Raw genomic sequence first — 57242 nt, forward strand, 5'->3', positions numbered from 1 at the left:
TAGACGACAGCATCCTCAAATATGTCGCGCAGGCCGATGAGGTTTGGCATGCGGGCGATATCGGTAATTTGCACGTGACCGATACTTTGAAAAACCTCAAACCGTTGCGCGCGGTTTATGGCAATATCGATGACGACAAGGCGCGGTTGGAATTTCCGTTGCACAATCGGTTTAGGTGTGAAGATGTTGATGTTTGGATCACGCACATCGGTGGTTATCCCGGCAAATACAACCCCAATTTGCGTGCAGAATTAATGGCCAATCCGCCGAAACTTTTTATTTGTGGGCATTCGCATATCCTCAAAGTGATGTTTGACAAGAAACACAATCTGTTGCACATGAACCCTGGCGCGGCGGGAATCCACGGTTTCCACCAGGTGCGCACGATGCTGCGTTTTGTGATTGAGGGCGACAAAATCAAAGATTTGGAGATTGTAGAATTGGGCAAGCGCGCCTAAGATTCCAGCGGAATGGTAATGGTGATCGTCGTGCCGTTTCCGGGCTTCGAATCGATGGTGAATTGGCCTTTCATGTTCTTGATCCTTGCGCGGATTTGCGTGAGCCCGAATCCTTCGCTGCTGCGGTTTTTTCCGCCTTCAAACCCTTTTCCGTTGTCTTCGATGGTGATGTGGAGCTGGTTGTTGCTCTCGATCAGCGTCAGGCTTGCCTCATCGGCCTGGCTGTGCTTGAGGATGTTGTTGAGCAGTTCGGTGGTGATGAAATACACCTTCATTTCAAATTCCTCGCTGAAGCGTTTCTTGTCGGGAATATTGCTCGTGTATTCGAATTCGATGAGTGAATTGGAGTTTTTTTCACACAGGTCGCGCAACGCATAGAGCAAACCGAATTTGGCCAACAACGTTGGCAGGAGCTCGTGTGACAAGTCGCGCACCTTGTCGTGGGCTTCTTTCAATATCGCACGGGTTTTGGCGATTTCTTCCGAATTGGCATGCGTGGCCGCAAAAGCAGACAAATGCAATCCGGCCGAGGACAATTGCGCGCTGATGCTGTCGTGGAGTACGCTGGCGATTTTCTTGCGTTCGTTTTCCTGTCCGTCGAGCGTGGCGTTGAGGATGTCCTGCTGGAGTTTGCTTTCGATGTCCTTGAGTTTGTTCTTTTCCTTGAGTCGGGTGTTCTGGTTAAAGAAGTAAAACAGGATGGCGATGACAATCAGCAGGGCGATGACGATGATGAATATTTTTTGTCTTTTCGATTGCAGTTCCTCGAGTTCGGATTGCTTGATTTTGTATTCCGATTCTACTTTCTCGATTTCGTATTTGGTTTCGGCATCCTTGAGTTGGGAATTGATCTTGTCCTCAAAAATCATCGCCGTATTGTCGACATATTTGTTGAGGTATTTGATGGCTTTTTTGTAGTCGCCCATGTTTTCGTAGGCGTAGGACAGGTTGAGGTAACAATCGGTCGCATCGATCGAAGTCGTGTCTTTTGGATTGAGCGCCAGGATTTTCAAATACTGCTGTTCGCCTTTCTTGAGGTCATTGCCCGAAGTCAGGTAATAATACCCGAGGTTCATGTAGCAGGTGATCAGGTAGGCGATTTTATTGTTTTTTTTGGCGTAATAGATCGCGGTGTCGAGGTATTTCTTGCCCAATTCAGATTTGTCGAAACTGAAATGGTATACCGAATAATTGCTGTAACAGCGGTACACTTGGTCATAATTGCCTTTGTTGCGGTGAATGCGCATGATGTTGGTCATGTACATTTTGGCGCTATCTTTTTCCTGTAGAAATACATAATTGTGGAACAATCCCTGCTCCATAAAGGCGACGAGCGTATCGTTTTTGAGCTGCTGGGCAATTTTTTCACCCTGCTTGAAATAGCGCAATGATTTCTTTCGGTTCAACGAGAATTGGAAATTTTTGCCGATTTCGTTCAGGATCAAGACCTGTTCAAAGGCAAGTTTCTGCTTTTCGGCGATCTTGAGTGTGGCAAAGAGGAGGTTGATCGATTTCTCGGAGTCGTTGAATTTGATGTAGATGCGCGCGGTCTTGATGTTGTTGATGCACAGCGCTTTGTAGTTTTTGGATTTGCGCAATTCGGTTTCCCGCCGGATGCCGTATTTGAGTGCCTTGGATTCTTGTTTTTGGTTGATGTAGATATCAATGGAATCAGTTTCAGTATTTGTCGCAAAAACACTGAAACTGACTACAAAAAGAAATAATAATGTGTATGTCCTTCTTAACAATTGTCGACTCTCATTTTTGGCCGTGTCGAAACGATGCCGCTCACGATTTGAACAAAATTGGCATCAAGGATGTCATCGATCGCATCCATGGTGGTGGAGCAGGGCATCCAAATATTGGACGGTTTGGTACAACCGGGGTTGAGCTGCACGGTAATGTTGTAGTATTTGCTGACGGTTGTTACCACAAAATTGCAGTTGTCAGGGATTTTAAAATCGACTTGAAAATTCGGGTACGTAAGGACTTTCACCCCATAATCTTTTACTAGAGCCATAATATGTTTGTTTAGTGGTTAATTAAATTGTGCTTGAGTGCGAATTTGACCAGACCGATCGTATTTTTCACATTGAGTTTTTTGACCAAATTCTTGCGGTGGGTTTCTACCGTATTGGTACTGATCGACAATTCTTCGCTGATTTCCTTGCCGCTGTATTCGAGCGAAATGAGTTTGATGATTTCGAGTTCGCGTTCGGTCAGCGAAATATTGGAGGTTTCCGAATTGGGTTTGATGTTGGTCTTGGTGAACGAATTGAAGATTTTATCGCGGACGGTCTTGCAGAAATATTCCTCGCCGTTCTCGACCGAGTGGATCGCCTCGATGATGTTTTCGCCGGCACATTGCTTGGTCAGGTAACCGCGCGCGCCTAACTTCATCACTTCCTTGATCAGTTTGAGGTCGTCGTAGCTCGAAAGGATGATGACCTTGAAAGGGAATTCGGTTCCCGATAAATCTTTGAGGACTTCGATGCCGTCTTTTTCGGGCATGTTGATGTCCATGACCAGGATGTCGGCTTTGTTTTTGGTGGCCTGTTCGATGACGTTTTTTCCATTCAGGGAAAACCCGGTCACCTCAAAATCCTTGTTGGTATTGAGTACGGCCTGCATCCCATCAATCAATACCTGGTGGTCGTCGGCAAGATAGATACGTGTTTTCTTTTTATTCATTATGTCTGGCGCTAACTGTTTTCCAAAGTTAGCACAATAATTATTACGAATTGCTCACTAAAATTGGTGATTTTTTTGTCCTCACTAAATTTAGTGATGGGACAATAAAAAACCCGGAGGTGATCCGGGTTTCTTTCGCACTAAAATAAACTAAGTTTATAGGTTTATCTCAACCGATCCACAGATTTTACGAGATCCTCATCCTTCTTGATGGCTTTGTTGGCCAGCACTAGGAAAACGATAGAAACAATAGGGAGGAACATCCCAATGCCTTTCTCTGAAACCTTGACGGCTTCTCCAGACAAGTTTAGCGATCGGTAAACAAATAATCCTAATAAAATTAAATTTAATATGATGTTCAGCCTGCCAATGACAAACTGATGTTGACGTTTCTTATACGACAAAATGGCGAGCAATGACATCGCACAGCTCAAGCCGAACAACGCGGCATATACCTGGCTTTGCATGAAATAAAACGGTTGGCTTCCCTCCAAGGTCCACAATGGGAAAAAGAAAGGCAGTATTGCAATGGTGATCATTGCAAGCAGCAAATAAACCGTTTGAATTCTTTGGATCATGCTTTTGTAATTGCCCAGCAAAAATATATTTTCTTTTTGATAAATACTATTGCATGGTAAATTTTTATTCGTAATATTGCAGTACCAATCCGTAAGTACCTCATTTTACGGTTCGTCCTAAAAAGCTATACCACCACTCACATTTTATTAGTATTCCCATATCAATTAAATTCAAATAACATTCATGTTTGATATTTCTGTATTAAAAGAAATGAAGCTTTCTGAGCTTCAGGATATTGCCAAATTGGCCAAAACCATCAAGTTTGCCGGTGTTAAAAAAGAAGCCTTGATCGAACTGATTCTCAAGCACCAGGCAGCCACATCAGAACAAAATCAAGCGCCAGCTCCGCAAGCCACAGCCAAGACTGAAAAGAAGGAGATCAGCCGAACCACAGGCGAACTGGCCGAAGGCACACAAGGCAAACCCAAAAGAGCCCGCATCGGGGCCGACAAAAAAAACCAACCCAGCCCAGCACAGACACTTTTTCCTGAAGCAGAAATAACCACGGAAACCCCAAAAGTTGCGGCAACCGAAACAGAATCGGCAGCAACTCCCAATAAAAGAGGCCCAAAAGGCAAACAAGCCAAATTTCAAAAAGCCGATTACGACAAAAAGAACATTGCCCCACAGCCTGCTGCCGAAGTCAATGAACCAGAAGCAGAACAACTTCCTACAACAGAAAATCCTGTAACTGAAACCCCAGAAAATCCACAGGAACGCAAAAATAACCCCAACCAACAACACAAGAAGCACCAAAACCAAAACCAGAATGGAACCCGGGGCGGAGCCGAACGGAACGAAGCCAATGGCAACGGCAACCAAAATGGGAATGGGAACGGGAATCAAAATCCAAACTTCAAGAATAAGAAAAACAATAATTTCCGCGATGCCGATTATGAATTCGACGGCATCATCGAAAGCGAAGGCGTACTCGAAATGATGCCCGACGGCTATGGTTTCCTGCGTTCTTCCGATTACAATTATTTGGCTTCGCCCGATGATATTTATTTGTCGACCTCGCAAATCCGCCTGTTCGGACTCAAAACGGGCGATACCGTAAAAGGCGTGGTGCGTCCGCCGAAGGAAGGCGAAAAATTCTTCCCTTTGGTGCGCGTGCTCAAAATCAACGGCCACGACCCGCAAGTCGTGCGCGACCGCGTCTCTTTCGAGCATTTGACGCCGGTATTTCCACAAGAAAAATTCAAGATCGCCGAAAAGGGAAGTTCGATTTCCACGCGCATCATCGATTTGTTTTCCCCCATTGGTAAGGGACAGCGCGGTATGATTGTCGCGCAGCCGAAAACAGGTAAAACGATGCTCCTGAAAGACATTGCCAACGCGATTGCCGCAAACCATCCAGAGGTTTATTTGCTGGTGTTGCTCATCGACGAACGTCCCGAGGAGGTGACCGATATGCAGCGCAGCGTCAGGGGAGAAGTGATTGCTTCGACTTTCGACCGCGAGCCGCAGGAGCATGTCAAGATTGCGAACATCGTACTGGAAAAAGCCAAGCGTTTGGTGGAATGCGGACACGATGTAGTGATTTTGCTCGATTCGATTACCCGTTTGGCCCGTGCCTATAACACCGTACAGCCCGCTTCAGGAAAAGTGCTTTCCGGTGGGGTCGATGCCAATGCGTTGCAGAAGCCGAAACGTTTCTTCGGTGCGGCGCGTAATGTAGAAAACGGCGGATCTTTGAGTATCATCGCGACGGCCTTGACCGAAACCGGTTCTAAAATGGACGAAGTGATTTTCGAGGAATTCAAGGGAACGGGCAACATGGAATTGCAACTCGATAGAAAAATCGCAAACAAACGTATTTTCCCTGCCATCGACCTGACTTCTTCAAGTACACGCCGCGACGATTTGCTGTTGCCGAAAGACGTCATCCAACGCATGTGGATCATGCGCAAATATTTGGCCGACATGAATCCGGTCGAGGCGATGGATTTCATCAACGACCGTTTCAGCAAAACACGCAACAATGAAGAATTCCTGATTTCGATGAATGACTAAAAAGTGCCTGAGTCAAAAGGTTTGTAAATAAAAAGTCCCGTAGCGATACGGGACTTTTCTTTTATAGTGGTAAGATGAATTAATTCACGATTACTTTCTTGGTCGTCGATTGGTTCCCCGATTGGAGACGCGCCAAGTACAGACCTTGTGGCAAATTGTCAATGGTGTACACGTGGTTTTCTGCCGTAGGATTGACAAACTGACGAACGATCTGTCCATTGAGGTTGATGATTTCGATCGATTCCAAAGTGGCTTCAGAAGCAATGTTGACGCGGTTGTCGTTGGTTGGGTTCGGATACACCGAAGTGCCTGCGAAAATATCAAACGAATCGGTGGCCAGGAAAATGTTTGGCCAACGGTTTTCCGCTACCGGTCCACCCCAAATGACTGTCGCCAAATACGGATTGTCGATGAATGGGTTTCTGTTCCCTTGCCCATAGGCATTGTTGGCATTGCCCAGATACGTATTTCTTTGGTCCTCATAGGCAGAAACCGGATCTTCGGCATTCCATTGCAAAAACAAATCAATCATGTTTGCATCGGTAGCGGTTGTGACTCCGTTTCCGACATTTTTAGGTAAACAACGGTTGCCATAACGCAAATACATGTACATCATCATGCGCGCGATATCGCCTTTCCACTCATCGCCCGGATACCAGGTCGATGAAGTCACGTCGTGTGAGTTTCCGGTGCCAGCGGCAAATTTCTCGCTGCCACGGTCGCCGTTTCTTTGCACATCCGAAGCACGCAAGTGGTGTGCATCGGCACCAGGACCGCTTTCGCCCAAATCTGGCGTGCCCAATGATTTGGCATAGGTGTGTTCGCGGTTCCATTGGCAGCTTGCCCCGGCTCCGTCGCTGTTTTTGTTTCTTCTTCTGTGGTCGTTGTCGTCGGCAGTACTGGCCGGACAGATGTTGTTGCTGAACCCGTAGATCAACAAGACATTGTTGTTGGAGGCGTCCGTCGGGTCAAGGTCTACAATTTTAAGCGCGTTTTCGGCTTCTTGATACGACAGGGTGTTGGTGTGCGTCGACGTAATTTTGGTCGCCAACGCTGCCTTCAACGTCATCCCGGTCTGTGACCAGTTGAATCCGTTGTAGTAAGGAGTGGCTGGTGCGCCCGCTTGGGCAAAAATAAACCCCGTGGTAAAAAGGGTTACAAGGGTAAAGAATTTGTTCATATATAAAAATTTCGGCGGACAAAGTTATAGGGTTTATTTGATTATCAGCAAACTTTAACTTTTTTACACAAAAAAAACCTTCCGGTTTGGAAGGTTTGCCTTTATATTTAGGGTACGGTAATTAATTGACGATCAGTTTTTTTGTAGTCGATTGTTTGTCGCTTGCCAGTTTCAGGAGGTACAATCCTTGCGGCAGGTTTTCGAGTGTATAGGTGCCGCTGACCGCAACCGGATTTTGTTCGTCGCGGATGAGTTGTCCGGTCACCGAAATCAATTGGATCGAAGTCAGGTTGATTGCGCCGCTGATATTGATTTTGTGGTCTACCGTTGGATTTGGATAAACGGAAACCGAAGCCATCGCATCGAAATTTTCCGTTGCCAAAGGCAATCCCCAAACCAGCGTCACATAATTGTTGTTGTCGATGTACGGATTTCTGTTGCCTTGGAAATTGTAGATTGCGTTGTTGAAAGCGATTTCTTTCGGGCTCACCGGATCCATCTGGTTCCAGGTCAACAGGATGTTCAGGAAGGTATCCGAGAACACTTTGTTGTTCGAGCCGTCGAACATCGCCGTTACCTCCGGTCCGTTTGGATCGGCTACGGCCGCGGTGTAGAAACCGGCCATTTGCGTTTCATATCTGGTGGCAAAATAAAAGAAACTTCGGGCAATGTCACCCTTGAATTCATCGATCGGTTCGAATACGATTCCGGAAAACCCGGCCGCATAACCCGAATTCATGTTGGCGCCTTTCTTGGAGCCGTTTTGGCTGTTGCAAGGCGTGTTCGTCGCGCCGTTGTTGCACGGATTGGTCGCAACATTTCCGACATCGCCAAAGGCAAGGTTGTTTCTCCAGCCATTGACTTTTCCGTCCGAAGGAACCACATGGTGCGCATCCGAATACATCGGCATGGCCGAACTGAAATACGATTGCGGGATCAAATGTTCTTTGTTGTAACAATCGCCCTCGGCGCTGTAATTGCCACATTGCTGTCCGGTGCCGGTATAGTTGTACGGATCGCTTCCGGTCGGATTTTCCGAATAGATGTCGAGCAGTGAATTGTCGTTCTCATACCAGTGGTCACGCAGTTGGCTGTTGTACAGATTCCACAAACCGGTCGTGTACGATTGCGGATTGTGCCCGTTGGTGATGATGTTTTTGAGCTGGGTCTTGAGCGTGTAACCCGTTCCGGTTGCGCTGTTGTAATAGCCGGCAGGCGGTTGGGCAAAACCGATCAAGGCCGTTAACAGCAAAGCCAAAGTGTATATTTTTCTCATGATTTTTCGATTAAGCTTTTCGTTCCAATTGCGCCATGTAAAATCCATCAAATCCTGATTCGGAAGCCAGGATCTTCGTTTCTTTGACAAAGGTAAAGTTTTTGCCGCTTTCGGTCGTTAAGAAACGCTTAATTTGTTCCTGGTTTTCAGACGGCAAGACCGAGCAGGTCGCGTAAACCAATTTGCCGCCCGGCTTGACAATCTTGGAATAATTTTCCAAAACCTCGGCCTGCACCTGGCGGATGTTATCGATGAATTCCGGCTGCAGTTTCCATTTGGCATCCGGGTTTCTTTTCAAAACGCCAAGTCCGCTGCAAGGGGCGTCGATCAAGACGCGATCGGCTTTCTCGTGTAATTTTTTGATGACCTTGGTCGAATCGATGATGCGGTATTCGATGTTGAATGCCGAATTTCTTTTCGCCCGCAATTTGAGTTGCTTGAGTTTGCTTTCGTACAAATCCATCGCGATGAGCTGGCCTTTGTTTTCCATCAGTGAAGCGATGTGCAGCGTTTTTCCGCCCGCACCCGCACAGGTGTCGACCACGCGCATGCCAGGCTGGACGTCGAGGTAGTAAGCGACCAATTGCGAGCTTGCGTCCTGCACTTCAAACAAACCTTGCTTAAACGCATCGGTCAGGAACACGTTGGCGCGTTCTTTCAATACGAGCGCATCGGGTTGGTCCTTGAGGAATTCGGTCTCGATATTCTGGTCCATCAGGATGGCGCGCAGTTTTTCCTTGGTCGTCTTGAGCGTGTTGACGCGCAATACCACTTTGGCGGGTTGGTTTTGTGCCGCAATTTCAGTGGCCCAGACCTTTTCGCCCAGTTCTTTTACACCGAGTTCGTCCATCCAGTCGGGAATCGATTCCTTGACCGCACGGATTTTGGACAACTCGTCGAAACGACCCTTGATTTTTCTTTCGGGCGTACCTTCGAGTTGGCGCCAATCGGGGATGGTGTAACCGCGCAATACGGCCCAAACGGCAAATAAACGCCACAGATCGTCGCGGTCAAACGGTTCTTTGACATTGGCGATTTCGGCGTACAATCTTTTCCAGCGGACGATTTCATAGATGGTTTCGGCGACGAATTTGCGGTCGGAACTTCCCCAACGTTTGTCTTTTTTTAAGGCGCGGGCGACCACTTTGTCGGCATATTCTCCTTCGTTGAAAATGGCGTTGAGCGAGTCGATCGTCGTGTAAACTAAATTTCGGTGTAATCTCATTTATCGGTAAATTGAGCTGCAAAGTTAAGGTTAAATGCTGAATGTTGGCACAATCGCTTTCGGCATAAAAAAACACTGCCGTGACAGTGTTCGTGTTTTATTCGATTCTGGTCAGGCCGATTTTTTCCGGTGGATGTAGTACCATCGGGAATTTTTCTATTTTGACAGAAGAACTGTCGAGGCCGAACGCTTTTTCTTCGGACAAACTCAGTTTCTTGATCATGAAATAGGTGTTCATGATGATCTTTTCGTCCCAACGCAAATCACTGTCATTCGAAAGGAATTTCTCCGAAAGTACAAATTTGAAGTCGCCGATGATGTTGTTCTTGCTCAGGGATTCGTAACGGCTCGTGACGTCCACCTCGCCATTTTTGACCATGTCGCGCAATACTTCCTTGAACATCAAATTGATTTTGGTCGGTTCGCGGAAACCGAGGTTGAAGTCGATCCGGAACAAATCGTCCTTGACAATTTCGGTGACCTTGTATTCGGTTTTGTACGGTTCGCTGAGAATATTGACGTGAACGAACCAATAGATATCGGCGCGTTTCGGCCGTTTCTGCAAGATCGAGAACATTACTTTTTCCTCAATCTCATCGATGCGGTTGGCATTGGTCATGTAGACCAGATGCGTGGCGTATTTCGGGATTGAAAGGTCGACGCTGAGTTCGGCGAGAACTTTCTTGTATTCGGCGATCTTGACGAATTTGGTGTAGTTCTTACTGATTTTTTTGGCGCGGAACCAAGTCGCCATGATTCCAATAAGGACACCGGAAATGATTAGGGAAACGTAGCCACCGTGTGGGAATTTGTCCAGGTTGGCCACCAAAAAACTGCCTTCAATGGCAAGATAAATCGCAATGATGGGCGAAAATACATACCAAGGGACCCGTTTCATGATCAAATAATAGTTGAGCAAAAAGGTGGTCATGATCATGCACAGTACAATGGCGAGCCCATAAGCGGCCTCCATGTTGCTCGATTCCCTGAAATGCAAAACTACGCCAATACAACCCAAAAGCAGAAGCCAGTTGATCGATGGGATGTACAATTGTCCTTTGAGGTCGGTTGGGTATTTGATTTTGACTTTTGGCCAGAAATTGAGACGCATGGCTTCATTGATCAATGTGAATGAGCCTGTAATCAACGCTTGGGAGGCAATGACTGCGGCGATTGTCGCGATGACGATTCCGAAAGGCTTGAACCAATCGGCCATGACCAGATAGAATGGATTGGCAAATTCACCACCCAGACTTTGAAGCGTTTCCCCTTCGTGCTGAATTAAATAGGCAGCCTGTCCGAAATAATTCAAAACTAGAGTTGCCTTGACAAAAATCCAACTGATACGGATGTTTTTTCGACCGCAGTGTCCCATGTCTGAATACAGTGCTTCGGCTCCGGTCGTACAAAGGAAAACGAAACCGAGGACGTAAAAACCATCGGGATGAATCGATAACAAGTGATAGGCATAATAAGGATTGATTGCCTTGAGGACTTCCCAATGATTGGTAATCTGCATCATGCCTAAAGTTCCCAACATCGCAAACCAGATCAGCATCATTGGCGCGAAAAACTTACCGACTAACTTGGTGCCGAACTGTTGGATAGTGAATAGTGCAACTAAAATGCCAATCACAATTGGGACTGTATTCAAGTCGGGATAAAAGGTGCGGACGCCCTCGACCGCAGAGGAAACGGAGATAGGCGGCGTGATAATTCCGTCTGCTAGCAGGGCACTGCCCCCAATGATTGCAGGAATGATTAGCCATTTGACTTTCGTTCGTTTGACGAGCGCATAGAGTGCGAAAATCCCACCTTCACCATGGTTGTCGGCACTGAGCGTAATGATAACGTATTTGATGGTTGTTTGAAGCGTGAGTGTCCAAAAAATACACGATATGCCACCGAGGACGATATTGGCGTCGATGGCATGGGCTCCAACGATGGCCTTCATTACATAGAGCGGGGAGGTACCGATATCACCGTAAATAATTCCTAAAGTAATTAATAATCCTGCAAAGGTCAATTTACTGTGTAAACCGCGATGAGCACTCATAGTGTGTGTTATAAAGGCTACAAAGTTATGATTATTAAATAGATTAACGATAACTGGGCTTGTTTTTTTTATGATGGGAAATTACGCACAATAAAAAAGCACTATCGGTAAAATAGTGCTTTTGGATGATATAATAGAGAGCGGGTTATCGTCTTGACTCAGAGCCTCTTTGGTTGCCGTTCTGACGATTGGCGGCCATTTGGGAACCCCTGTCGTTATTGCCCCTTGGTGCTTCCATACGGCTTTGGCGTTGTGGGGCTGCTTCTGCACGGCTCATCCGGTTTTCACGTGGCGCCGATTGGGCTCGGGTATCGTTGCCGCGCGGTGTGGCGTCGCCCATACGGATGCTTGCGTTTTCCCTCGGTGCGGATTGGCCCCTGACGTTTCCATTTGCCCGGGGAGTATTGTCACGGGGTGCCCCGATATTGCTGTTGCCTCTTGTTGGGGCGACGGTGCCTTCGTTTCTGATGCTGCCATGGTTTCTAACCGGTGCATTGTCATTGGATCTTACCGAACCGTTATTTTTAATTGGAGTTTCACCTCTGACAGCCCCATTGTTTCTGACCGGGGTGTTGTTTTCATTTCGTACCGCTCCATTGTTTCTGACCGGTGCGTCATTGCCCCTTACGCTATTGCCTTTGATGCCTTGGTTTCTTGGCGTGCTGGCGGCAACACCATTTCTGACACTTACATCCCTAAGATTTCTTTTTTGATCCAATTCGTATCGGTTGGCGACATTGTTGTGGCGGTTCTGGAACGAACGGTTCGGGTATTGATTGGCATAACTATCCGATCTTCGGGTGCTGTACAGGGCAACGGCGCGATCGCTTCTTCTCACATTCACATAATTGTAATGGTTGTGTACGTTGATGTGGACATGGACATTTCTTCTGTACCTAAATACCGGATAAGGGTGCCATGCGGTGTAATAAGTCGGGTAATATCCCCAATACCAACCCGAACAATACGGACGGTAATGGGTAACCCAAAACGAAGTATAAATGACCGGAGGCTGTACATAAACGGGTTCATAAATGTAATTCGGGCCATACATGTACACGTTTCCGACTACTTGGATCTGAACATTGTTGCGCGCATCTCTTTCCACTTCAATTGTCGCAACGTCTTGAAACAAATCACGTCCCAAAACCGATTGCAGCACAATGAGGTGGGTGTAACCATCAACGGTTTCAATCACGCGAAGATAATCGACACGGTTGTCGTTGTTCAAGTCAAGGTTGGAAATCTGCAGGTCCGGGTCGTTGAGTCTTCTTTCGAAATCTTCAAGGTTGGCCGCTTCACCGAAAATAGAGGCAACCGCCCTGAGGTCGAGGTTGTCGCTGATTTCGGCACTCGCCGCATTTACCGTTGTCACGTCTTGTGCCAATGCCGTAAAGGCGGTTACCGTTGCAAACAGGGTTGATACTATCGTTTTCATGGTTTAAAGATTTAAATTAGATGCAATCGGTTTTTGTGGTTGGCGATTACGTTTTCGGAATTTCCAATTACTGTGCCAAGAACCGAAAGGAATGCTTGGAGCGATTGTTAATAATATGTAAATTTGATTTAAATACCTGACTTTTATGAGGCATATGTTTAGCGGATTGCTACTTTTTTTATTCACTTCCAATTCTTTGCTCCAAGCACAAACCATTCAACTCGATACTTTACTCCGGGATAAAATCAGTATCCGGGCCATTGCCATCGACCAGGGCAAGATTTGGTATGCAGGCGACAAAGGCCGATTCGGATCCATCCATCTAAAAGACCGATCCAAAAACGAACACCACATCACTAAAGACACATTCGACATCGAATTCAGGAGTTTGGCGCAAACCCATTCCGATGTATTGGTTGCCAATGTCGGCAATCCGGCATTGCTCTATAAAATTTCCAAAGAGGACGCCCGATGCCAACTCGTCTATCAGGAAAAGCACGAAAAAGTATTTTACGACAGCATGCAATTCTGGAACGACCGGGAAGGAATAGCCATTGGCGACCCGACCGAAAATTGTTTCTCGGTCCTACTCACCAAAGACGGCGGCCAAACTTGGCACAAACAATCCTGCCAAAACTTACCCGCATTGTCCGAAGGCGAAGCGGCATTTGCGGCCAGCAACACCAATATTGTTGTCAAAGGCAGCAAGACCTGGATTGTTTCGGGCGGCGTGAAATCGCGGGTGTTTTTTTCGACCGATAAAGGGAAAACCTGGACCGTTGCCGAAACGCCGATTGTGCAAGGCAAAGCCATGACCGGTATTTTTACCGCCGATTTTTACGACGAGCGAAACGGCATCATAGCCGGTGGCGATTACGAAATCCAAGACCAGAATTTTTCCAATAAAGCGATTACCAATGACGGCGGCAAAACCTGGAAACCAATTGCCGAAAACCAAGGTTTCGGCTATGCTTCCTGCATTCAGTACGTGCCCAAAAGCAAAGGCCAGGAATTGATGTGTGTGGGCGGAACCGGCATCTGGTATTCCTCAGATGGTGCCCAAACCTGGAAGAAACTGTCCGATGCCAAAGATCTATACACCTTGCGATTTGCGGATGAACATACGGCGATAGCGGCGGGCAGGGGCAAAATCGTCCGCATTAAAATTCAAAAATAAAACCGGCTTTTACACCGGTTCTATTTCAATTAAGTAAGTAATATTTTTTTCCGCAGTAATTTATTTTCCGCGGTTTCTGAATTTCTCGCGGTATTGCTTGAGCAATTTTCGATTGAAATCTTCCTCGGCTTTTTTGAGTTTCAGAATTTTGACCGGCGGAAGAATGGACTTGAGATTGGCCGTAAATTTCTTGCGCAACTGGTAAATTTCTTCCTCGGTATTTTCCATCTGGGTCAGAAATGACGAGGCTTCCTTGTCGGATAATTTATCGATGGCACCCTCATCCATGCGGTTCAAAAAGGATTTGAGCTTTTGTTGGCGCAACTCCTGTTGTTTGTCGTCGTAGGCATTGAACAATGGCCAGAACTTTTCGGCTTCGGCGGGAGTGAGTTTCAATTCCTCGGTGATGAAGGCGACTTTGAGCGACTTGATCTGCTCTTTCTTTTCCTCGATCCGCCCGCCTTGTGCAACGGCAGAAAAAGACATCAGGGAAAAGGCGAGGGTAAACAATGGTAATAAAATCGTTTTTGCTTTCATGGCTAATTGATTAGGTATTGTTCCAAATTGGCGTTGTGCGAAAGGATGTCTTCGACGGCTTTGTCGTCGAGGTTGATTTCGGCATTGAGCTGTTCCAGGTCTTCGTTTTCCAGAAGTTCCACCAAGGCATCTTCGGTGCCGGTCTGTGAAGCGAGGTAATTTTCGATGGCGATCGCGTCGGTTTCATTCGATTGTGTTTTCAACGCATTGAATACCGTGATGCCCAATCCAACGACCAAAACCGCTGCGGCGGCAAACCAAATGTTTTTTTTGCGGTGCAATGGAATTACCTTGGGTTGGTTGGCGATTTTTGCTTGGATTTGTTGCGGCAATTGGTCAAAATAACCTTCCGGAATGTTGAATCCCGGATTAATTTTGTCGTGATCGTCTAGCTTAAAATTTTTCATGACGCTTGGACTTAAGGTTTCTGCATTGGTTTAATTCTTATTCATGTAATCTTCAATTTTCTTGACCGCATGATGGTAGGACGCCTTGAGCGCGCCCACCGAGGTGCCTAAAATTTCCGACATTTCTTCGTATTTGATTTCTTCGAAATATTTCATCTTAAACACGAGTTGCTGTTTCTCGGGCAAAAGTAAAATGGCTTTTTGCAACTTGATTTGGATTTCATCGCCGTCGAAATAATTATCGGCTTTGAGGTTGTCCACCAATTTGGTCTGCAATTCCGCCGAAGTCATCCTGCCGCGTTTGGCCTTTTGGTTGAGGAACGTAATGGCCTCGTTGGTCGCAATCCGGTACATCCAGGAGAACAATTTGCTCTCGCCCTTGAAACCCTTGAGGTATTGGAACACTTTTACGAAAGTATTCTGCAACACATCATTGGCATCGTCATGGTCCAAAACCATGTTCCGGATGTGGCTGTACAATGGCCGCTGGTACAACGCCATCAGTTGTTGAAACGCTTCATTCTGCGTTTTCGGGTCGAGTAGCTGTTGTATGAATTCCTTTTCTTCCAAAGAAAAAATTTTGGTCTAAGAATACGGGCATCGGGAAAGGTTTAACCGTTCAGAAAATTTTACGGTGCAGTCACTTCGGCAGCGGGAACGGGAACGGGGGCGGCAACTGGAGCGTAAACCCTCGGCTTTGGCGGTGCAACTACTTTTGGCCTGACCGGTACATAAATTGAGGTCACCCACTTCGACGGGTGTTTTTCCTGTTCCATGTTCACCGAATACATTTCGACATAAGCGCCCGTTTCATTCTGCGGAATTCCTTTTTCATCCATGTAGGCGAATGCTTTGTCCCAAGCCTGTTGCAGGTGCGAATAATCACCGGTCAAGGTCGTTTTCAACGCCTCAAAACCCTGAAGTTTTCCTGCGATGATGTCGCTGTCCGGGCTCACGAAAATCTGTTTGTCGACCGGAATACAAACCGACATATCGGTAATGCCTTTTGCCATGTCATAGGTATGGTAAATCACAAACGGTTTACCGTGCATCGTCATTTTGTTCTTTTTGAAGAAGTACATCAATTTGGGCAGCATGATGCGGATGTTTTTCGGCACATTCGAAATCTTGCTGCGGATGCGTTGTCCCAAATAAAAGGCGCTGGTCTTGTTGACGACACCATCTACTTTAATATTGAAGGTATTGAGTTCGTAATCGAGTGACTTGTCCAAATTCGCCAAACTTCTTTCATACATGGTCCCGATGACTTTGTCGGCACCGCCATTGAACGCAGCATAGATTTTAAACCCGAAACTCATCTGGCCTTTGGAACGCCACGTCACTTTAGTACCGCCAAGCGTATCTTTAAATGTCCAGTAAACATCAGAAGTCGTTCCGCCGTATTCCATTTTTTGCGTGATGCTGTTGTTTTCCACCACGGTAATCGTCTTCGATTTTCCGTTGCCTTCCGAACCGCTCCACGAATACGAACCGCCTTTGCCAATGGTGTGCTGCGGATAAGTGAATTGCATTTTCGGGTCGTCGATTTTCCATGAACCAAAATTCTCCCAGTTGCGGTAATCGTTCACATAATTGAAAACGGTGGCTTTGGGCGATTTGATGAGGGTACTGCGCTCGACTTCAAAAGCACCTTTCTGCGTGGCAACAAAGACCGACAGTGCAAAAAAGCCCAATAAAATTAAAAGGAAGATGTATTTAAGGATTCTCATGGTTGGTGGTTTCGTGAGGTAAAGTTAGCAATTAAATCGATTGCAGCCTTACATAATTTCGCGCGGAGTTCTTACATTTTGGATAGCCGATTTGTGTATATTTGTTTGAATTATTAAAATTTTAGCCAATGAAATTACATACCCTGGCAGGAATGATGATTGCTGCCACCGTACTGGTTTCCTGCAATAAAAAAGAAGCAGAAACCGAAACGAAGAAAACATCCGATGCCAATTTCGAATACGTGGTCGAGGAATTTGCCGACATCAAAGTGTTGCGCTACCAAGTCCCGGGCTGGGAAAACCTCACGCTCAAGGAACAAGAATTGGTGTATTACCTGACCCAGGCCGGTATTGCGGGCCGCGACATCTACTGGGATCAGAACTACAAGCACAACCTCAAAATCCGCAAGGCACTCGAAAACATTTACCAGCATTACAACGGCGACAAGAATGCCGAAAACTGGAAACAATTTGAAATCTACCTCAAGCGCGTCTGGTTCTCCAACGGCATCCACCACCATTACTCGATGGACAAGATCAAACCCGGTTTCGATATCGCTTATTTCAAGCAATTGATGACCGATACCAAAACCACTTTGGAACCTGAAATCGTCGAAATCCTGTTCAACAATGTCGATGCGAAAAAAGTCAATCTCGATGAGTCCAAAGGTTTGCTCGCGGGTTCGGCCGTGAATTTCTACGACAAGGGCATTACCGAAAAGGAAGTCGAGGCGTTTTACAAAGCCAAGAAAAGTGCCGATCCGGCGCGTCCGGTTTCTTTCGGGCTCAACTCGAAACTGGTGCGCAATGCATCGGGCCAGCTCGAGGAAAAAGTCTGGAAAAGCGGTGGCATGTACGGTCCGGCGATCGATAAAATTGTCTACTGGCTCGAAAAAGCAAAAGGCGTAGCCGAAAACAAAAAGCAAGGCGACGCGCTTGGTTTGTTGATCCAATTCTACAAAACGGGCGACCTCAAGGCTTGGGACGATTACAACATTGCTTGGTCGCAGGCCACCGAAGGCAACATCGATTACATCAGCGGATTCGTGGAAGTCTACAACGACCCGATCGGTTACCGCGGTTCTTACGAAGGCGTAGTCCAAATCAAGGATTTCGACATGTCGGCCAAAATGGAAAAGATTTCCAAAAATGCCCAATGGTTCGAGGACAATTCGCCTTTGATGCCCGAACACAAAAAGAAAAACGTAGTCGGTGTTTCGTATAAAACCGTTATCGTCGCAGGCGAATCGGGCGATTCTTCGCCAAGTACGCCGATTGGTGTGAATTTGCCGAACTCCGATTGGATCAGAGAAGATTACGGTTCCAAATCAGTTTCGCTTGGAAACATTGTAGATTCTTACAACAACGCCGGCGGTCACGACAAACTCAAGGAATTTGCCAACGATCCCGAAGAAATCGAACTCGAAGAACAATACGGCGAAGAAGCCGATAAACTGCACACGGCCCTGCACGAAGTCGTTGGTCACGCATCCGGAAAAATCAACGATGGCGTGGGAACACCAAAAGAAACGCTCAAAAGCTATGCTTCGACCTTGGAAGAAGGCCGTGCGGATCTCGTTGGTTTGTTCTATCTGTACAGCCCAAAATTACAGGAACTCGGCTTGGTTAAGGATTGGAAGAAAACCGGAATGGCCGCGTACGACGGCTACATCCGCAATGGTTTGATGACCCAATTGATCCGTCTCGAACCGGGCACCGATATCGAGGAAGCGCACATGAGAAACCGCCAATGGGTGAGTGCGTGGGTGTTTGAAAAAGGCAAGAAAGACAATGTGATTGAGAAAATCACACGCGATGGAAAAACCTATTTCAACATCACCAACTACGAGAAATTGCACGCGCTTTTTGGGGAATTGCTCAAAGAAACCCAACGCATCAAATCGGAAGGTGATTTCAAGGCGGCCAAGGCTTTGGTGGAAACCTACGGCGTGAAAGTCGACCAGCAGTTGCACAAAGAGATTTTGGCGCGCAACGAGAAATTCAAATCGCCGCCGTACAGCGGTTTCGTGAACCCGGTTCTGGTTCCGAAAATGGAAGGCGGCAAAATCATCTCGATCGAAATCCAACAGCCGAAAACGTTCGCCGAACAGATGTTGTATTATTCAAAGAACTTCAATTTCCTTCCGGACGTCAATTAATCCAAGGAAAATCAAATAGCAAAACCGTTGTCGAAAGGCAGCGGTTTTTTATTTCAATAAAAGTTTTCAACAACCAAAACCAGATTCGATTTCCAATCGTATTTATTGCCATGGAAATAAATACACATTTTAAAATGAACAGGAAATTTAGATTGGGCTATTACCTGCTGATGGCTTTTCTAATGCTGATTTTGAGTTACCACGTTTACCTGTTTTTCAGCATACTATTTGAGATGCCAGACTTCGGAATGAGTTTCATCATCTTTCCGTGGTAATAGTAAGCGAAAAAAAAGCCCTGCATTTGAGCGGGGCTTTTTCTTTTGATATGGTTAGCGTTTCATCGTAAACTTGATCACAAAAAGCAAGGCGATGAACAGCAGGAATGCAATCAAGACGCGGTAACTGCCTTTGTAGAATTTTTGATGCAAACGGGCGTCCTTTCGGTAAACATAAATCGCACATCCGATAAAAACCACCAGAAAAGTACCCGCAAAAATCAATTGTCCCTGTGTAAACATTGTGTATAATTTTTGGGCAAAAATACGCATTCGAAAACAAAATTCGGCTACTTTGCATCCCAATAAATGACAGAAATTATGCAGAAACAAATAGGTTCAGTTAAGGAATTCCACACCGCATTCGGACTCGGTGTGAATGACAGCCCGAAAGGCGATTTGGGCGAAAGCAAGAATAGGCTGCGCTACAACCTGATGAAGGAAGAAAATGAAGAATACCTCGAGGCGGTGCAGAATGACGATGTGGTCGAAATCGCCGATGCGTTGGGCGACATGATGTATATTTTGTGCGGAACGATCATCGAACACGGCATGCAGCACATCATCGAGGAAGTTTTCGACGAAATCCAACGCAGCAACATGAGCAAACTCGGAGAAGACGGCAAGCCGATTTACCGCGAAGATGGCAAAGTGATGAAAGGCCCGAATTATTTCAAACCCGATTTTTCGAAGATCATCAATAAGTAGATTTTCAGATCGTCGGATTTTCGGAAACGCTTCGCTTCAGATACCTACAAATAAAAACCGGAACATCAAGCTCCGGTTTTTTTATTCTATTTTTTTCTGACAATCTGAAAATCCAAAAACTACACTTTCTCCGTCCACCCAAAAGTATCTTCTGCCAATTTATATTGGATTTTGGTCAATTGGTCCTTGAGTTTCAAAGCGTAGGAGTTTTCCATTTTCGGCAATTCGTAATATTGGTCCTGGTAAGAGAATCCAACAATCGGGTTGACCACTGCTGCGGTTCCGGCGCCGAAGATTTCCTTGAGGCTGCCATCTTTCATGCCTTCGATCAATTCCGACACCAGTACCGATCGTTCTTCGACCTTGATGCCTTCTCTTTTGGCGAGCGCAATCAAACTTTTGCGCGTCACGCCGTCGAGGATTCTTTCGCTTACCGGCGCGGTCAACAAAGTATCGTTGATGCGGAAAAACACGTTCATCGTTCCGGCTTCTTCCAATTTCGTATGGGTCGCGTCATCGGTCCAGATGACTTGCTGGAAGCCTTTTTCGTTGGCTAGTTTCGTCGGATAGAATTGCGCCGAATAGTTTCCGGCCGCTTTTGCCGCACCGATTCCGCCATTGGCCGCACGGCTGTAATGTTCGGCGATCAAGACCTTTACTTCGCCTGAATAATAGGCTTTGGCAGGCGACAGAATGATCATGAAACGGAATTGCGTCGAAGGTGCTGCAACGACACCGCTTCCAATGGCAATCATGAACGGACGAATATATAAGGTATTGCCGAGTCCGAATTTGACCCAGTTTCTTTCCAGATCGAGCAATTGGTGTAGACCGCTCATGAAAATGTCTTCGGGAAGTTCGGGCATCGCCATCCGTACCGCCGATTTGTTCAAACGATCCAGGTTTTGGTCGGGACGGAACAGCCAAACGTCGCCTTGCTCATCTTTATAGGCTTTCATGCCTTCGAAAATGGCCTGTCCATAGTGGAAAACCTTGGCCGAAGGATCGAGCAGAAAGGGCTCATAAGGCTTGATCTGCGGCTTGTGCCATTTGCCTTCGCGGAAATCACACACAAACATATGGTCGGTAAAAGTGGCCCCGAAAGTCAGGTTGTCGAAATCAACCGTATCAATTTTTGATTGTGGAACTTTTACGATATCGATTTCGCTGGTCGTTTTTAAACTCATGTAAAATGCGGTTTTAAAGTTTTAATCGATTGATTTTCAAATAGTTAAATAAATGAATTTCAAACGATGCTCATTCGGCTAAAATAATAAAAAAATAGCTGAGTTTTGGGGAGTTGGCGACGATTATTTTAAGATTTCTTCAATTCTTTTTAACACCTGTCATTTGTTGACGGATTGCCAACAAAATTGATAAAAACTTGTAGTTGTTGGAATAAACTGGTTATTTTTGCGCGTATCTGAATTCAAGTATTTAAAAATCAAATCATGAAAAAAATAATCGTTTTGGGTTGCTGTCTGTTGGCGCTCGTCAGTTGCAAGAAAGAATCGGAAGAAGTAAAAGTGGATGAAACCAAGGTCGATACGCCGGTCGATTCGATCGTGCAAAACGATACGGTGGCTGCAACAAAAGCAGAATCGGTTCCTGCCGAGGAAAACAGCGTTGCACCAACCACCGAGCCGGCTAAGGCAGATGCCAAAGGCGAAAAGGACGCCGCCAAACCCGAACTCAAAGCTGAAGCCAAAACCAATACAAAATATGCGACTTTCGGCGACAAAATAACCGCCGACAAAGCCTTGACCAAAGAGCAGATGACCCAAAAATACGCCTCGCTCAAAAAAGGCGATACGATCAACGTGAAGTTCAAGTCCAAGATCATGTCGGTCTGCAAAAAGAAAGGCTGCTGGATGAAAATGGATTTGGCCGAGAACAAGGAATCGTTCATCCGTTTCAAGGATTACGGTTTTTTTGTACCGCTCAACGCTGACAATTCGGATGCGATCGTGAGCGGGAAAGCCTTCCTCGATGTGATTTCGGTAGATGAATTGAAGCACTATGCCAAAGACGGCGGCAAATCGCAGGAAGAAATCGACAAAATCACGCAGCCCAAAATTACTTATGCATTCCAGGCGGATGGCGTTTTAATCCAGCAATAATGAGGAAACTGACGTTTTTGCTTTTCGGGATTTTGCTTTTTTCGTGCCAACCCAAAAAGGAGGAGGCTGCGAAGAAAGACGAAGCGGCCTGCGCCAAAGATTCGGCTAAAACCGAAGGCAAGAAGTTTGAAATGTACCAGATGTCGGAAATGTCGTTGCTCATGGAACAGATGTATGTGGACAACCAGCGGTTGAAGGAGCGCATCCAAAAAGGCGATACGATCGGGCAATTCCCGAACCATTTCCTCCAAATCCACAAAGCCGTGATGACCGACGACAAGGAAAACGACGCTTTCTTTAAGGAGCAGGCGGCCAATTTCATTCATGCGCAGGAACTCATCTACAAAGATCCCAAGAATGCCAAGGCGCATTTCAACAAAGGCGTCGATGCCTGTCTGAAATGCCACCAGGTCAAATGTGCCGGCCCAATCCCGCGCATCAAGAAACTGTATATTACCGATTAGTGAAACGCCAAATCATCAAAACCTCCGACGGTTCGACGACGATCCATTTGCCCGACTGGGACGAGTCCTATCATTCCAAACACGGCGCGATCCAGGAAGCCATTCACGTATTTATTAAGAATGGGTTGAGTTTGTTTGACGCTAAACCCATCTCTATTCTGGAGATCGGTTTCGGTACCGGACTCAACGCATTCATTACTTTTTTGGAGGCCCGGAAAAATCAACAATCGGTGAATTATGTTGGCGTGGAAGCTTATCCCGTCGCAGCAGATGAAGTACTGCAGATGAATTATGTGGGCGAACTCAACGCTGCAAATGAAACGACTGTTTTTGAACAAATGCACCAAAGCGAATGGGAAAAACCGGTTGCGCTTTCGGAAGATTTTACACTCACAAAACGCCAGCAGTTTTTCCATGAAATTGAAGACCAACAAACATTTGATTTGATTTATTTCGATGCGTTCGGTTTTCGCGTGCAACCCGAATTGTGGTCGCTCGATATTTTTCAAAAAATGTACAATGCGTTGAAACCGGGTGGCATCTTAGTGACTTATGCGGCGCGGGGCATCATCAAACGCAATATGATGGAAGCCGGTTTTGCGGTCGAGAAATTGGCCGGACCGCCGGGGAAGCGCGAGATGTTCAGGGCTACTAAGCATCAAGGATGAAATACACCTTACTCTTAATCGGTATTTTGTTGCTGCTGTTTTTCGGGATGCCCGATGTGGTTTTGTATGCCAAATCGGGGGTGTTGAAATGGGTTCCTTATGGGATTATTATTTTGGTAGTGCCTTTTTTGCTTTATAAGATATTGGATGGGATGAAAATCAATTCGACCTTGGGTTGGTTGATCCCGATTGGTTCTGTTTTGATGGTCGGAATACCTTATGGGCATTGGACAGATGATTTGAAAGAAAAAGATTTGCAGCAAAATGGCGCGGTTACCGATGGCGTAGTCGTCGATGTTTTCGAAGGTTCCCGAGAAAGTTACCACAAACTGTATTTTGTGGGCGAATTTGAAGTGGACGGCAAAACCTACCAGACTTTTTCTTATGACAATAAGGACCATCGTTTCCAGATTGACGATTCGATTGTGGTGGAATATTCCAGACGCAATCCCGAGAACAGTCGGGTCATTTTAGACTGACGTTATTGGGCGTGCAAATCCCCTAGCCCTGATGGCAGCGGCATCCTTTTGTCCCGCAGGGCAAAAGATAGAGCGGACAGCAGGAACAAGCTCCCAAAAATTAACAGGATGTATAGCCTTACATTCCCATTTGCCAATTAACGTTTCTTTTGTAAATCAGAATTCTTTTTTGCCTACATTTGAAATAACCAATTCGAGAAACATTATTATCTTATGAAAAGAACCATGTTCGCTTACACGAAGACCATCCTCGAAAGAGTGAGCTTCGACCCGTTGCTTTTTTGCAAGGAATTGGAAAAAGCGCTGAAGGTTTTACTACCGTACGAGGTAGAGCAACTCACAGAATGGCTGCTAAGCTTTACAAACGAAAAGCCTGAACTAAGGCAATGCCTGATTTACGTTAACAAATAAAACTAAAAGGAGCTTAAACGGCTCCTTTTTTTATGGACTTCAAATCCAGGCCGTTGCATAGTGGTTTGGATTTTTTGTTTGTAAGGATACTGCTCTTTTTTTTGTATCGTTGTTGTGTTATTTTTGTAGGTTTTTACTTTTAAATAGTAATAAAAAGTGTATTTTATCGATATATTTTGCATTTTATCGGTAAAAAATTTGGTAGGTATTTGAAAAAAAATATACATTTACCTTACGTTCATACCTAAGATAACCCCTAAATCTTAACATTATGCCTAGAATGATTTACGATTACACGAAATCGGTACTGGAACGCGTGAGCTTTGATCCGGTACTTTTCTGCAAAGAACTGCGTAAGGCTTTGAAAAACTTACTCCCTTACGAATTAGAACAACTCAAAAAATGGCTGACTAATTTTACGAATGAAAAGCCTGAATTAAAGCCTTACATCTCCATTGTCGGATGATGAAAAAAGGAGCCGATTGGCTCCTTATTTTTTTTGCAGTGGGCTGATGATTTCCACGTTCTGGAAAACGATCGCGCCTTTGATGACACCGGCAATTGTACTTCTTAGCGCTTCGATCATGTGGATTTTAAGCTCGGTTTTGGGGAAGATGAGACTGACTTCGCGCGCGGGTTTCGGTTCGACGAAATGGCGCAGTTTGGCTTTGTCCTTGTCCTTCAACTCCAAAGTATGCAGATAGGGAAGGAGCGTGGTGCCGAGTCCTTCGTCGGCCAATTTGATCAGCGTTTCAAAACTGCCGCTTTCGATACGGAAATGATTGGCTTCGTTTTTTCCGGCGGTCTTGCACAAATTTAAAATGCCGTCGCGGAAGCAATGGCCATCCTGTAGCAATAGGATTTCATCAACATTCAAATCGGAAACCTCGATTTCTTTTTTCTGGAAACTGTCATGGCTTTCGGGCAGATAGGCGACGAACGGTTCGAAATACAATACGATTTCCTTTATTTTTTCTTCCATTAACGGTGTGGCGGCAATCGCGGCGTCGAGGTGGCCGTTCTTGAGGCGTGTGATGATTTCCTCGGTGTTGAGTTCCTCGATGATCAATTTGACTTTTGGATATTTCTTGATGAAATTGTTGAGAAACATTGGAAGTAACGTCGGCATAATGGTCGGGATGATGCCCAGACGGAATTCGCCGCCGATAAATCCTTTCTGCTGTTCGACGATGTCCTTGATGCGGTCGGCTTCGTTGACAATATTCTTGGCCTGGTTGACGATTTTTTGCCCGATGTCGGTGAGTTGGATCGGTTTTTTGCTGCGGTCGAAAATCAGGATGTTGAGTTCTTCCTCGATTTTTTGGATCTGCATGCTCAGCGTGGGCTGGGTCACGAAACACTTTTCTGCGGCAAGGGTAAAATTCTTGTATTCGGCGACGGCCAGAACGTATTGCAATTGGGTAATAGTCATTATTGGAAAATTTTATACAAAAATAAAAAAACAATAAGATTTCACTATCCCATTACGCCAAAAGTTTGCGTAAATTTAAACTTCATTCAAAACACAAATCTTAATACAATCAATTTTATGAAAACCAATATTTTAGGGCTTTCGGTCAAGGAATCCGAACACATGGTTGGCGAACTCAACGTACTTTTATCGAACTTTCAAGTCTATTACCAAAACCTTCGGGGCATCCATTGGAACATCCGCGGCAAGCGTTTTTTCGAATTGCATGTCAAGTTCGAAGAACTTTACAACGATGCCCAGCTCAAGATTGATCTGGTGGCCGAAAGGATTTTGACCATCGGCGGCACACCGCTTCATACTTTTGAGGATTACCTCAAGAACAACCAGATCGGCATTGGGAAGAATGTTTCCAACGATGAGAAAGCCGTTCACCTGATCGTAAATTCGCTTTCCGATCTGCTCAAAATCGAAAGAGACATTCTCAATAAATCGGCCGACATCAATGACGAAGGAACCAATTCGATGATGAGCGACTTCATTGCCGAACAGGAGAAAACGATTTGGATGATGCGCGCCTGGCTCGAAGAAAGTTTGTAATCAAGCATTTAGCGAAAAATCTGACGAAAGCCGAAATCCACTCCAACGATTTCGGCTTTATTTTGATGTTAATTTTTGTATAAATTTGATAGTGCCCCTTTTGATTTGTAAGGTTTACGTCTATTTTTGCGACATGAAGTTTGCTGCTAAAATAGTATTGTTGCTGTTCGTTGTCTTCCTGGCGACGCCGACCGTGGTCAGTGTCATCAAGAAAAGCTGCGACACTTCGTACTTTTTCAGCATGTCGGAGGAGGAACACCACAAAGAGGTCAAGGCCGAATACCGTTTCCACCACGACATTACTTTCGTCAATTTATCAGGCAACACTTCGGGCCTGATTTTATCGGAGAATCTTTCGAAACACGACAACGTTTCTGCTACGATTTTTATCCCGCCTCCCGAACAGGTTTAATACATCGCGGTTTTGCCATTGGTAAAGCCGAAGTTTCCGCACGTCTTGTTGCGGCCAAATTCTTTGTATTCAACTTTAGTAAGGTATTATGACAAAAAAAATCAATCTTTTTGCTAACCTCAAGTCTGATTTTGCCTCAGGTTTGGTGGTTTTTCTGGTGGCGTTGCCGTTGTGTTTGGGTATTGCGATGGCTTCGGGCGCCCCGTTATTTTCGGGAATTATTGCAGGTGTGGTAGGCGGAATCGTCGTGGGATATATGAGTAAATCGCATCTCAGCGTTTCGGGTCCCGCTGCCGGATTAACCGCGATCATGTTGACCGGTTTGGCCGATGTAGGCACTTTTAATGCTGTATTGACTGCGGTTTTGATTGCGGGTGTGCTTCAATTGGCGCTTGGTTTCATCAAGGCAGGCAGCATTTCGAATTATTTCCCGACCAACGTAATCGAAGGCATGCTTGCCGGTATCGGTATCATCATCATCCTCAAGCAATTGCCGCATGCCGTGGGCTACGACAAAGATTTCGAAGGAGACCAATCGTTTATGCAGGTCGATGGCGGAAATACGATTTCCACTTTACTCGGTGCCTTCAATTATGTACAGCTCGGCTCGATTGTGATTACGCTCATTTCATTGGCCATCCTGATTTCATGGGACAAAGTACCGGCGCTCAAGAAACTCAAACTCGTTCCGGGTGCGCTCGTGGCCGTAATCCTGGGTGTGGTGCTCAACGAAATCTTCACTGCTTCTGGCAGCATGTTGGCCATCGGCAAACAGCATTTGGTTTCGCTGCCGGTGCCGACGAGTTTCGATGAATTCAAAGCCATCCTAATGACTCCGGATTTGGGCGCGATCTACAACTCGAAAGTATGGATTTTGGGCGCGACTATTGCGATTGTCGCTTCGATTGAAACCCTATTGTGTATCGAAGCCGCCGACCGTATGGACATCCAGAAACGCTACACCGACACCAATGTCGAATTGAAGGCGCAAGGTATCGGAAATATCGTGAGTTCGTTGCTGGGTGGTTTGCCGATGACTTCGGTGGTCGTGCGTACTTCGGCCAACAATAATGCAGGGGCGAAGTCTAAAATGTCTACGATCATCCACGGCTTTTTGTTGTTGATCTGCGTCGTATCGATTCCGGCCATCCTTAATAAAATCCCTTTGGCGACCCTGGCGGCCGTACTTTTGATGGTCGGGTATAAATTGGCCAAACCTTCTACTGTGATGCATTTTTGGGAAAAAGGGAAATACCAATTCATCCCATTCATCGCAACGGTCATCGGCGTCGTATTCACCGATTTGCTCAAAGGGGTTGCGCTTGGCATCGCTATTAGTATTATTTTTGTGTTGAAAGGGAACCTCAAACGCGCTTACCATTTCCGCAAGGAACAATACGCGGACGGCGATGTCATCCACATCGACCTGGCGCAGGAAGTGTCGTTTTTGAACAAGGCCGCCATCAAATCGACCTTGGCTGAAATCCCTGAAAACTCAAAGGTGGTCATCAATGCCGCCGATACGGTGTATATTGCACACGATATTCTCGATTTGATCCGTGAATTCAAGACCACGCGCGCCATCGACGAGAACATCAAGGTCAAGCTCAAAGGATTCAAGAAAGCCTATGAGCTCGAGAACAGCGAGGGCTTCCATACCGTAACGGTTGAACACAAGACCCACCAAAAGGAAGTCGTGGGCGCTGAAAATTAAATTATAGACTACTAAAACACCAATATGAAAACATTAAATAAAGAATTACAAGCATCGATTACCCCAAGAAAAGCCTTGGAATTATTGAAAGCCGGAAACAAACGTTTTGTAAGCAACCTTCAAGAAAACAGGGACTTGCTCAAGCAGGTCAACGACACGCGCGACGGGCAATGGCCTTTTGCGGTCATCCTAAGTTGCATCGACAGCCGCACTTCGGCCGAGTTGATTTTCGACCAGGGATTGGGCGATGTTTTCTCGGCACGTATCGCTGGGAACATTGTCAATACCGATATTTTGGGCAGTATGGAATTTGCGTGCAAAGTCGCCGGTTCCAAATTGATTGTCGTGCTCGGGCATTCCAAATGCGGCGCGGTCAAAGGAGCTTGCGACCATGTGGAAATGGGCAACCTGACCGAACTGCTTTCCAAAATCCAACCGGCGGTTTATGCCGAGAAAGCGACACAGGACAACCGTTCGGCCTCCAATGCGACGTTTGTCGAAAATGTGGCTGAAATCAATGTGAAGCGCAGTGTGCACAGTGTCATCGAGCGCAGTTTCATTCTCGAACAGATGATCGAGAATGGCCAGATTGGTATTGTCGGCGGCATGCACAACATCGAAACCGGCGAGGTGACTTTCTACGACGACACGCTGTACATCAACGATGGCGAGAACCCAGATTTTTCACTAGAAAGCCTCAAACATTAAAAGCATTGGATGCAAATGACAAGCCATCGGCCCATTAACCGGCGGGTGGTTTTTTATATATTTGATAGAAATTTTACGCCATGAGTGATTTTTACAAGAAGATATTAGAGAACAACAAACAATGGGTCGAATCGACCCTGGCCAAAGATCCCAATTATTTCGAGGATCTCGCCAAAGGACAAACCCCGCCTTTGTTGTGGATCGGTTGTTCGGACAGCCGCGTCCCGGCCAATGAGATTATCGGCGCCAAGCCGGGAGAGGTTTTCGTACACCGCAACATCGCCAACATGGTTGTGCATTCCGATATGAACATGCTCAGTGTACTCGATTACGCCGTGAATGTGTTGAAGGTGAAGCACGTCATTGTATGCGGGCATTACGGTTGCGGCGGCGTGAAAGCGGCCATGGGCAACCAGTCGATCGGCATCATCGACAATTGGATCCGACACATCAAGGACGTCTACCGTTTGCACCATACTTACCTGGATTCCATCATCGACGAAACCGAACGATTCAACAGATTTGTCGAAATCAACGTGAAAGAACAGGTCTACGATCTGGCCAAGACATCCATCGTACAAGGGGCATGGAAGAATGGTCAGGAATTGACACTCCACGGTTGGGTGTACGGACTCAATTCAGGATTCGTAACCGATTTGGGCGTCAACCTGAGTTCGAATATCGACCTCAATACGGTCGACCAATTGAAACTGTAAATGACAAAGCCGCTACTGCGGCTTTTTTTATTCGTCTTCCTCCAGGTTTTCGTTGAAAGCCGAAGGCAGCATCTGTGGGATAAATTTGATCAGGATCGGCAAAAGCAGGCTGCCGCCCGGAATCAAGAAAATCGTGAGCGACGGTACGGTCTTACAGATGTCGAGCAATTGTTTCTTGATTTTTTTCTTTTCGGTTTTGTCGAGGTCGCGCGTCGTGGAATGCGCCAACAGCACCATCAATTCTTTGCTTTGCGAAATTTCCTTGGCCAATCGTTTGCGGTTGCGCGAAATGAGCGTGATGACCAGTTGTGTCGTCTGGTCGTAGAAGTGCTTGACCGGATTCGAATAATTGAAATACGGGATTTCTTTTTTGTATTGGGTGATGAACTGGTTGGTCGATAGGATGCTTTCTTCGACAAAGACATCCGAAACCCCCATGATTCCAGCCAAAGTGTGCAGGAAATAAGCTTCGTCTTTTTCCACCATGCCATCGCTCCACATTGCAAGCCCGGCCATGTCGATGATGTAATATTGTTCCAATGGGTGCGTGAAATAATCGAGTTGCAGTGTCTCGAGGTTCTGGATGTTGACTTTCGAAAATTTGCTGTAGCGCACCGATGCCTCGAACAATTTGATCAATAACTTATCGTGCTGCGATTTATTCGATTTGGTCTGCAGGGCAAGCGCCACCACACTGATGATGGCTTCTTCGATCTTTTTGAGGTATTTCTCGGGAATTTCACCTTGGGTCAAATACTGTTGGAAGGCGAGTACATCCACAAAAAGCAAGGCATTGGTGACGATGTGCGAAAAGTTCTTGCTGATGATGTTGTCATTGGTCTGTACGCGTTCATCGATGATTTCCTCGAGGTTGTGCGAAGGCGAATGTCCGGGCAGCATCTTCTTGAAAAGATTGAATCCCTGCGGATTCATTTTGTTGTAAAACGACACTGCCTTGGCGACAAACTGTTTAGGGTTGTCATCGCCAGTGACTAGGCAATAGGCTTGGTACAGGATATTGAGCAGTGCGGTCTTTGATACTTCATCGCGCAGCCAATGCGAGGCATCGATTTTTTTGGAAGTATGGAACCCGATGATGTGCCCGTAAATAAACCCCGATTCCCGAACGCTCCTGTAAAAGGTCTCTGCGTCGGGAATGGGAACAACGGGACGCTGTTCCAAAAAGAACTTGTCGATCCAGCCGTTTACCGAAGGGTTAATCATAGCGCGCGTTTAAGCTGCAAAGCTATACTTTTTTCAGCATCGCAAAATGAAATTTACGACAATTCTTTGTTTGGAACAGTGTAAAAGAAAGCCACGAATTCTCGAATTTTATTTTTGAAATTCGAGAATTCGTGGCCCATAAGTATTTTGGAATATACTATTTGATGATTCCTGCACAAGCGACACGACCACCGGCATTTCCTGTGGGTTGGGTAACGTAATCATCGGCTTTTTCATGGACAATCAGGCCCTTGCCGACGATGTCCTTGTTTTTGTCGCCGCAGCCGATGCACCACTCGTCGGTGGCCATCGTGATGATGCCTTCGCCGTTGACATCGGCAGGAAAGTTTCCGATGTCGCCTTTGTGGTATTCGGCGTCACCCCATTTGCCGTGCTTTTTGAAGGTAGGATTCCAATGGCCGCCTGCCGAAGTAGCGTCTGTGGCCGAGCAATCGGCTTTTTCATGGATGTGGATCGCATGGACGCCCGGTTCCAGTCCCGATAATTTTGCGGTAAAGACCACTTTGCCGTCTTTCTCCACAAATTCAGCGGTTCCGGTGACCTTGCTGCCGCTTTTGGGTTCGAGCTTGACCGTGATTTTTTTCTCTCCAGCCGAGGGTTTGTTTTCGTTGGCCTTGCATCCGATAAAGATCACAACGCCCGAAAGTATGGCAATTGCGGTAATTTTGATGGTTTTCATATTGGTTTTGTATAGGATTTATCTCAAAATTAGAAAAAATAAAACCGCCAATTTCTAAAATTAGCTTAAAATTAGGACGAGGTTGGAATTATATAAAATGCGATTTCAAATGTTAAAAAAATGGATTGTACATTTGAAAGAACCACAAAATGCAACCCTATGAACCTCAAAGCTGGATTTCCATTTTGGCTCATCAAAGACGGATTGCCCTATACTTTTCCCAAACTGGATCGCGACATCGAAGCGCCGGTAGTCATTATCGGGGCCGGAATTTCGGGCGCCTTGGTGCGGTATTATTTGCTCAAGGCAGGGATTCGGTGTGTGACCGTCGACGCGCGGACCATCGGTCTGGGAAGTACCTGCGCCAGTACGTCGTTGCTGCAGTATGAAATCGATACGCCCTTGTGCGAACTCATTGGTATGGTTGGGAAAGAACATGCCGAACGTGCCTACCAATTGTGCGGCTATGCGATCCATGAACTCGGGAAGATTGCCAACGAGCTGCAGTTCGAAGAATACGAATTCAAGAAAAGCCTGTATTATGCCGCCTATAAAAAAGATGCCGCGCTGCTCAAACGCGAATTCAAGGCAAGGCAGGAGGCCGGTTTCAAGCTGCGCTACCTCGATGAAAAAGCGGTCAAGGAAACTTTTGGCATCGATTCCTATGGCGCCATTTTATCGGATTTGGCGGCGCAGACCAATGCATATGCCTTTGCGCATCGGCTGTTGCAATACAAGATAGACGATGAATCCAATGTTTATGATCGGACGCCGGTTACCAACATCAAGCACCACAAGCATGGCGTGCGGCTTGAAACCGAAAACGGATTCACGATCAATGCCCAAAAACTGGTGTATGCCACGGGTTATGAAGTCGTCGAATTCATCGACAAGAAAATCGTGCAATTGCTGTCGACCTATGCCGTAATCAGCGAACAATACCCAACCGACCGTTTCTGGAACGACAATGTGCTCATTTGGAACACCGCCGATCCGTATCTGTACATGCGAACGACTCCCGATGGCAGGATCCTGATTGGCGGACGCGACGAGCTGTTTTACCATCCCGACAAACGCGATGCGCTGATAGGCAAAAAATCGAAACAGCTCGAACAGGATTTCCACAAGATATTCCCGAACCTGCCTTTTAAGCCCGAGTTCAGTTGGACCGGAACTTTTGGGGCGACCAAGGATGGTTTGCCCTACATCGGCGAATACAAAAAATTACCGCACAGTTATTTTGCTTTGGGATTTGGCGGCAACGGGATTACCTTTAGTTTGATTGCCGCAGAAATCATTCGCGATTTGATTTTGGGCAAGGACAACAAGGATGCGTCCATTTTTGCCTTTGACCGTTGAAAATGAATTCCCTAAATCGCATTTCTGATAATTCTATAACATTTGATTAATATTATATAACAAATCGCGTCCCTGTAATCGACAACTTTGCTTCAACCAATAAGTCGAAACCAAAATCATAGAAATCATGGGAAATTTATTATACACCATAGCAGTTATTTTGATTATCATCTGGGCCATAGGTTTTTTGGGATTTGACAGCTTCGGAGGAGGAAGTTTAATCCACATCCTGTTGGTAATCGCCATCATCGCCGTAATTTTAAGAATAATCCAAGGGAGGAAACCCTTGTAAAGATAATGTTTGTTTGGTTCGCAATATCTGTCAAAATTTATTCCAAGACTAATTCAAATATGGGGTTATAATTGTTAGAAGTCAGAATAAAATGATATTGCAAAAGACGGCCGCTACTCGAACAGGCGGCCGTTTTTATTTTTATTGAGCTCGTTTTTACCTTTTTAATTGGCTGCGAAATAGTCTTTTTATCCCATTTTCCATCTTTTCCCTTCTGCGTAGCGCTGCTACGCCGTGCGGAAAAACCTTAAAACTGGAACAAAAATCCTTATTTCTCGCTTCAATCAAAAAGATAAAAACAAGCTCATTTTCTTTAAGATGAAGTTTGGAGTAAACTATTTTGATTTTTCCCCGACGAAATAATCGGTTTGCGATTTGAACAGTACGTTGAAAGTCGTCAGGCTGCCATAAATGCGCGTAATGTATTGCTGCAATTCGACTTTTTCGTTGTCGCCCAGGTTGCTTGCGTTGACTTTTTGCTCCATCACACGCAGTCGGTCTCGTACCATGATGATTTTGTTGAAGAAGGTATCGATCGGCACTTCTTTGCCCTGAACGCCGGATTGCCCGGGTTCCATGATCATTTTGCCGCCTTTCCATTTGTCGGCGATCGGGACCACTTCGGTGACGTCTGACCATTTTTTGAGGATTCGCGTCAGGCTTTGTTCGACGTCGTAGAAACTGATCGTGTCGACTTCATTTTCGGCCGCCTCGATGACTTCGAAAGTGTCGTTGAGTGGAATCGTTTCGAGACCATTTTCGATAAAAGTAACCCAATAATCTTTGGAGGATACATTGGTGACCACGCCCTTTCCATATTCCGGATGTGCAATTCTGGAACCGATGCCGAGTATTTTCATAAGGATAGTTTTAAATTTTTACTAAAATAGAAATCTCCGGAGGATTGGACAAGTTTAATTGCGTAACTTTAGGTAACAACTTAATACACAACAATCATGAACAGACTCATTTTATTGCTCATTGCCGCTGCAGGAACGCTTGTTTCGTGCGATGCCAAGAAGTCGGCCACCGATGCCGTAGAAGCCGATCCCGCTTCCCTCAACGGATCCTGGGAACTTACCTACATGACCCGAACACGACAAGAAGTCAATTACCTTTATCCCGATAAGAAACCGTTCCTGTCTTTCAATACCAAGGAAAGCAAGGTCAGCGGCAGTACAGGCTGCAACAGTTTCACCGGGTCCATCAGCAGCATGAGCGACGGGGAAATCCGGTTTGATGCCGAGAATTTGGCGATGACCAAAATGTTCTGCGAAGGCGAGGGTGAAGGCGTATTTCTGCAAAACATGAAAATGGTCGATAAGTTCAATTTCAGTGACGACGGCAAAACATTGCACCTGATCAGCGGCGACATCGACGCCATGCGTTTCACCAAAAGATAAATTCGATTGACCGCATAAAAAAACCGCATCTGCTGTTAGGGCATTTGCGGTTTTTCAACATTTAACTCAACTAAAAACAATCTTTCGCTTAAAAGCAGTATTCGTTTTCGGCCACCAATTTGGCCGTAATGGTTTCCCTCAAACCAACAATATTAGGCATGTTGGTGTATTTGGTAAAGCGTCTGAGCCCCATGAGCAACATGCGTTGTTCGTCGCCTTCGGCAAATGAAATGATGCTTTCTTTTCCTTTTTGCGTAATCACATCTACGGCTTTGTACAGGTACAATTTGGCCATTGCGATTTGTTCCTTCGCGGCTTCTTCACCCGAATGCTTGGCTAATTTTTCGGTACGCAAAATTGTCGATTCGGCCATGTAGATTTCAATCAGCATATCGGCCGCGGCCATCAACAATTGCTGGTGTCCGTCGAGTTCAGGGCCGTATTTTTGAACGGCACCACCGGCTACCATCAGGAAGGCTTTCTTGAGCTTGGCGATCATTTCCTTTTCCTCTGAAAACAATTCCGAATAATCAGGCGTATTGAAATCGGGAATGCCCATCAATTCTTCCTGCACTTTCATCGCCGGGCCGAGCAGATCGACATGGCCTTTCATCGCTTTCTTGATCAACATCCCGACCGACAGCATGCGGTTGATTTCGTTAGTCCCTTCGTAAATCCTTGAAATACGTGCATCGCGCCACGCACTTTCCATCGGCGTATCTTCCGAAAAGCCCATGCCGCCATAAATCTGGATGCCTTCGTCGGTACAGTTTTGCACGTCTTCTGAAACGGCCACTTTGAGGATCGAACATTCAATGGCATATTCTTCTACGCCTTTGAGTTCAGCTTCTTGGTGTGAGGCGCCTGCTGCTTCGCGTGCCTTGATGCGGTTTTCGATGTCTTTGGCCGCGCGATACGTCGCACTTTCCCCGGCGTAACAGCTCGTGGCCATCTCGGCCAATTTGTATCGGATCGCGCCAAAAGTCGAAATCGGCGTGTTGAACTGGATGCGCTCGTTTGCATAATTCACTGCATTCGAAGTCACGCGACGCTGTGCGTCGAGGCAAGCCGCGGCCAATTTGATCCGACCTACGTTGAGCGCATTCATTGCGATTTTAAATCCGTTTCCTCTTTCAGAAAGCATGTTTTCGACCGGTACTTTGGTTTCGTTGAAGAAAACCTGACGTGTCGAGGAAGCGCGGATGCCGAGTTTGTGTTCTTCCTCATTCATCGAAATGCCGTTCGTTGGGTCATTTTCGACGATGAATCCGGTGATGTTTTTGTCGTCCTCGATTCGGGCAAATACGATAAACAGGCTGCAGAAACCGGCATTCGAAATCCACATTTTCTGCCCCGTGATTTTATAATGTGTACCGTCTTCGGATAAAACGGCTTTGGTCTTTCCTGAATTGGCATCCGATCCCGCACCGGGTTCCGTCAAACAATACGCGCCGAACCATTCGCCCGAAGCCAATTTTGGAACGTATTTTTGCTTTTGTTCTTCGGTTCCATACAACGTAATTGGCATCGTCCCGATTCCTGTGTGCGCACCGAATGCAGTCGAGAACGAACCTGTCGCCCCCGATATGAAATCGCACACCAAAACGGTATCGATGAATCCCATACCCAATCCGCCATAAGCTTCAGGGACGGCAACGCTCAGAAAACCCAGTTCGCCGGCTTTTTCCATGCATTCTTTGGTAAAGTCATAGTCCTTTTTTTCGAACCGGTCCTTGTTCGGCCAGATTTCCTTGTCGACAAATTCCTTGACGGAATCGCGCATCATTTTTTGTTCCTCGGAGAAATCCTCGGGAGTGAAGATGTCTTCGCATTTGGTTTCCTTGACGAGGAATTGGCCTCCTCGGGTGACGTCTTTTTCGGTTGTTTCTGCCATGATATTTTAGATTTTAGAGCCAAGAGTCAAGAGCCAAGACTTTTGTCTAAGCCAGTTATGAAACTTGAGATCATTTTTTGAAATTCGATAATTTTATTTTCTGTTTGGGTTGTTATTTCTTCGGTAATATATTTCCGCTGACATGCAATCAGCAATTGTGTTTGTAATTCAAAAGAAGAACCGAGACTGATGTCAAGAAAATGTTTGAAATGTCTATTTCCTCTGTTAGATCCTTCTGCAATATTTGAAGTCATTGAAATCGCACATCGGTTCATTTGACTTGTAAGACCATTATATTTCATCCCTAGGAAAAGTCAAGCTCATTTGATGTATTTCAGAAGTTATCTCCATTGATAAATTCCAAATTTTTAATTTCTTGAAATTGTGCATATAAAAATTCTTTTTGGCTTAAAAATGTAATCGATTTTTAAAGTCTTTGTTCTTGACTCTTGGTTCTACTAAATCAACTCATAAATTCCCGCGCAACCCTGTCCAGTTCCGACACACATCGTCACCATACCATATTTGTTGCCGCGGCGTTTCATTTCGTCGAACAATTGCACCGACAGTTTGGCCCCGGTACAGCCCAGTGGATGACCCAGCGCAATCGCGCCGCCGTTGACGTTTACGATGTCGGGATTCAACCCGAGTTCGCGGATAACCGCCAGTGATTGCGAGGCAAACGCTTCATTGAGTTCGATCAATTCAATCTGGTTCAAATTCATTCCGGCTTGTTTGAGCGCTTTCGGAATGGCTTTGACCGGGCCGATTCCCATGATTCTCGGTTCAACACCCGCAGACGCAAAATTGACGAGACGTGCAATAGGTGTAAGGTTCAATTCCTTGACCAATTCTTCGCTCATGACCATCACAAATGCGGCGCCGTCGCTCATTTGCGACGAACTTCCCGCAGTCACGCTTCCATCGGCGGCAAACACCGGTTTGAGTTTGGCGAGCGCTTCGAGGTTGGTATCGGCGCGCGGACCTTCGTCTTTGGTGACGGTGTAGGATTTGGTTTCTTTCTTTCCGGCTTCGTTGATGAACGTCTGTTCGATCGTAATCGGGACGATCTGGCTGTCGAATTTGCCTTCGGCCTGTGCTTTCAATGCTTTCATGTGCGAGTGGAACGCAAATTGGTCCTGGTCTTCGCGCGACACTTTGAATTCATTGGCGACTGCTTCAGCGGTGAGTCCCATGCCCCAATAATAATCCTCGTGTCCGGCTTTGGCCACGGCATAATCGGGAACGGGTTTGTAACCGCCCATCGGGATGTAGCTCATGCTTTCGGCACCGCCCGCGATGATGCAATCGGCCATTCCGGCTTGGATTTTCGCGGTCGCCATGCCGATGGTTTCGAGTCCGGAGGCGCAATAACGGTTCACCGTTACGCCCGGCACATCGATTACATTGAGTCCCATCAGCGAGATCAAACGCGCCACGTTGAGTCCCTGTTCGGCTTCAGGCATCGCATTGCCGACCATGACGTCGTCGATGCGTTTCTTGTCGAAATCGGGCAGTTCATTCATCATGTACTGGATGGTTTCCGCGGCGAGTTCATCGGGGCGTTTGAAACGGAAAACCCCTTTGGGCGCTTTGCCCACCGCCGTTCTGTATGCTTTTACGATATAAGCTGTTTTCATATTGGTATGGATAAAAGAGTCGGGAAGCAAGAAAGAGAGTTAGTTGAATTTTATCTCGCTTCCGTCGTCCTTAATTTCTTAATGGTTTTCCTTTGGTTAACATGAATTGGATGCGTTCCAACGTTCTTCTTTCGGTACACAGTGATAAAAAGGCTTCGCGTTCGATATCGAGCAGGTATTGTTCAGAAACTAAAGTCGATTCGGATAAATCGCCTCCCGCCATCACATAGGCGAGTTTGTTCGCGATTTTCTTGTCGTGTTCGGAGATGAAGTGTCCGGCTGTCATTTGATCGGTGCCCACATAGAACATCCCGAGCGCTTGCTTTCCGAGGACTTTGATGTCTTTTCTGCGGATCGGTTGGGTGTAACCGGCTTCGGCCAATAACAACGCGTGTTTTTTCGCTTCGGCGATTTGTCGGTCTTTGTTCACGACAATCACATCTTTGCCGTGTTGCAGGATTCCTGTATCGAATGCTTCATAAGCCGAAGTCGATACTTTGGCCATCGCAATCGCGAGGAAATATTGCTGCAAGACGTTGAGTTCGACATCATCTTTGTGGAATTGATCGGCTGCGCGCAACGCCATTTCCTTCGATCCGCCGCCGCCTGGAATCACCCCGACGCCAAATTCGACGAGTCCGATATAGGTTTCCGCCGCAGCGACAATCTTGTCCGCGTGCAAACTCATTTCACAGCCACCGCCGAGCGTCATGCCATGCGGCGCAACGACGACAGGTGTGGATGAATATCTGACGCGCATCATTGTGTCCTGGAACAATTTGATCGCCATGTTGAGTTCGTCGTATTCCTGTTCGACGGCCATCATGAAAATCATACCGATGTTGGCGCCGACCGAGAAATTCGCGCCTTGGTTGCCGATCACGAGTCCGTTGTATTCTTTTTCGGCGAGATCAATCGCTTTGTTGATGCCGGTCAAAACATCACCGCCGATCGTGTTCATTTTCGAGCGGAATTCGAGGTTCAGGATACCATCGCCCAAATCCTGGATGATCGCACCCGAATTGCCCCAGACTTTCTTGGTTTCGCGAATATTTTCGAGAATGATGAATGCGTCTTGCCCCGGAATTTTCTTTTGGGACTTCGATTGAATATCGTAATAATAGGAAGCACCTTCTTTAACGGTGTAGAATGTTTTGTTTCCCGATGCAAGCATGTCATTTACCCATTGCGCATTCGACAAACCTTCGGCTTTGAGCAATTCGATTCCTTTTTCGACACCGATCGCATCCCAGATTTCAAATGGGCCGTTTTCCCAGCCGAATCCGGCTTTCATTGCGTCATCGATTTTATACAAATCGTCGGTGATTTCAGGCACGCGGTTCGACACGTAGGCGAACATCGCGCCGAAATTCTTGCGGTAGAATTCACCCGCTTTGTCTTTTCCGGTAATCAATACCTTGAATCGGTCGATGGGTATGTCGATCGTTTTGGTCAGTTCCAAAGTCGCGAACGAGGCTTTTTTGTTCGGCCGGTATTCGAGCGTATTCAAATCCAAAGACAAAATATCCTTGTCGACTTTCTTGTAAAAACCTTGGCCGGTCTTGGATCCGAGCCATTTGTTTTCGAGCATTTTCGAAATGAAATCGGGCAGTTTGAACAAATCGTGCGCCTCGTCATTCGGGACACCTTCATACAAACCGTTGGCAACATGCACCAAAGTATCGAGTCCGACGACATCGACGGTTCTGAACGTTGCCGATTTCGGACGGCCGATTACGGGACCGGTCAATTTATCGACTTCTTCGACCGTCAATCCCATTTCTTTGACGAGATGGAATAAGCTCTGGATCCCAAAAATACCGATTCGGTTGCCGATGAATGCCGGCGTATCTTTGGCCACGACCGAAGTTTTTCCGAGGAATTGCTCGCCATAATTATTCAGGAAATCCAAAACCTCTTTTGAGGTTTTCGGCCCTGGAATGATCTCGAACAATTTGAGGTAGCGCGCCGGGTTGAAGAAATGCGTGCCGCAGAAGTGCTGCTGGAAATCCTCGCTTCGGCCCTCGTTCATGAAATGGATCGGGATGCCCGAAGTGTTCGAGGTGATCAAGGTTCCCGGTTTGCGGTATTTTTCAATCTGTTCGAAAACCGATTTTTTGATGTCGAGTCTTTCCACAACGACTTCAATAATCCAATCGGCTTCGGCAATCTTGGCCAAATCATCGGTCGTATTTCCGGTCGTGATGCGGCTTGCGAATTTCTGGTGGTAAATAGGCGAGGGCTTCGATTTGAGCGCATTGGCCAAATGTTCGTTGACGATGCGGTTGCGGACAATTTTGCTTTCTAAGGTCAAGCCTTTTTTCATTTCGGCTTCGGTCGGTTCTTTCGGCACGATGTCCAAAAGCAATACCTCGACGCCGATGTTGGCAAAATGGCAAGCGATGCCCGAACCCATGATGCCGGATCCGATGACTGCTACTTTCTTAATAATTCTTTTCATCCTTTACAGTTTCCTGATTAAATATATTTTTATCGAGTATGAGTTCGTTGATGGTTTCGGCCACTTCCATGAAATGGCGCAGTTGTTCCTCGCTCACGTTCTGTTTGATTTTTTCGTTGAATTTGAGCACGTTCGTACGCGAGAGTTCGCGTTTTTCCTTTCCGAAATCGGTCAGGTAAATCAATACGCCACGTCCGTCTTCGGGATTGGGCTTGCGGATGATGAGCCCTTTTTCTTCCATCGATTTGAGCGTACGCGTCAGGCTCGTGGCTTCCATGCCCATCTTTGGACCGAGTGCGGTAGACGGTGTGCCTTTTTCCTTGTCGATGCTCAGCAATGCAAATCCCGTGGCCATCGTCGCGCCGTACTTTTGCGCCTCCTCGTTGTACATGCGTGAAACGGCTTGCCAGGTCGCGCGGAGTACATAATCGATCGTTTTGTCTTTCATAAGATTTTCGATGAGTCTGTCAAAGATAATAAAAAGTACTATGCATGCATAATAAATTTGTGTAAAATTTGTGATTTGTATTCGAGAAATAAAAAAACTCCCCGTAGATTGGGGAGTTTGCAATTTTATTTTCAAGAGGCTTTTACTGCTCTGAAATTTCCTTTAATTTATCCATGGCTTTGGGATAAGTGTTGTTGAAGTAATCGAGGTATTCCGCAATCACATCCATCTCGACCGTTACGGTGGTAATGCCGTTTTGTTCCTCAAAGCGGTAATTTTCATGTCCGCCGGCCCATTTTTCGACCAATTCGCCGGAGGTTATTTCGGTATCTCCGTCCAAGAATCCGTAATGGCGGATCGAAACGAATTGGGCAGGTTGGTGTTCGGCGATTTCCGAGACCATTCCGCCTTTTTTACCGTTTTCATCGGTTCCTACAAAAAGGATTTTGCTTCCTTTGTCCCAACTGCCTTCATAGGTAGAGGTGGGGTTGAACGTGGCGGTCCAATACTGGTAAGTGGCTTTGTCCTTCAAGCCCAACATCGTTTCATATACTTTTTGAGCCGATGCATTGATCTCTTTTTTGAATTGTAGTTTTTGCATTGCTTTATTTTTAAAGTTTATTTTTAGGAGCTATTCCTGCTGTCCGTTGTAATCTTTTATTTTATTGCATTTCATAAAAGGATTTACACTACTCCCGATAGCTATCGGGACAGGGCTAGGCCATGCTTGTCATTTCGACCGCAGGGAGAAATCTCATAAAACTCCCAATCAATGATTACCCATAAATCTTCTTATACAAATCCTTGTACTTTTCCAAAACCTGCTTGCGTTTCAATTTGAGCGTCGGGGTCAATTCGCCGCCGTTGATCGACCAAACTTCTGGCGTCAGTTCAAAGCGTTTGACTTTTTCCCAGTTGCCGAATTTCTCGTTCATCGTGTCGACTTCGGTTTGGATGCGCTCGATGACTTTCGGGTTTTCGGCAATTTCCTTATGGGTTGAACCCAGCGTAACGTTGTGCAATCGGGCCCATTCCTTTACAAATTCAAAATTGGGCTGGATGAACGCGGCCGGCATTTTTTCGCCATCGCCGATGACCATGATCTGTTCGATAAAACGCGATTGTTTCATCGCATTCTCGATCAACTGCGGCGCAATGTATTTGCCGCCCGAGGTCTTGAACATTTCCTTCTTGCGGTCGGTGATCTTGAGGAAACCTTCGCTGTCGATCTCGCCGATGTCGCCGGTATGGAAATAACCGTCCTGCAACACTTCGGCTGTTTTTTCGGGATCTTTGTAATAGCCCATCATGATGTTCGGGCCTTTGGCGAGGATTTCGCCGTCTTGTGCAATTTTGACTTCGACATTTTCAATAGGTCTTCCGACAGTTCCGACTTTGAATCCGCGGTTTCTCATATCATTCACCGCAATTACGGGTGAAGTTTCGGTCAAGCCATACCCTTCAACGACTGGGATTCCGGCGGCAGCAAACATACGCGCGAGTCTCGGTTGCAAGGCCGCGCTTCCCGAAACCATCAGGTTCAGGTTGCCGCCGAGCGCTTCTTTCCATTTGCTGAAAATGAGCTTGCGCGCGATCGACAATTGGAATTCATACCACCAGCCGTTGGCGCCATCAGGCTCGAAACAATTCCCGAGATTGATGGCCCAGAAAAACAATTTCTTTTTGATGCCGGTCAGTTCGGTGCCTTTGGCGTAAATCTTTTCGTAGACTTTTTCGAGCAGGCGCGGCACGACCGTCATCACGTTCGGTTGGACTTCCTTGATGTTCTCGCTGATTTTGTCGATCGATTCGGCGAAGTAGATGCCCACACCATAATATTGGTACAGATAAGTCACCATGCGCTCGTAAATGTGACAGATCGGCAGGAAGCTCATCGCACGCGATTTCCCTGCTTTCGAACGGGATTCTTTTTTCGCTGCCAAGTACATTGGCGACGATATTTTTGTGCGACAGCATCACGCCTTTCGGCCGGCCGGTCGTTCCGGAAGTATAGATGATGGTGGCCAAATCTTCGGTCGTGATCGTGGCTTTGATTGCATCGACTTCGGACTGGTTGCTTGGATCGGCACCAAGTTCGAGTATTTCTTTCCAGTTCTTGCAGCCCGGGATCTCATCGAACGAATAGACTTCCTTCAAACTTTTCAGGTTTGGACGGATCTGGTTCACTTTGCCCAACACTTCGGCATCCGAAACAAAGCAGTACAATGCATCGGAATGGTTCAAAATGTATTCGTAATCTTCCTCGGAAATCGTCGGATAAATCGGCACGTTTTGCGCGGCAGTCTGTAAAACGCCGATATCCATAATGTGCCATTCGCTACGGTTACTCGATGAAATGACCGCAATCTTGTCGTCCTTGCCGATGCCCATGCGCAACAAGGCGCGAGAAACCGCATTGGCATTGGCCAAATACGCATCGGAGGAAGTCTTGATCCATTGGCCATTGTGTTTGGTGACCAATGCATCGGGAATGTTATAATGTTGCTGTTGATGATAAGGGAAATCGAACAGGCGGGTAATTTCGGCCATAGGTGCGGATTTTATTGGAATGCAAAATAGTAAAAATAACGTTTGGATTTTGCCTAAATTTTGCTAATTCGTAGCGCTTTGCGGGAATTATTTTTTGAGGAACCTTTGGGTTTGGGTAAAATCTCCCGACTGCATTTCGATCAGGTAGACGCCGGCCTCCAACTGGCTTACATCCAAGCTTTGCGAACCGTTATGCTTTGGTTTCGAAACCACGAGCTGCCCGAGCAGGTTAAAAATTTTGACCGTATAGTCTGCTTTTGCGGTGTTGACATGCAGCCAATCTTGTGCCGGATTCGGATAAATACCGAAAGCCGAAACCTGTTCATGCGAAACCGAAAGCACCGAATTCTGCAGGGTGTTGACCTTGAAATCATCAAAATAAAATCCGTCATAGTCTACCTCAAAGTCGGAAATCAACCGGAAACGCACCCGAATGATTTGTCCGGCATATTCGCTGAGACTGATTTCTTCATTGACCCAATCGCTTTGCGTTCCGCTGTAAGCAGGGGTTTCGCCAACGATGCGTGTGTATTTTCCGCATTGCGGGATCCAGGTATTGCCATTAATGGGCATCACTTCAAAAACCGTATAATCATAACCCTTTTCCAAATCCCATTTGGCGGAAAAAGTTGCTGTTGCACCCGATACGGCGGTCAAATTAATCTGATTGGTCAGCCTGATGTTTTTGCTTTGGTTGTTGCCATAAGTTGCCAACGGGGAATCGGTAATCGACGATGGCGCCGATACGAAAGCTTCGGTTGTTGTGCCCCAGCCGCCGGTTGTCCATGTGGGCCCAACTGCCGAACCGTTGTCACTAAAGATATTGGCCACTTGCCCGAATTTTTTAGTAACCAATTGCCGGTCGATGTATGCGCCGTTGTCGATCAGGTATTCAAAAACAACAAGGTCACCGCTGCTGGTTCCGGGCGCGAGCTGAAGTGAAATACTCGAATTGGCCACTTCTAAAATCGCCATGCCGTCAATTTGAAAAGCGGTGCCAACCGCAATGATATTGGATGAAACGGGATTGATGCTGACGGTAAAATTCCCATTTCCGCCCAAGCCGTATCGTGCCAATTCAAAAGTAGGATTCACAATCGCCGTGTTTCCCAGATATTCCGAAGAAGTATCGGTGAGCTTGGCATAATTCAGCGCAAGTCTTGCGGTGATCAGATTGGTAAACATCATTTTGTTGGACAATGGAATAATGTCGGTAGTGGCTGGCCAGAACCATTGCCCGATCTCAGGCGTGAAGGCAAAAATCTTGTCGTGGTTCATCGTTTGCCCGTACATGAAATCGTCGGAACTGCCCGAAGCGGCATACAAGGCCGAGGCGATATGATTGTTCAGGTCGTTATTGGAAACCATCAAAGCGGATATTTTCCGGAAATAAGCGTCATCCGGACTCGGCACATCCAAGTCGTACCCAAATGGATACAACAGCAAATCGCTGAAGGTATGGGCATTGAGCGCCAGTTTGAAGTGGTGGTTGTCTACAAAAAACCGGACCGCCTGTGTTTCGGGTTCGGAAAAGGCAGCCGTTCCGGGAAAAGTTTCCCCAGAAGCATCCGGCGAAACGCCCAACGTATTCCATACACTTTGGGCGGCATTTCCACCAATCCAATAATCGTAATTGCGGTTGTTGTCCACGCCATAATTGCTGCCGAAATTGCGCCTGTTTTTGCGCCACATGCCGCCGCCATCGGGTTCTGTGGTACAGTTGTAAACATAACCGTCGGGATTGACCACCGGGATAAAATACAATTCGGTGTTGTCGACAATGTATTTGACTTCTTCATTCGTATCGTAATTCTCGAGCAGATACCACATGTAGAAAATGGTTTCCGACAGCGAAATCGGCTCCCTGGCATGGTGCACGGCCGTATACAAAACCTGCGGCCTGCTGTTGATCGACTCCGGGTTTTGCGTGATTTTGACCCATTGCAACGCGCGTCCTTCGGAGGTCAGGAAATCGCCCACATCGGCCCTGGCCGTAATCAGGTCGGGTCTTGCGGCATGCATGGCGTCGAGCTGCTCGAGCATTTCGTCATACGTATAATAACCGCTCATCGAACCCAATTGAAAATTAAAAGGAGTCGTATAATCGATGGTACCGCTGCCACAAATGGTATTCTGCGGATTCAAAGCCGTCGACTTGCTGACCGCATGCTGATTGGCATAATAATGCTGAATGTCTTCGATTTCAATTTCCACGGGAATACCCAAATTCCTTGCGGCCTGGATCTCAGAATCCGAAAAATCCGAAACCAATGAATACCCGATTTTGTGGATGCCATGATCCATCGCCAATCCAGCGGTTTCCAATTTTTTCAAATTTTCCGCAGTCCGGTAAATGATTTTTGCGCGGTGGTATTTTTCAGTATTGTTTTGCGCGATTCCAAAGAAAGGCAAAAGCAATACTGCGAGTAGCATTTTTTTCATAGCTGTTGGGATTTAAGCAGTTAAATCCCAACAAATATAAAATTATTTATTCTCAATCCATTTGCGCGCGTTGACAAATGCTTCGAGCCAAGGCGTGACTTCATCCTGGCGGTTTTCCGGATAATTGGCCCAGTTCCATTGGAAGGTCGAACGCTCAATATGCGGCATCGTCACCAAATGGCGCCCCGTTTTGTCGCACATCATCGCGATGTCGAAATGCGAGCCGTTCGGGTTGGCCGGATAGCCTTCGTACGCATATTTGGAAACGATCTCGTATTGGTCTTCGCTGTACGGCAGGTTAAATTTGCCTTCGCCATGTGAAATCCAGACGCCCAAAGTCGTGCCCGCCAAAGTAGACAGCATCACCGATTTGTTTTCTTGAATCTTCACCGAAGTAAATCCGCTTTCGTGCTTGGCCGATTCGTTGTGGATCATTTTGCCATGGATTTCATGCTCCGGGTTGATGACTTCCAATTCCATAAACAACTGGCAACCGTTGCAAATTCCGACTGATAAGGTGTCTTCGCGCTTGAAGAAATTGTCCAAAGCGGTTTTGGCTTTTTCGTTATAAAGGAACGCGCCTGCCCAACCTTTGGCCGAACCGAGTACATCCGAATTCGAGAATCCGCCGACAGCCCCGATGAACTGGATGTCTTCCAACGTTTCGCGTCCCGAAATCAAATCGGTCATGTGCACGTCCTTGACGTCGAATCCGGCGAGGTACATCGCATTGGCCATTTCGCGTTCGGAATTCGAGCCTTTTTCGCGGATGATGGCGGCTTTCGGACGCGGTTTCGATGAATCAATTACTGGTTTTTTTCCATTGAAATGAGTTGGGAAAGTATAGTGTAAAGGTTGATTTTTGTAATTATCGAAACGTTCTTTCGCCTTGATTTCACCCGATTGTTTGCGGTCGAGCAGGTAAGAAGTCTTGAACCAGACGTCGCGCAGTTCGGCAACATCCAGACTTAAATTCGCATCAGCGTTTTTGATGCGCAGCGAATTGCTTTCATTGGCCTTTCCGATATAGGTAAAAGCAATACCGTTTTGTTTCAAGGTATTTTCAACCGAATCCTCGGCCTGGAAAACGATACCGATGTTTTCGGCAAACAGCAATTTGGTGGTGTCGTTTTCGCCAAGGTTGCTCAGATCGATATCGGCTCCGAGGTTCACATCGGCAAAACACATCTCGAGCAAGGTCGTAATCAAACCACCGCTTCCGATGTCGTGTCCGGCCTGGATTTTTCCGTCAAGGATCAATTGCTGGATTGTATTGAAGGTATTTTTGAATTGTGCCGCATCTTGAATCGTCGGCGCATCGGTTCCAATTTTATTGAGGATTTGCGCCAACGACGAACCGCCCAGTTTGAAATCATCGCCCGATAAGTTGATGTAGTAAATATTGCCACCGTTTTTCTTCAATACCGGTTCGACGACCTTATTGATGTCGGTGCAATTACCTGCCGCCGAAATGATTACGGTTCCGGGCGCAATCACATCGCCGTCAGGGTATTTCTGTTTCATCGAAAGCGAATCCTTTCCGGTCGGGATGTTGATACCGAGTTCGATCGCAAAATCGGAGCAGGCTTTGACGGCTTCATACAAACGCGCATCTTCGCCTTCATTCTTGCATGGCCACATCCAGTTCGCCGACAAAGAAATCCCTTTGATTTGGTCTTTGATCGGTGCCCAAATAATATTCGACAACGATTCTGCAATCGCATTGCGGCTGCCTGCCGCAGGATCGATCAAAGCGGCTGCCGGAGCATGCCCGATTGAGGTCGCGATACCTTCTTTTCCGAAGTAATCCAAAGCCATGACGCCCACATTGTTGAGTGGCAATTGCAAAGGTCCCGCGCATTGTTGCTTGGCTACTTTTCCGCCGACGCAACGATCGACTTTGTTCGTGAGCCAATCCTTGCACGCCACGGCTTCGAGCTGTAAAACCGCTTCGAGATAAGTAGGTATGTTTGCTTCGGAATAATTCAATTCCGTGTAATTTCTGCTGATTTTTTTGTCCGACATGATCGTTTTTGGGGACGAGCCGAACATGTCCTCGAGCGCAAAATCCATCGGTTTGTCGCCGTTGGTTTTGGATTCGAATGTAAAACGGTGGCTGCCCGTCACGTCGCCGACTTCATACATGGGCGAACGTTCGCGCTCGGCGATTCGATGCAAAGTGTCGATGTCGTCCTGGCCGATGACCAATCCCATGCGTTCCTGCGATTCGTTGCCGATGATTTCCTTGGCCGATAAGGTCGGGTCGCCGACTGGCAGTTTGTCCAAATCAATGAGTCCGCCGGTTTCTTCGACGAGTTCGGACAGACAGTTCAAGTGTCCGCCTGCGCCGTGGTCGTGGATCGATACGATCGGGTTGTGGTCGCTTTCGACAAACCCGCGGATGGCGTTGGCCGCGCGTTTCTGCATTTCTGGGTTCGAACGTTGGATCGCGTTGAGCTCGATTCCCGAACTGAAAGCGCCCGTATCGGCTGAGGAAACGGCCGCACCGCCCATTCCGATCCTATAATTCTCTCCACCCAGGATGACGATTTTATCGCCAGACTGTGGTTTCTTTTTGATCGATTGATCCAATTTTCCATAACCGATTCCACCTGCCTGCATGATGACTTTATCGTAACCGAGTTTGCGCCCGGCTTCTTCGTGTTCGAAGGTCAAAATTGAACCGGTAATCAACGGTTGTCCGAATTTGTTCCCGAAATCGGAAGCGCCATTCGAGGCTTTGATCAAAATATCGATTGGTGTTTGGTAGAGCCATTTTCTTTCGGCCATGCCATTTTCCCAATTGCGGTCGTTTTCCAAACGAGAATAGGCTGTCATGTAAACCGCAGTTCCCGCCAAAGGCAACGAACCTTGTCCGCCGGCGAGACGGTCGCGAATTTCACCACCCGAACCGGTTGCCGCACCATTGAACGGCTCGACAGTGGTTGGGAAATTATGCGTTTCGGCTTTGAGTGAAATCACCGAATCAAAATCTTTGGTTTCGTAGAAATCGGGTTTGTCGGCCGATTTTGGGGCGAATTGTTGTACGCGCGGCCCTTTGATGAATGCGACGTTGTCTTTGTAGGCCGATACAATCTCGTTCGGGTTTTCGGCTGAGGTTTTCTTGATGAGCTTGAATAGGGAAGTGGGCATTTCCTCGCCGTCGATGACGAATGTGCCGTTGAATATTTTGTGGCGGCAATGTTCCGAATTGACTTGCGAGAATCCGAAAACTTCCGAATCGGTTAATTTTCTACCCAGTTTGTTGGAAAGATTATTGAGGTAATCGACTTCTTCATCGCTCAAAGCCAAACCTTCCTGTTTATTGTAGGCGGCGATGTCGGAAACTTCCAAAATCGGCTCGGGCTGAATGTTAATCGTATAGATGTCTTGATTCAATTCGCTGTATTTTTGCGACAGCATCGGGTCGAAATCATTGAAGTCGGCGCCAACTTTATGAAATTCTTCGATTCGGATGATGCCTTCGATGCCCATATTTTGGGTAATCTCTACGGCGTTCGTGCTCCAAGGCGTGATCATCGCGGCACGGGGGCCAACAAAAAAATCCGTCAGGACGGATTTTTCTATTTGATTTGCGTTGCCAAAAAGCCAGTTTAATTTTGAGGTGTTTTCCGCCGAAAGCGCGCCTTGCATCTGGACTGCAAAAACGGTATGGCTTTCGTTTCCGAAGAAATGAATCATTGTACTTTATTTAAGTTGTTGTTGTGAGCTGCAAATTTAGTTTATAAATGGGCAAACTGCAAGCCGTTGGTTAACAAAAATGTCTTAAAGTTATTAAGGGGTGTAGGCATTGTAGGCACCCATGTCTGTGAATGGATCGCCCACTCTTGGAATTCCAAAAATATCTGCATTCGGAGTAGTTGGAAAAGCCGTACTCGCCGCATTGGCCGCCGGAGAATCTTCTGGGATGATCAACCAATTTCTATAGCGGTTCGCAAATTTAGGGTCTTCATTTTTCTTATTGTTATTGATTGGGTTTCGGATGAAATCGTATTGCGGATCATCGGCCAATAATGTACCCGAATCGTTGAATTTGATCAGGCAGTTTTGGAAAGCCATCTGGTCGAAACTGTCTTCAACATCATAAATATCGAGCAGCATTTCGACGCGGTTCGAACCGTAAATGATGCAGTTCTTGAAAGACGGCGTCAGTATTTCCGGGAACTTGGTGTTGTTCTCGACGCGGTAATTGTCGAGCATCACGGCATATTGTTCGGTACTTTGCCAATCGTTGTTGAACGTACAGTGCGTCATCGTATAGGTTCCGCCCTCGAGACCCGCGAAACAGCTCACGCCTGCATAATTCACCACGAGATTTTCGCCGGTAACGGTCGCATTAATCGCCCAGATTCCGGTGAAAGCCGAGTTGTAAATCTGCGAATTGGTAATCGTGAGTTGCGGATGGTAATCGGTTACGCCCGGCAAGCGGATGCCATAGAGCGAGTTTTTTAAAGTCAGGTGGTTGATGCTGTTGCCCGAATTGGACAAAATCAGGAATTGCTCCCATTGCCCAGGTGTTTCCGAAAAACGCGGCTCGAGGCGGTCGCCTTCGAAAGTCACTTCGTTGTCGGTGACCAGGTTGCCTTCTGCATCATACACCGAATTGGTTCCTTCGATCACAATGTGCGCCCCGACGTCGATGATCAAACCGGCCTTGTCGTGAAAATGGACTTTGGTCCCGGCGCCGATCGTGAGTGTCTTGCCCGGCGGAACATGCGCAAATCCATAAACGAGATAGGGTTTGGTATTGTTCCAGTTGAGCTGGTCATCGGTGAGTGTGTGGCCCACGATATCGGTCTGTTGGCCATTGATCGAAATCATTTCCTTGATTTTTCCAGGCATTTGGCGGTCTGGGATAATCAGGTTGACATCCTGCACTAAAGTGACCAGATCGACCGATTGCTGGTTCGCTCCGGTATCGAAAAGGATTTTGTCGTTGTAGGTGAAATCAGATCCGGTATCGGCTACCTCAATTGTCGCCTCTACAAAAATGAACAAACTGTCCTTGGCCAGGATTTCGACATTCGGGAAGTATTTGCCTTTGCCTTCGATGCCGGTCATGCCGTCGACCATGATGCGGTACTTGGAAGCGTCGCCCCTTTCGAGTCGGATGTTCGGAATCGAAATGTCGTCGTCGCTTCTGTTGTATACTTTGAGCATATAAGTGCTCGAACCGATTCCGGTGAACACGGTGTCGAGGTAAACGGTCTGTGCCGAAAATTGAAGCCCGCCTTTGCTCGGGACGGTGTCGAAATCCTTGCGGCAAGAGGTCAATACGGCAATGATTCCAACGAAAAGTAAAAAAGTAAGTTTGCGCATTTGGTTTGTCAATTAAATTCGGCCTGACGGCCCGGATGGTAAAAATAGCAATTCATTTGGAAATCCGACGGGGTTCAAAATCGAATTTTCAAAATAATCTCAATTATAACGGAAACTGCTTCCAAATATTCTTTTACTTTTTTCTTTTGGCTTTATCGCGTAATTTTACGTCAAATTTGAACCCATGACTTTCGACAAAGAAAAAGTGATTGCGCTGTGCAATGACTTCTCCAAAAATACCTTGATGCAAACACTCGACATCCGTTTCACTGATGCAGGCCCCGATTTTCTCGTGGCACAAATGCCTGTCAATTCCAGAATCCACCAACCGATGGGCTTGCTGCACGGCGGTGCCTCGGTGGCCCTGGCCGAAAGTGTGGGCAGCGCGGCCTCGATGCTGTTCGTGAATCCCGAAACCGAGGAGGTGCGCGGCATCGAAATCTCGGCGAACCACTTGCGTGCCAAACGCGAAGGGATCGTGACCGGGACGGCGAGGATCATCCACAAGGGCAAAACGATCCATTTGTGGGAAATCAGGATTGTCGACGAAGAAGACCGTCTGGTTTCGCTTTGCAAACTCACGAACATCGTCCTTCCGAAAAGCGAGAAATAATGAAACGGATTTACGATAAAGCCCAGAACCAACTGCAAAACCGATTGCCGTTTGTGTTGTACCATAAACCCAAAAGTGGCCAATTGGTTGGTTTTTTTCAAAAAGAGGCCACCTTGTTCAAGTCCCATGATTTTACACAACCCGGTTTTGTATTCGCGCCGTTCAACGGAAACGATGTGGTTTTGATTCCCGAAAGCCAAAGCGAAGTTTTGATGGAAGATTGGGTAGCCAATGAAACTATGGCCGATGCCGTCGTTCCCGATTCCGAGCACAAAGGAAAAGAAGCCTTTCGAGCATTTGGTGGATAAGGGCATAGCGGCCATCCATAGGAATGAATTCCAAAAAGTCGTTTTGTCGCGTTCAGAAACGGTAAAATTGGAAAACTTTGATGCGATCGCGACATTCAAGAAATTGCGGAACACCTATCCCGCGGCATTCACCTATTGCTTTTTCCATCCCGAAATAGGGATGTGGTTTGGTGCTTCGCCCGAGCAATTGCTCAAGGTGCGGACCAATCAATTTGAAACGATTGCTTTGGCCGGGACCCAGAAATTCGAAGGCGACGAAAATGTCCATTGGGAAAACAAGGAACAGGAGGAACAGCGTTTCGTGACCGATTTCATTTTGGAAAACCTCGAAAATGTCACTTCGGATATTGCATTTTCGAATCCGTACACGTATCGCGCCGGTAACCTGCTGCACATCAAGACCGATATTTCGGGAACGCTGCACGAAGATTCAAACGTCAGGCAATTGCTCGATATTTTGCATCCCACGCCGGCGGTTTGCGGTTTGCCGAAAGAAAAAGCCCGCGATTTTATTTTGGAGCACGAAGGTTATGACCGCAAATACTATTCGGGTTATCTGGGCGAATTGGATCTTGGTTTTCATTCGGGACAAAAAATGACCGATTTGTTTGTCAATTTGCGCTGCATGGAAATCAAAGGCGATTCGGCTTTGCTGTACATCGGCTGTGGCGTGACCAAGGACAGCGACCCGCACAAGGAATACATCGAAACGGTCAACAAGTCGATGACGATCAAAAAAATACTATTTTAGCCCGATAATAAACAATATGAAACTAGATATACTCGCATTTGGCGCACACCCCGACGATGTAGAACTCGGTTGCGGCGGTACGTTGGCCAAGGAAATCGCGGCAGGAAAAAAAGTGGGCATTGTCGATTTGACGCGTGGCGAACTCGGTACGCGCGGTTCGGCGGATTTGCGCGATCAGGAAGCGGCTGAAGCGGCAAAAATCCTCGGTGTTGTGGCGCGGGAAAATTTGCGCATGCGCGATGGTTTTTTTCTAAACGATGAAAAACACCAACTCGAAGTGATCAAAATGATCCGCAAATACCGACCCGAAATCGTGTTGTGTAATGCCGTCGATGACCGTCATATCGACCACGGTCGCGGCAGCAAACTGGTTTCGGATGCTTGTTTTTTGTCGGGATTGCGCAAGATCGAAACCGAACTCGATGGACAAAAGCAAGAGGCTTATCGTCCAACAATGGTGTACCATTACATCCAATGGAAAAACATCGAGCCCGATTTTGTCGTCGATATTTCGGGTTTCAACCACAAAAGGGTAGCCGCGATCATGGCCTATGGTTCGCAGTTTTACGACCCGAACAGCAATGAACCCGAGACACCGATTGCGACCAAGAACTTCCTCGAAAGCCTCAATTACCGTGCGCAGGACCTCGGAAGGCTCATCGGTGCGGAATATGGCGAAGGTTTTACCGCAGAAAGATATTTGGCTGTCAATAGCTTAAGCGACTTGAAGTAAATTTTTATTTATTTTCTTTGGTTTCGCAAACTTTTATAATATATTTGCACCCGTAAAACACGGTGGTTGTAGCTCAGCTGGTTAGAGCATCGGTTTGTGGTGCCGAGGGTCGCCGGTTCGAACCCGGTCATCCACCCTGATTATAAAAGCTTCAGAGAAATCTGGGGCTTTTTTGTTTTTTATCCCAATAAAAACCTAAATAAATTCCTTCGCTGTGAAAGCTTTTTTAACTTAGGGGAAAAAGAAAAGCCATGTCAGAATTTATTTTTATAGGAAACAAAATCTCGGTCTATGCATTGCGCGATTACATCATGCGGCACAGGATCGATGCCGGGGATTCACTCGTGTTGAATCCGCACGATTTCGAAACGATCATCCAGGAAATGAAAAATTCGCCCGAAGGGTTGCACGATTTCCCGGTCAAATTGCTCGAGGTGCTCATTGCCAAAGATACCACCGATACGATACCGATTGGCAAACTGCAAATCGTCAAGAACGAAAAACCCTATCTGTAAAGAAAAATCACTACATTTAATACCGCTCAACAAAAAGCTTTTAGACCGCAGTGCCAGCTATAGGTCAAAGTCCCGGATTGGACTTCGCTACCACATAATCCAATTTAAAGTTTGAACTTAAAATTGATCGTATGGGCAAAGCGTATAGTTTCAAAAGGTATGGTCACGACGAAATCCATATTTTCGAGGGGTATTTCCATCTCGACCATTCCTGCGATGCGGGGCCGGAGAGCATCTGCAAGAAAATCAAACTCGACCAAGGCAAGTGGCACGACAACCATGTGTGTCTCGACCCTGACAAGGCACGTTATGCGGCGGCCGGTCTTGGCAAGCTTGTTTGTGGCGAATGTGTCAAAAGGCTCTATGCTTCTTTCTAAATAAAAAGGTTTGCCCACCAAGGCAAACCCTTACTAACCTAATCCAAATAGAAACATTTTATGATGTTTCAAAAGTACGGCTATAATTGCCAATGCAGATTAACTTATCGTTAAGCTAATGCTAACTATTGCAGGTACTGTTTGACCGAAACCCAAAAGGTTTGCTGCTGGTCGATGAACACATTGTGCGCGGCATTTTCAACATAAATCAGATTGGCTTTTCCGATGAGCTGGCCTAGTTTTTCAACTTGTTCGACCGAATACAGTCCATCTTCCACACCATAAATCCCAAAGATTTTGATTTTATTGGAAACCAGGCTACGGATGTTTTGCGTCAGGTCGAGCGTGGTGTATTTTTCGTTTTTCCAAAATCCCATCGGTGCCTCGCGCGTCATCGCGGTCACGTATTTGTAATTGGGATTGGGTGCCATTTGCTGGTAGATCAGTTTGGCTTCGTCGTTGGGTTTTCTGGGCGTGTAGAATCCGTTTTGCATGGCGTGCATGAAACTGTACGATGCATATTCCATACTCGAATGGTCCATGGCCGCCAGCATGTCAAGGTATTTGAGGTTCACTTGGTCATTTTTGGACTCATACAGTTTGCGCGAAGCGTTTTGTATCGTCGCGAAAGATTCCTGCAACGCCACCGGGGCACTGACCAGAAGGACACTGCCCACGTTTTGTGGAAACTGCTGTGCGTACAAAATCGCCACGATACCGCCAAAACTGTGTCCCATCAGGTTCAATTGGTTGAGGTCGTATTTTGTACGGATGCTGTTGATGTCCGAGAAAGTCTGTTCGAAATTGAACCTGGCGTTGGTATCCACCGAACGGCCCTCGCCACGACGGTCATAAACGATAACGAAAAAACCTTGGTCGGCGAGTTTTTGCGCGGTCGAAATCTCGAACCCCGCCGAATTATACCCCGGCCCGCCGTGCAGGAAAAGGATGGGCTTGTCCTGCGGTTTGCCAAAAGTCTTGACGTACAGTTCCTGTGCCTGGGCAATCGGAAAGGAGAGCGCCAATAAAAATAGAAGGATGATTTTTTGGATGGATTTCATGATTTCTGATTTTAAGTTCTGGGTTTGGATACCAAAGTTTCTCGAATGTTACATTATTGTTCTTCTGCAAACTGTCGGTTCATCTTCTGGAGGTTTTCGATGACCTCATTGAGTGCGCCGTTTTGTTTTCTGATGGTTCTCGGCCGGATGTAAAACCAGCTCAATGCGATCCACAAAGCAGTTAAACCATAAGTCAATCCAAAACCAAGCGCGCCCATCCGGACCGCATATTCATACATATACAGGAAAATCCCGCCCGACAGCATTACAAAATACAAACTCATGATTGTGGTTTGCAAATACAATTGCTTTTGTTGGATTTGCAGCATTTGTTTGAGGAAATCGGCGGTGCTGCTGGTCGCATCGGTTTTGCGCGTCATCGGGATCAGTTTTCCCGAAGCGATGATTTGCATCACGATGGCGATTACTACAATCAAAGTACCCAATTTGGTCGTGGGCATTTTTGGATCATAATGCAGTACAATAAAAATGATGAAGGCCAAAGTGGCTGCAAGCAAGGCGTTCCCGAACAGCGTTTTGCGTCTGGTGTTTCGTTGCACTTTAAGTGCCTTGGCGATGATTTCTTGCGGATCGGGAATGTTCGGCTGGTTGCTTTGCCAAAGTTCGTTGAAATTAGTCACGGTCATAGCGTCTGAATTTTTCGGTTAATTTTTCTTTGATGCGGTGGATCTTGACACGTACATTCGCTTCGGAAATGCCCACGATGGAAGCGATCTCTGCCTGTTTGATGTCGTCGAGTTCCAATGAAATAATGATGCGGTCGATTTCCTTGAGCTCGCTGATGCATTGGTACAGGAAAGCGATTTTACCTTCGGGGGAAACCGAATCCGCTTCGGCAATCTCGTGCCGGAAATGGTCTTTGGGCAGCCGTTTCTGGCGTTCGATCTGCCGCAGGCAATTGTTGACCGCAATCCGGTAAATCCAGGTGCTGATCGCCGATTCGTTCCGGAAGGTGGCCAGTTGCTGCCAAACCGTTACAAAAGTATCCTGGGCGATGTCCTTGGCCCAATCGTCGTCGTTGACGTAACCGCGGCACAGGCGGTAAATTTTTTGCCAGTAGGCGGCGTAGATTTGTTCGAATTGCATCTTGATCTGTTTTGAGGCTTTGATACGCCAACTTACAAAATGTTACAAAATAAAAAACTCCGGCGAACCAGAGTTTATTTTAAGGCTTTCCTTTCGGAATAAATCTATTTTGTTAGTCTGACAGCGAAGCGGTCTATCTTCTATTTGCCGTCCTTGTCGACGACGATACGGTCCTTTCGGTTGGCCAATTCCCAGGCGACCATGAAGGCGAGGTGTGTTCGTTTGGCCAAAGCCTCATATTCGATCTTGTCGGCGTCATCACCGGGCTGGTGGTAATCTTCGTGGATGCCGCTGAAGAAAAACACCGACGGCACACCGTGTTTGGCAAAATTATAATGGTCCGAACGGTAATAGAAACGGTTCGGGTCATCGGGTGCGTCGTATTTGTAAT

58 protein-coding genes, 1 tRNA gene and 1 pseudogene (2 of these 60 only partly in view) are annotated in these 57242 nt (G+C 46.6%); 27 read left to right on the plus strand and 33 right to left on the minus strand.

Annotation, left to right across the window (positions count from 1 at the left end):
* Positions 1-458, plus strand: the 3' portion of a protein-coding gene (locus QM717_RS00630; RefSeq protein WP_415033794.1) for a metallophosphoesterase family protein. The gene continues 40 nt to the left of window position 1, outside the view; 458 of the gene's 498 nt are visible here — the last part of the coding sequence; its start codon lies beyond the left edge, outside the window; its stop codon occupies positions 456-458.
* Here the strand turns inward: QM717_RS00630 and QM717_RS00635 are convergent.
* The 4 genes from QM717_RS00635 to QM717_RS00650 all read right to left on the minus strand — a co-directional run bounded on the left by QM717_RS00635 (position 455) and on the right by QM717_RS00650 (position 3727).
* A complete protein-coding gene (locus QM717_RS00635; RefSeq protein ID WP_415033796.1) occupies positions 455-2206 on the minus strand; it encodes an ATP-binding protein in 1752 nt (583 codons plus the stop codon). The two genes, QM717_RS00630 and QM717_RS00635, sit on opposite strands and share 4 nt — an antisense overlap.
* On the minus strand, positions 2200-2478 hold the full coding sequence (locus QM717_RS00640; RefSeq protein WP_415033798.1) for a hypothetical protein: 279 nt from the start codon (positions 2476-2478) through the stop codon (positions 2200-2202). Before QM717_RS00640 ends, QM717_RS00635 begins: the two co-directional genes overlap by 7 nt.
* Positions 2479-2489: 11 nt before the next feature.
* Positions 2490-3149, minus strand: a complete 660-nt coding sequence (locus tag QM717_RS00645; RefSeq protein ID WP_415033800.1) for a response regulator — start codon at positions 3147-3149, stop codon at positions 2490-2492.
* Positions 3150-3313: 164 nt separating this feature from the next.
* Positions 3314-3727, minus strand: a complete 414-nt coding sequence (locus QM717_RS00650) for a DUF4293 domain-containing protein (protein WP_415033802.1) — start codon at positions 3725-3727, stop codon at positions 3314-3316.
* A gap of 184 nt (positions 3728-3911) precedes the next feature.
* Here QM717_RS00650 and rho point away from each other — a divergent pair, with 184 nt between their 5' ends.
* Positions 3912-5744 (plus strand): transcription termination factor Rho, encoded by a 1833-nt coding sequence (rho, locus tag QM717_RS00655; protein ID WP_415033804.1) that lies wholly within the window; start codon positions 3912-3914, stop codon positions 5742-5744.
* Positions 5745-5823: 79 nt separating this feature from the next.
* On the opposite strand, the gene QM717_RS00660 is transcribed toward rho, so the two are convergent.
* The 5 genes from QM717_RS00660 to QM717_RS00680 form a co-directional block, all read right to left on the minus strand.
* Complete coding sequence (locus QM717_RS00660) at positions 5824-6924, minus strand: endonuclease (RefSeq protein WP_415033806.1); 1101 nt, start codon at positions 6922-6924, stop codon at positions 5824-5826.
* A gap of 121 nt (positions 6925-7045) precedes the next feature.
* A complete protein-coding gene (locus QM717_RS00665) occupies positions 7046-8200 on the minus strand; it encodes an endonuclease (protein ID WP_415033808.1) in 1155 nt (384 codons plus the stop codon).
* Between the two features lie 10 nt (positions 8201-8210).
* A complete protein-coding gene (locus QM717_RS00670; protein ID WP_415033810.1) occupies positions 8211-9425 on the minus strand; it encodes an RsmB/NOP family class I SAM-dependent RNA methyltransferase in 1215 nt (404 codons plus the stop codon).
* Positions 9426-9522: 97 nt separating this feature from the next.
* On the minus strand, positions 9523-11481 hold the full coding sequence (locus tag QM717_RS00675; protein ID WP_415033812.1) for a KUP/HAK/KT family potassium transporter: 1959 nt from the start codon (positions 11479-11481) through the stop codon (positions 9523-9525).
* A gap of 145 nt (positions 11482-11626) precedes the next feature.
* Complete coding sequence (locus QM717_RS00680) at positions 11627-12919, minus strand: hypothetical protein (protein WP_415033814.1); 1293 nt, start codon at positions 12917-12919, stop codon at positions 11627-11629.
* Between the two features lie 145 nt (positions 12920-13064).
* On the opposite strand from QM717_RS00680, the gene QM717_RS00685 reads away from it, so the two are divergent.
* The gene (locus tag QM717_RS00685; protein WP_415033816.1) at positions 13065-14096 is read left to right on the plus strand and encodes a WD40/YVTN/BNR-like repeat-containing protein; all 1032 of its coding nucleotides are present in this window, start codon (positions 13065-13067) and stop codon (positions 14094-14096) included.
* 60 nt (positions 14097-14156) lie between these two features.
* Here the strand turns inward: QM717_RS00685 and QM717_RS00690 are convergent, their stop codons facing one another.
* Genes QM717_RS00690 through QM717_RS00705 form a run of 4 tightly spaced genes read right to left on the minus strand, consistent with a single transcriptional unit; the run spans position 14157 to position 16770 of the window.
* Positions 14157-14633, minus strand: a complete 477-nt coding sequence (locus tag QM717_RS00690) for a sensor of ECF-type sigma factor (protein ID WP_415033818.1) — start codon at positions 14631-14633, stop codon at positions 14157-14159.
* A 2-nt stretch (positions 14634-14635) separates the two neighbouring features.
* Positions 14636-15040: a hypothetical protein gene (locus QM717_RS00695; protein ID WP_415033820.1), complete on the minus strand. Its 405-nt coding sequence runs from the start codon at positions 15038-15040 to the stop codon at positions 14636-14638.
* 30 nt (positions 15041-15070) lie between these two features.
* Complete coding sequence (locus QM717_RS00700) at positions 15071-15610, minus strand: RNA polymerase sigma factor (protein ID WP_415033822.1); 540 nt, start codon at positions 15608-15610, stop codon at positions 15071-15073.
* Between the two features lie 59 nt (positions 15611-15669).
* Entirely contained in the window at positions 15670-16770 is a 1101-nt protein-coding gene (locus tag QM717_RS00705) for an SRPBCC family protein (protein WP_415033824.1), read from the minus strand.
* Positions 16771-16898: 128 nt separating this feature from the next.
* On the opposite strand from QM717_RS00705, the gene QM717_RS00710 reads away from it, so the two are divergent.
* Together QM717_RS00710 and QM717_RS00715 are read left to right on the plus strand one after the other, a co-directional pair.
* Positions 16899-18929 carry a dipeptidyl-peptidase 3 family protein gene (locus QM717_RS00710; protein WP_415033826.1) on the plus strand — a complete coding sequence of 677 codons (2031 nt, stop codon included), beginning with the start codon at positions 16899-16901 and terminating at the stop codon, positions 18927-18929.
* Between the two features lie 134 nt (positions 18930-19063).
* Complete coding sequence (locus tag QM717_RS00715; RefSeq protein WP_415033828.1) at positions 19064-19204, plus strand: hypothetical protein; 141 nt, start codon at positions 19064-19066, stop codon at positions 19202-19204.
* 54 nt (positions 19205-19258) lie between these two features.
* Here QM717_RS00715 and QM717_RS00720 read toward each other — a convergent pair whose 3' ends face one another.
* Positions 19259-19447, minus strand: coding sequence for a hypothetical protein (locus tag QM717_RS00720; protein WP_415033830.1), 189 nt, complete (start codon positions 19445-19447; stop codon positions 19259-19261).
* Positions 19448-19525: 78 nt separating this feature from the next.
* Here QM717_RS00720 and QM717_RS00725 point away from each other — a divergent pair, with 78 nt between their 5' ends.
* Complete coding sequence (locus tag QM717_RS00725) at positions 19526-19912, plus strand: hypothetical protein (RefSeq protein WP_415033832.1); 387 nt, start codon at positions 19526-19528, stop codon at positions 19910-19912.
* 119 nt (positions 19913-20031) lie between these two features.
* On the opposite strand, the gene QM717_RS00730 is transcribed toward QM717_RS00725, so the two are convergent.
* Positions 20032-21099, minus strand: a complete 1068-nt coding sequence (locus tag QM717_RS00730) for a branched-chain amino acid aminotransferase (RefSeq protein ID WP_415033834.1) — start codon at positions 21097-21099, stop codon at positions 20032-20034.
* Between the two features lie 264 nt (positions 21100-21363).
* Between QM717_RS00730 and QM717_RS00735 the strand changes: the two genes are divergently transcribed.
* From QM717_RS00735 to QM717_RS00760, 6 genes are all read left to right on the plus strand, one after another.
* On the plus strand, positions 21364-22032 hold the full coding sequence (locus QM717_RS00735; protein ID WP_415033836.1) for a DUF4920 domain-containing protein: 669 nt from the start codon (positions 21364-21366) through the stop codon (positions 22030-22032).
* Positions 22032-22496: a hypothetical protein gene (locus tag QM717_RS00740; RefSeq protein ID WP_415033838.1), complete on the plus strand. Its 465-nt coding sequence runs from the start codon at positions 22032-22034 to the stop codon at positions 22494-22496. The genes QM717_RS00735 and QM717_RS00740 overlap by 1 nt, the downstream gene beginning before the upstream one ends.
* Positions 22496-23164: a tRNA (5-methylaminomethyl-2-thiouridine)(34)-methyltransferase MnmD gene (gene mnmD / locus QM717_RS00745; RefSeq protein WP_415033840.1), complete on the plus strand. Its 669-nt coding sequence runs from the start codon at positions 22496-22498 to the stop codon at positions 23162-23164. The genes QM717_RS00740 and mnmD overlap by 1 nt, the downstream gene beginning before the upstream one ends.
* The gene (locus tag QM717_RS00750) at positions 23161-23643 is read left to right on the plus strand and encodes a hypothetical protein (protein WP_415033842.1); all 483 of its coding nucleotides are present in this window, start codon (positions 23161-23163) and stop codon (positions 23641-23643) included. Before mnmD ends, QM717_RS00750 begins: the two co-directional genes overlap by 4 nt.
* Positions 23644-23856: 213 nt before the next feature.
* The gene (locus tag QM717_RS00755) at positions 23857-24054 is read left to right on the plus strand and encodes a hypothetical protein (RefSeq protein WP_415033844.1); all 198 of its coding nucleotides are present in this window, start codon (positions 23857-23859) and stop codon (positions 24052-24054) included.
* 271 nt (positions 24055-24325) lie between these two features.
* Positions 24326-24520 carry a hypothetical protein gene (locus QM717_RS00760; RefSeq protein ID WP_415033846.1) on the plus strand — a complete coding sequence of 65 codons (195 nt, stop codon included), beginning with the start codon at positions 24326-24328 and terminating at the stop codon, positions 24518-24520.
* A gap of 24 nt (positions 24521-24544) precedes the next feature.
* Here the strand turns inward: QM717_RS00760 and QM717_RS00765 are convergent, their stop codons facing one another.
* Positions 24545-25486 carry a LysR substrate-binding domain-containing protein gene (locus QM717_RS00765; protein WP_415033848.1) on the minus strand — a complete coding sequence of 314 codons (942 nt, stop codon included), beginning with the start codon at positions 25484-25486 and terminating at the stop codon, positions 24545-24547.
* A 117-nt stretch (positions 25487-25603) separates the two neighbouring features.
* On the opposite strand from QM717_RS00765, the gene QM717_RS00770 reads away from it, so the two are divergent.
* From QM717_RS00770 to can, 5 genes are all read left to right on the plus strand, one after another.
* Positions 25604-26083 carry a Dps family protein gene (locus QM717_RS00770; RefSeq protein ID WP_415033850.1) on the plus strand — a complete coding sequence of 160 codons (480 nt, stop codon included), beginning with the start codon at positions 25604-25606 and terminating at the stop codon, positions 26081-26083.
* Positions 26084-26216: 133 nt separating this feature from the next.
* Complete coding sequence (locus QM717_RS00775) at positions 26217-26495, plus strand: hypothetical protein (protein ID WP_415033852.1); 279 nt, start codon at positions 26217-26219, stop codon at positions 26493-26495.
* 88 nt (positions 26496-26583) lie between these two features.
* On the plus strand, positions 26584-28209 hold the full coding sequence (locus QM717_RS00780; protein ID WP_415033854.1) for a SulP family inorganic anion transporter: 1626 nt from the start codon (positions 26584-26586) through the stop codon (positions 28207-28209).
* A gap of 24 nt (positions 28210-28233) precedes the next feature.
* On the plus strand, positions 28234-28917 hold the full coding sequence (locus tag QM717_RS00785) for a carbonic anhydrase family protein (RefSeq protein WP_415033856.1): 684 nt from the start codon (positions 28234-28236) through the stop codon (positions 28915-28917).
* Between the two features lie 80 nt (positions 28918-28997).
* The gene (can, locus tag QM717_RS00790) at positions 28998-29633 is read left to right on the plus strand and encodes a carbonate dehydratase (RefSeq protein ID WP_415033858.1); all 636 of its coding nucleotides are present in this window, start codon (positions 28998-29000) and stop codon (positions 29631-29633) included.
* A 27-nt stretch (positions 29634-29660) separates the two neighbouring features.
* On the opposite strand, the gene QM717_RS00795 is transcribed toward can, so the two are convergent.
* Both QM717_RS00795 and QM717_RS00800 read right to left on the minus strand, forming a co-directional pair.
* Entirely contained in the window at positions 29661-30857 is a 1197-nt protein-coding gene (locus QM717_RS00795; protein WP_415033860.1) for an LETM1-related biofilm-associated protein, read from the minus strand.
* 157 nt (positions 30858-31014) lie between these two features.
* A complete protein-coding gene (locus QM717_RS00800; RefSeq protein ID WP_415033862.1) occupies positions 31015-31557 on the minus strand; it encodes a superoxide dismutase family protein in 543 nt (180 codons plus the stop codon).
* 159 nt (positions 31558-31716) lie between these two features.
* Between QM717_RS00800 and QM717_RS00805 the strand changes: the two genes are divergently transcribed.
* Both QM717_RS00805 and QM717_RS00810 read left to right on the plus strand, forming a co-directional pair.
* Positions 31717-32916, plus strand: a complete 1200-nt coding sequence (locus QM717_RS00805; protein ID WP_415033864.1) for an NAD(P)/FAD-dependent oxidoreductase — start codon at positions 31717-31719, stop codon at positions 32914-32916.
* Between the two features lie 127 nt (positions 32917-33043).
* Positions 33044-33208, plus strand: coding sequence for a lmo0937 family membrane protein (locus QM717_RS00810; protein ID WP_415033866.1), 165 nt, complete (start codon positions 33044-33046; stop codon positions 33206-33208).
* Between the two features lie 335 nt (positions 33209-33543).
* Here QM717_RS00810 and QM717_RS00815 read toward each other — a convergent pair whose 3' ends face one another.
* Positions 33544-34068 (minus strand): hypothetical protein, encoded by a 525-nt coding sequence (locus tag QM717_RS00815; RefSeq protein WP_415033868.1) that lies wholly within the window; start codon positions 34066-34068, stop codon positions 33544-33546.
* Positions 34069-34164: 96 nt separating this feature from the next.
* Between QM717_RS00815 and QM717_RS00820 the strand changes: the two genes are divergently transcribed.
* Positions 34165-34611 carry an META domain-containing protein gene (locus tag QM717_RS00820; RefSeq protein ID WP_415033870.1) on the plus strand — a complete coding sequence of 149 codons (447 nt, stop codon included), beginning with the start codon at positions 34165-34167 and terminating at the stop codon, positions 34609-34611.
* Between the two features lie 88 nt (positions 34612-34699).
* Here QM717_RS00820 and QM717_RS00825 read toward each other — a convergent pair whose 3' ends face one another.
* The 10 genes and pseudogenes from QM717_RS00825 to QM717_RS00870 all read right to left on the minus strand — a co-directional run bounded on the left by QM717_RS00825 (position 34700) and on the right by QM717_RS00870 (position 51386).
* Positions 34700-36505, minus strand: a complete 1806-nt coding sequence (locus QM717_RS00825; RefSeq protein ID WP_415033872.1) for an acyl-CoA dehydrogenase family protein — start codon at positions 36503-36505, stop codon at positions 34700-34702.
* A 26-nt stretch (positions 36506-36531) separates the two neighbouring features.
* Entirely contained in the window at positions 36532-36807 is a 276-nt protein-coding gene (locus QM717_RS00830) for a four helix bundle protein (protein WP_415033874.1), read from the minus strand.
* A 156-nt stretch (positions 36808-36963) separates the two neighbouring features.
* The gene (locus QM717_RS00835) at positions 36964-38145 is read right to left on the minus strand and encodes an acetyl-CoA C-acyltransferase (protein WP_415033876.1); all 1182 of its coding nucleotides are present in this window, start codon (positions 38143-38145) and stop codon (positions 36964-36966) included.
* Between the two features lie 70 nt (positions 38146-38215).
* Positions 38216-40606, minus strand: coding sequence for a 3-hydroxyacyl-CoA dehydrogenase/enoyl-CoA hydratase family protein (locus QM717_RS00840; protein ID WP_415033878.1), 2391 nt, complete (start codon positions 40604-40606; stop codon positions 38216-38218).
* The gene (locus tag QM717_RS00845; protein WP_415033880.1) at positions 40590-41054 is read right to left on the minus strand and encodes a MarR family winged helix-turn-helix transcriptional regulator; all 465 of its coding nucleotides are present in this window, start codon (positions 41052-41054) and stop codon (positions 40590-40592) included. Before QM717_RS00845 ends, QM717_RS00840 begins: the two co-directional genes overlap by 17 nt.
* A gap of 142 nt (positions 41055-41196) precedes the next feature.
* Positions 41197-41655: an SRPBCC family protein gene (locus QM717_RS00850; protein ID WP_415033882.1), complete on the minus strand. Its 459-nt coding sequence runs from the start codon at positions 41653-41655 to the stop codon at positions 41197-41199.
* A gap of 175 nt (positions 41656-41830) precedes the next feature.
* A pseudogene (locus QM717_RS00855) lies at positions 41831-43604 on the minus strand (AMP-dependent synthetase/ligase).
* An 87-nt stretch (positions 43605-43691) separates the two neighbouring features.
* A complete protein-coding gene (locus QM717_RS00860) occupies positions 43692-46046 on the minus strand; it encodes a M14 family zinc carboxypeptidase (RefSeq protein ID WP_415033884.1) in 2355 nt (784 codons plus the stop codon).
* A 42-nt stretch (positions 46047-46088) separates the two neighbouring features.
* Positions 46089-49748, minus strand: a complete 3660-nt coding sequence (purL, locus tag QM717_RS00865) for a phosphoribosylformylglycinamidine synthase (RefSeq protein ID WP_415033886.1) — start codon at positions 49746-49748, stop codon at positions 46089-46091.
* Between the two features lie 93 nt (positions 49749-49841).
* Positions 49842-51386: a hypothetical protein gene (locus QM717_RS00870; RefSeq protein ID WP_415033888.1), complete on the minus strand. Its 1545-nt coding sequence runs from the start codon at positions 51384-51386 to the stop codon at positions 49842-49844.
* A 184-nt stretch (positions 51387-51570) separates the two neighbouring features.
* Between QM717_RS00870 and QM717_RS00875 the strand changes: the two genes are divergently transcribed.
* The 7 genes from QM717_RS00875 to QM717_RS00905 all read left to right on the plus strand — a co-directional run bounded on the left by QM717_RS00875 (position 51571) and on the right by QM717_RS00905 (position 54683).
* The gene (locus QM717_RS00875) at positions 51571-51999 is read left to right on the plus strand and encodes a hotdog fold thioesterase (RefSeq protein ID WP_415033890.1); all 429 of its coding nucleotides are present in this window, start codon (positions 51571-51573) and stop codon (positions 51997-51999) included.
* Positions 51999-52307 carry a hypothetical protein gene (locus QM717_RS00880; RefSeq protein ID WP_415033892.1) on the plus strand — a complete coding sequence of 103 codons (309 nt, stop codon included), beginning with the start codon at positions 51999-52001 and terminating at the stop codon, positions 52305-52307. The genes QM717_RS00875 and QM717_RS00880 overlap by 1 nt, the downstream gene beginning before the upstream one ends.
* Positions 52231-53058, plus strand: coding sequence for an isochorismate synthase (locus QM717_RS00885; protein ID WP_415033894.1), 828 nt, complete (start codon positions 52231-52233; stop codon positions 53056-53058). The genes QM717_RS00880 and QM717_RS00885 overlap by 77 nt, the downstream gene beginning before the upstream one ends.
* 16 nt (positions 53059-53074) lie before the next feature.
* Positions 53075-53791, plus strand: a complete 717-nt coding sequence (gene bshB1, locus QM717_RS00890) for a bacillithiol biosynthesis deacetylase BshB1 (RefSeq protein ID WP_415033896.1) — start codon at positions 53075-53077, stop codon at positions 53789-53791.
* 62 nt (positions 53792-53853) lie between these two features.
* A tRNA-His gene (locus QM717_RS00895) sits at positions 53854-53927 on the plus strand.
* A 115-nt stretch (positions 53928-54042) separates the two neighbouring features.
* Positions 54043-54306 (plus strand): hypothetical protein, encoded by a 264-nt coding sequence (locus tag QM717_RS00900; protein WP_415033898.1) that lies wholly within the window; start codon positions 54043-54045, stop codon positions 54304-54306.
* Positions 54307-54437: 131 nt separating this feature from the next.
* Positions 54438-54683 (plus strand): hypothetical protein, encoded by a 246-nt coding sequence (locus QM717_RS00905; protein ID WP_415033900.1) that lies wholly within the window; start codon positions 54438-54440, stop codon positions 54681-54683.
* Between the two features lie 125 nt (positions 54684-54808).
* Here QM717_RS00905 and QM717_RS00910 read toward each other — a convergent pair whose 3' ends face one another.
* From QM717_RS00910 to QM717_RS00925, 4 genes are all read right to left on the minus strand, one after another.
* On the minus strand, positions 54809-55744 hold the full coding sequence (locus tag QM717_RS00910; RefSeq protein WP_415033902.1) for an alpha/beta hydrolase: 936 nt from the start codon (positions 55742-55744) through the stop codon (positions 54809-54811).
* A gap of 53 nt (positions 55745-55797) precedes the next feature.
* Positions 55798-56391 (minus strand): hypothetical protein, encoded by a 594-nt coding sequence (locus tag QM717_RS00915; RefSeq protein WP_415033904.1) that lies wholly within the window; start codon positions 56389-56391, stop codon positions 55798-55800.
* Positions 56378-56851: an RNA polymerase sigma factor gene (locus QM717_RS00920; RefSeq protein WP_415033906.1), complete on the minus strand. Its 474-nt coding sequence runs from the start codon at positions 56849-56851 to the stop codon at positions 56378-56380. The genes QM717_RS00915 and QM717_RS00920 overlap by 14 nt, the downstream gene beginning before the upstream one ends.
* A 140-nt stretch (positions 56852-56991) precedes the next feature.
* Positions 56992-57242 carry the final stretch of a M28 family metallopeptidase gene (locus tag QM717_RS00925; RefSeq protein WP_415033908.1) on the minus strand. 769 nt of this gene lie beyond the right edge of the window, so 251 of the gene's 1020 nt are visible here — the last part of the coding sequence; its start codon lies beyond the right edge, outside the window — the gene reads right to left on this strand; it ends in the stop codon at positions 56992-56994.

This window comes from Flavobacterium sp., assembly GCF_047602195.1.
GTDB lineage: Bacteria > Bacteroidota > Bacteroidia > Flavobacteriales > Flavobacteriaceae > Flavobacterium.

Bases quoted from the DNA above. Each gene is read 5' to 3' on its own strand.
- QM717_RS00805 (WP_415033864.1), top strand. From the start codon at position 31,717: ATGAACCTCAAAGCTGGATTTCCATTTTGGCTCATCAAAGACGGATTG.
- rho (WP_415033804.1), top strand. From the start codon at position 3,912: ATGTTTGATATTTCTGTATTAAAAGAAATGAAGCTTTCTGAGCTTCAG.
- QM717_RS00660 (WP_415033806.1), bottom strand. From the start codon at position 6,924: ATGAACAAATTCTTTACCCTTGTAACCCTTTTTACCACGGGGTTTATT.
- QM717_RS00670 (WP_415033810.1), bottom strand. From the start codon at position 9,425: ATGAGATTACACCGAAATTTAGTTTACACGACGATCGACTCGCTCAAC.
- QM717_RS00695 (WP_415033820.1), bottom strand. From the start codon at position 15,040: ATGAAAAATTTTAAGCTAGACGATCACGACAAAATTAATCCGGGATTC.
- QM717_RS00740 (WP_415033838.1), top strand. From the start codon at position 22,032: ATGAGGAAACTGACGTTTTTGCTTTTCGGGATTTTGCTTTTTTCGTGC.
- QM717_RS00885 (WP_415033894.1), top strand. From the start codon at position 52,231: ATGAAACTATGGCCGATGCCGTCGTTCCCGATTCCGAGCACAAAGGAA.
- QM717_RS00870 (WP_415033888.1), bottom strand. From the start codon at position 51,386: ATGCGCAAACTTACTTTTTTACTTTTCGTTGGAATCATTGCCGTATTG.
- QM717_RS00675 (WP_415033812.1), bottom strand. From the start codon at position 11,481: ATGAGTGCTCATCGCGGTTTACACAGTAAATTGACCTTTGCAGGATTA.
- QM717_RS00730 (WP_415033834.1), bottom strand. From the start codon at position 21,099: ATGAGTTTAAAAACGACCAGCGAAATCGATATCGTAAAAGTTCCACAA.
- QM717_RS00830 (WP_415033874.1), bottom strand. From the start codon at position 36,807: ATGAAATATAATGGTCTTACAAGTCAAATGAACCGATGTGCGATTTCA.
- QM717_RS00820 (WP_415033870.1), top strand. From the start codon at position 34,165: ATGAACAGACTCATTTTATTGCTCATTGCCGCTGCAGGAACGCTTGTT.
- can (WP_415033858.1), top strand. From the start codon at position 28,998: ATGAGTGATTTTTACAAGAAGATATTAGAGAACAACAAACAATGGGTC.
- QM717_RS00720 (WP_415033830.1), bottom strand. From the start codon at position 19,447: ATGTTTACACAGGGACAATTGATTTTTGCGGGTACTTTTCTGGTGGTT.
- QM717_RS00650 (WP_415033802.1), bottom strand. From the start codon at position 3,727: ATGATCCAAAGAATTCAAACGGTTTATTTGCTGCTTGCAATGATCACC.
- QM717_RS00785 (WP_415033856.1), top strand. From the start codon at position 28,234: ATGAAAACATTAAATAAAGAATTACAAGCATCGATTACCCCAAGAAAA.
- QM717_RS00835 (WP_415033876.1), bottom strand. From the start codon at position 38,145: ATGAAAACAGCTTATATCGTAAAAGCATACAGAACGGCGGTGGGCAAA.
- QM717_RS00780 (WP_415033854.1), top strand. From the start codon at position 26,584: ATGACAAAAAAAATCAATCTTTTTGCTAACCTCAAGTCTGATTTTGCC.
- QM717_RS00705 (WP_415033824.1), bottom strand. From the start codon at position 16,770: ATGAGAATCCTTAAATACATCTTCCTTTTAATTTTATTGGGCTTTTTT.
- QM717_RS00825 (WP_415033872.1), bottom strand. From the start codon at position 36,505: ATGGCAGAAACAACCGAAAAAGACGTCACCCGAGGAGGCCAATTCCTC.
- QM717_RS00840 (WP_415033878.1), bottom strand. From the start codon at position 40,606: ATGAAAAGAATTATTAAGAAAGTAGCAGTCATCGGATCCGGCATCATG.
- QM717_RS00795 (WP_415033860.1), bottom strand. From the start codon at position 30,857: ATGATTAACCCTTCGGTAAACGGCTGGATCGACAAGTTCTTTTTGGAA.
- QM717_RS00760 (WP_415033846.1), top strand. From the start codon at position 24,326: ATGCCTAGAATGATTTACGATTACACGAAATCGGTACTGGAACGCGTG.
- QM717_RS00665 (WP_415033808.1), bottom strand. From the start codon at position 8,200: ATGAGAAAAATATACACTTTGGCTTTGCTGTTAACGGCCTTGATCGGT.
- QM717_RS00690 (WP_415033818.1), bottom strand. From the start codon at position 14,633: ATGAAAGCAAAAACGATTTTATTACCATTGTTTACCCTCGCCTTTTCC.
- QM717_RS00910 (WP_415033902.1), bottom strand. From the start codon at position 55,744: ATGAAATCCATCCAAAAAATCATCCTTCTATTTTTATTGGCGCTCTCC.
- QM717_RS00800 (WP_415033862.1), bottom strand. From the start codon at position 31,557: ATGAAAACCATCAAAATTACCGCAATTGCCATACTTTCGGGCGTTGTG.
- QM717_RS00880 (WP_415033892.1), top strand. From the start codon at position 51,999: ATGAAACGGATTTACGATAAAGCCCAGAACCAACTGCAAAACCGATTG.
- QM717_RS00775 (WP_415033852.1), top strand. From the start codon at position 26,217: ATGAAGTTTGCTGCTAAAATAGTATTGTTGCTGTTCGTTGTCTTCCTG.
- QM717_RS00900 (WP_415033898.1), top strand. From the start codon at position 54,043: ATGTCAGAATTTATTTTTATAGGAAACAAAATCTCGGTCTATGCATTG.
- QM717_RS00845 (WP_415033880.1), bottom strand. From the start codon at position 41,054: ATGAAAGACAAAACGATCGATTATGTACTCCGCGCGACCTGGCAAGCC.
- QM717_RS00735 (WP_415033836.1), top strand. From the start codon at position 21,364: ATGAAAAAAATAATCGTTTTGGGTTGCTGTCTGTTGGCGCTCGTCAGT.
- purL (WP_415033886.1), bottom strand. From the start codon at position 49,748: ATGATTCATTTCTTCGGAAACGAAAGCCATACCGTTTTTGCAGTCCAG.
- QM717_RS00715 (WP_415033828.1), top strand. From the start codon at position 19,064: ATGAACAGGAAATTTAGATTGGGCTATTACCTGCTGATGGCTTTTCTA.
- QM717_RS00765 (WP_415033848.1), bottom strand. From the start codon at position 25,486: ATGACTATTACCCAATTGCAATACGTTCTGGCCGTCGCCGAATACAAG.
- QM717_RS00860 (WP_415033884.1), bottom strand. From the start codon at position 46,046: ATGAAAAAAATGCTACTCGCAGTATTGCTTTTGCCTTTCTTTGGAATC.
- QM717_RS00875 (WP_415033890.1), top strand. From the start codon at position 51,571: ATGACTTTCGACAAAGAAAAAGTGATTGCGCTGTGCAATGACTTCTCC.
- QM717_RS00905 (WP_415033900.1), top strand. From the start codon at position 54,438: ATGGGCAAAGCGTATAGTTTCAAAAGGTATGGTCACGACGAAATCCAT.
- bshB1 (WP_415033896.1), top strand. From the start codon at position 53,075: ATGAAACTAGATATACTCGCATTTGGCGCACACCCCGACGATGTAGAA.
- QM717_RS00755 (WP_415033844.1), top strand. From the start codon at position 23,857: ATGAAAAGAACCATGTTCGCTTACACGAAGACCATCCTCGAAAGAGTG.
- QM717_RS00685 (WP_415033816.1), top strand. From the start codon at position 13,065: ATGAGGCATATGTTTAGCGGATTGCTACTTTTTTTATTCACTTCCAAT.
- QM717_RS00770 (WP_415033850.1), top strand. From the start codon at position 25,604: ATGAAAACCAATATTTTAGGGCTTTCGGTCAAGGAATCCGAACACATG.
- QM717_RS00850 (WP_415033882.1), bottom strand. From the start codon at position 41,655: ATGCAAAAACTACAATTCAAAAAAGAGATCAATGCATCGGCTCAAAAA.
- QM717_RS00640 (WP_415033798.1), bottom strand. From the start codon at position 2,478: ATGGCTCTAGTAAAAGATTATGGGGTGAAAGTCCTTACGTACCCGAAT.
- QM717_RS00810 (WP_415033866.1), top strand. From the start codon at position 33,044: ATGGGAAATTTATTATACACCATAGCAGTTATTTTGATTATCATCTGG.
- QM717_RS00680 (WP_415033814.1), bottom strand. From the start codon at position 12,919: ATGAAAACGATAGTATCAACCCTGTTTGCAACGGTAACCGCCTTTACG.
- QM717_RS00645 (WP_415033800.1), bottom strand. From the start codon at position 3,149: ATGAATAAAAAGAAAACACGTATCTATCTTGCCGACGACCACCAGGTA.
- QM717_RS00750 (WP_415033842.1), top strand. From the start codon at position 23,161: ATGAAATACACCTTACTCTTAATCGGTATTTTGTTGCTGCTGTTTTTC.
- QM717_RS00725 (WP_415033832.1), top strand. From the start codon at position 19,526: ATGCAGAAACAAATAGGTTCAGTTAAGGAATTCCACACCGCATTCGGA.
- QM717_RS00915 (WP_415033904.1), bottom strand. From the start codon at position 56,391: ATGACCGTGACTAATTTCAACGAACTTTGGCAAAGCAACCAGCCGAAC.
- QM717_RS00815 (WP_415033868.1), bottom strand. From the start codon at position 34,068: ATGAAAATACTCGGCATCGGTTCCAGAATTGCACATCCGGAATATGGA.
- QM717_RS00710 (WP_415033826.1), top strand. From the start codon at position 16,899: ATGAAATTACATACCCTGGCAGGAATGATGATTGCTGCCACCGTACTG.
- QM717_RS00920 (WP_415033906.1), bottom strand. From the start codon at position 56,851: ATGCAATTCGAACAAATCTACGCCGCCTACTGGCAAAAAATTTACCGC.